Origin of the sequence: Synechococcus sp. A18-25c (assembly GCF_014280035.1) — a bacterium.
GTDB lineage: Bacteria > Cyanobacteriota > Cyanobacteriia > PCC-6307 > Cyanobiaceae > Synechococcus_C.
Window position 1 is genome coordinate 55,156 of sequence record NZ_CP047957.1, and the last position, 57,671, is coordinate 112,826.

Below are 57,671 nucleotides of genomic sequence, written 5' to 3' on the forward strand. Positions count from 1 at the left end.
GCGCCAGTTGCTCCGACCCATCGCAGCGTGCCCCAGCCGCCCTCGGCGCGAAATGCCGTGCTCTGGGTGTCCCTGGACGACCATCTCGGTCGGGGCACGATGCCTGACCGTTCGGCTTCGCCATTGATCCTCACCACGGCAGGCGCGCAACCCTTGCAATTGCAGGATTGGGCAGGGAAGCCTCTGGAGACGGCTAACACGCTGCGCTTCAGCTGGCGATTAGTGGCCTTGACAGAACCGTTGGAGATCGCTCGGCGTGTCGCAGGCCCATACGCCAGTTTCGAGTCGGCGGATCGTGTTGCATCTCGTTGGCGGGATCAAGGGGTGGAGGCTCGGGTCGCCCATCCCGAGGAGTGGGAAGTGTGGGTTCCCTCCGATGCCCCGGATCTCATCGGAGTGAGCCTGCGCGATGTACGGGAACGCATTGTTGATGTGGTGCAACCGGTGCTGGAGGGTTTCAGTGGGGGCCGCACTTTGGACGGGCCGTTGCAGGTGATCGCCCCCGATGGCCTCCGCTGGGACGGAGGTGTTCTGCGCGGTCCTTTCCGGTTGCAAGCGGACGCTTACGGCAGCTGGACATTCCTTGAACAGCTCCCGGTGGAGCGCTATCTCGAAGGTGTCGTTCCCCACGAGATTGGGGCTGGATCACCGCCGGCAGCTCTGCAGGCCCAGGCCGTGCTGGCGCGCACCTGGGCGCTGGCCAACAGCCATCGTTTCGGCTTGGACGGCTACCACCTGTGCAGCGACACTCAATGTCAGGTGTACAGCGATCCGCGCCAAGCCAGTGAATCGGTGCGGGAGGCCATCCGAGCCACCTCAGGCCAGGTTCTGCAATTGGATAGTCAACCCATCCAGGCGTGGTATCACGCCACCAACGGTGGTGTGAGCGCAGGGGCAGAGGAGGCCTGGTCGATGGATCCCCTGCCCTATGTGCAGGCGCGGGCCGATGGGTCATCGGATTGGGTGGGTTCGATCACCTTGCCCATCCAGAGCGCCGAGGATGTGAGGCTCCTGCTCAATCGTTGGGACGGTGCCTTCGGCGCAGGTCATCCACGCTTCCGCTGGAATCGCCTCTACACCGCTGGTCAGCTCAGTCGTGCGTTAGCGGCAGCGGGTCAGGGTGATGCCCTGCCCACGGCGCTGCGGGCGGTGTCCCGTGGCCCCAGCGGCAGGGTCTTGGCCCTTGAGATGGATCGAGAGGGTGGAGCGGCGCCGGTGACGCTGCGTTTAGATGCAATCCGTCGCACCCTGCGGCGGTTGCCCAGCACCTTGTTTGTGATCCAGCCGGAGGGTGCCGGTGCCTGGCGTTTCCAGGGGGGTGGCTTCGGTCACGGTGTGGGTCTGTCCCAGGCCGGTGCGATCGATCTCGCCGGTCGTGGCTGGACTGCTGAGCGGATCCTGGATCACTACTACCCAGGAACCAAGTTGGTACCGCTGGCACCAGCACCTGAAACCACCCCTGCTCAGGCCCCCTAAAGTCCCCGTACTTCGTGGAATGGGAGGGTCGTGGCCGCAGGGACTGGTAACCACCGACGCGGCAAGACGGCTTTCTTCCTGGCGGCCTGCGGCTGTGCCGGTGCTGCGCCCCACTGGTTGGATCCTTCCCGCAGCCTGATCCCTGCCTTCACCCTCGCTGTGCTGTTGGGCGGCTACGGCCTGCGCACGTTGTTGCGCCGAGTGGATCCAGCCCTTGTTGGTAGTAACGATGATGGGACGTTGGCTTCCACACCGTTGGATGGGCAGTCCTGTCCCACGGTGGATGTCGTCGTGGCGGCTCGCGATGAGGAAGCAGTGGTCACCCGGCTGGTGGAGCGGCTTTCAGCACTCCGGTATCCCGATCGGCGGCTCACGTTGTGTGTGGTGGATGACGGCAGTGAAGATCACACGCCGGAGCGCCTGAGCGAGCTGCAGAGCCGGTTTCCTTCTCTCAAAGTGATCCGACGGCCTCGTAATGCAGGCGGTGGTAAGTCGGGGGCCCTCAACGCAGCTTTGAAGCAGACTCAGGGGGAATGGCTATTGATCCTGGACGCGGATGCGCAGCTGGCGGAAGATCAACTAGAGCGACTGATCCCCTTCGCCACAGCAGGAGATTGGTCCGCTGTTCAGATGCGCAAAGCGGTCACGAACCCTGACACCAATTGGTTGACGCGGGTGCAGGCCATGGAGATGGCGTTTGATGCCCAGCTGCAGCAAGGTCGCCTTTGCGGGGGAGGCGTGGCCGAGTTGCGGGGCAATGGCGAGCTTCTGCGTCGCGACCTGCTCGAGGCATGCGGCGGCTTCAACGAAGACACCGTGACGGACGATCTCGATCTGAGTTTCCGGCTGCTCCTCGAGAATGCTCGTGTGGGCATCCTCTGGGATCCGCCAGTTCAAGAAGAAGCTGTTGAATCGGTTCCCGCGCTCTGGAAGCAGCGGCAGCGTTGGGCAGAGGGTGGCCTTCAACGGTTTCTGGATTATTGGCCGGGGTTGTTCTGCCGTCGCCTGACCCTCGCCCAACGCCGCGATCTGGCCTGTTTCTTTCTGCTGCAATACGCGCTGCCTGTGGTGTCTTGGGCGGATCTGCTCACCAGCGCCCTCAGTCGCACTGCTCCGCTCTACTGGCCTTTGTCGATTGTGGCGTTCAGTGTGTCTGGCGTGGCCTACTGGCGGGGTTGTCGCCGTCCAAGCGAGGGGCCTGAGTTACCGCCGCCGGATCTGTTCAATCTGCTGCTGGGGATTGCTTATCTCAGCCATTGGTTCGTGGTCATCCCTTGGGTCACCCTGCGCATGGCGGTGCTGCCCAAGCGTCTGGTCTGGGCGAAGACGAGCCATCGCGGCCAGGAAGAGACGCTTCAGGTCTAAGCACAGTCCCCTTCAGCACAGTTTTCAGTTGTCAGTCTGCTGAGAAGGTTTTGTGCTCAACCGTTCAGGTCCACGTCCAGCACTTGACCGTTAAAGAAGTCGGCGAAGCGCTTCACCTTTTCATCCATTGCGGAGGGTTCGCTGCGCTGTTGAGCTTGTGCTTCTGGCGTCGCTTCCGGAGCTGAAGAGGTTAGTCCTGGTTCTGAGGGGGCCTGTGGGACAGCCTGGGGTGCTGGCACTGAAGGCGTGGGTCGCGGGGGCAGCTGGGCTCCTCCACCGCCGGATACCGGTGGCGCGGTTGCGGTGGGTGCTGCTGTCGTTGTGGGTGTCGGGGCGGCGGGTCCAGTTTTCGCGGGCATCGCGGCCGTCGGTGCGGGGCCGCTGTGGTTTTCCAGCACCAGTTGACGCGTTCCGCCCATGGTGCGGGCGATGGCCTGTTCCAGCAGGGCCACTCGGCTCTGCACCATGCCCATCCAGTTGCCCGCCACCTGCACGACGGCGCGCTGGTTGTCGATGCGCACGAGCTGTGCCTGCTGCGACAACAGCATCCTTGTGGAGGGCAGCTCCAGGCCGGCCAGGATCTGCTGCCACAGTTCCCCGAGATCGTCGGTGGATGGCGCCGGCATTGCCGGTTCGGCAACCTCTGCTTCAGGCGGCGTTGGGCTGGAGGTGTTGGGAAGGCTGATCGCCGTTGGGGCCGATCGGGCCGATGGGGCAGGTGGTGGCGAAGCAGGAGGTGGCGGTGCGGAGGCTGCAGCTGTTGGTGCGATGGTTGTTGACGCAGCAGTTGTGGCGGAAACGTTCGCTGTTGCGACGGGCGTGGTGGTCGCTGGTGCGGTTGTAGGCCGGCTGACACTGGCCGTCATCGGTTCAGCCAGCAGTCCCAGCAGCAATACTTCAAGCCAGAGGCGGGGTTGCACGCTCTGGCGCAGTTGTTGCTCGCTTCCACGCAACTGGCCCTGCAACTGCAGCAACCGGGAGCGCCCGATGCTCTTGGCCAGAGGCGGTAGCTGATCACGGAACTGGGGAGAGACGCTGGTGAGCTCCGGCCGGTCAGGAGCAGCGGCCATCAGCACCAGATCCCTCAGGATTCCTGCCAGGCCCTGGAGCACGGATCCCGCATCCCGTCCGCGATCCAGCAATTGGCGCGTGGCCTCCAAGAGCGTCACCGGTTCGCTAGTGCTCATCGCTTTCACCAGTTCCAGCAGCTCCTGCTCAGGAACGGCACCCAGCAGATCCCAGACCGCATTGGCTTCGATGGGGCCGGGCAGCAGGCTCAGCTGATCCAAAAGGCTTTCGGCATCGCGCAGGCCGCCCTGAGCCCTCTGGGCCACCACATGCAGTGCGTCGGCTTCGATGGGAATCGCTTCCTGTTGGGCAATCCAGCTCAGGTGCTGTTCCAGCGCATCCAGGGGAATCCGTCGGAAGTCGAAACGTTGACAGCGGCTGAGAATGGTGGGCAGCACCCTTTGGGGATCGGTAGTTGCCAGCACGAACACCACCCGTGGCGGCGGTTCTTCCAGGGTCTTGAGCAGCGCATTGAATGCTGCGGTGGAGAGCATGTGGCACTCATCCACGACGTAGACCTTCCAGCGCGCCTGAACGGGCGCGAACCGAGAGCGTTCGATCAGGTCGCGGATGTTGTCGACGCCCGTGTTGGAGGCCGCGTCGATTTCGATCACATCCAGGGCAGTGCCTGCCGCGATCGTGGTGCAGAGCTCGCAGATACCGCAGGGTTCTGGTGTTGGCCCCTCACTGCTTAGGCAATTCAGCGAGCGGGCCAAGATGCGAGCGCTGGAGGTCTTGCCGGTGCCGCGAGGTCCACTGAACAGATAAGCGGGGGCGATCCTGCCAGAGCGCAGGGCGTGGCCGAGGGTGGCGGCGATGGCTTCTTGCCCCACCAGCTGATCCAGGCGTTGGGGCCGGTATTTGTGATGCAGTGGCTGGTACGGCTGGCTCATGCACTGCCGGCAAGACGCTGAGGTTACCGGGGTTTGGGCTCAGCTTTGGTGCTCGTTGCGGGCGATGTGTTCTCCAGCAGGGCATTGAGCTTGGCTTCCATGTCCTCCACGGCCGCCAGCTCATCAGCGATGGTGCGGCCGGTCAACAGAAGCTGGCGGCTGTGGCGATTGACTCGATCATCCGCTCCCTGACCGGGCATGCCCTCCATCCAGCTCTCAGCCTGTTCGAGGGTGCTTTCCAGCTTGTCGAGCAGACGCAGACGCAACTGCTGCAATTGGTCCAGGCCGCGTTGGGCCCGTTCCCGTGAGCGCTCATCGATCAGGCCCTTGCGCAGCAGCAGCCCCAGGCCTGTCAGGAGTGCCGCTGGCATCAGTTGCCCCAGTGCGAGAGCGCCGAGGCTGCCGGTGTGCAGCCAGTCTTCGACTTGACCGCTGCGGTGGCGACCGGTCTTGCACCAGTTCGCGAAATGCTCGCAGTTGTTGAACAACAGGTTGTAGTTCTGCTCGCCGATGCGGCTCATGGCCCGGCGCAGGGTCACGCTCGTGGGTGAGGCCCCCTCATGGCTGACCACGCTCAGCGCCTGGCCGCGGCGGAACTCATCCACGGGGCTGCGCAGGATTTCCCGGCCTTCCAGATAGTGGGCAACGGTGCCATCTCCCAGGTCAATGCCGTGATGCAGAAACAGCCCGTGCTGGCGTGGAACTTTCAGATGGTCTGCGGCGGCCATGGCCGTGATCAGCGGCTGGCTTCAGTCTGTCGCGGAGATGGCTGTGATCACGTCAGGCGGATTCCTGCTGACGGTCCGTGCCGGGCAGCGGCAGCACCTTGCCTCCCGTGTGCTCTTCCACCATGGCTCTGGTGATCGTGAAGGCATCGACATTTTTGCTGGAGGGAAGCTCGTACATCAGATCGAGCATCAGCTCTTCCACGATGCCGCGCAGGGCTCGTGCTCCGGTCTTACGCCGGTGAGCCTCCTGGGCAATGGCTTCGATGGCGCCTGCTTCAAAGTCCAGCTGGACGTTGTCCATGCTCAGGAGGGTGCGGAACTGTTTCACCAGGGCATCCCTCGGTTCGGTGAGGATCGACTCCAGGGCGTGCTCGTCGAGGGGATCAAGCACGGCGCTGACGGGCATGCGGCCGATGAATTCCGGGATCAGTCCGTACTTGACCAGATCATCGGGCTCCAGGTGCCGCAACACCTGTGAGGCCTGCAGGTCGCGGGTGGCCTTGCCGCGGCCGCGACTGTCGCTGGGCACAAAGCCGATGGCGTTGCGTCCCATGCGTTTTTGCACCACATCGTCGAGACCAACGAACGCCCCACCACAGATAAATAGGATCTGGCTGGTGTCGATCTGGATGCAGTCCTGGTAGGGATGCTTCCTGCCTCCCTGGGGCGGCACGTTGGCCACCGTGCCCTCGAGCATCTTCAACAGCGCTTGCTGCACACCCTCTCCGGACACATCCCGCGTGATCGACGGGTTTTCGCTTTTGCGGGCGATCTTGTCGATTTCATCGATATAGATGATCCCGCGCTGGGCTAGATCCACATCCATGTCGGCCTTCTGCAGCAACCGCAGGAGGATGTTCTCCACGTCTTCACCCACGTAGCCCGCTTCGGTGAGAGTGGTGGCATCAGCCACGGCGAAGGGCACATCAAGCATCTCCGCCAGGGTCTGGGCCAAGAGGGTCTTACCGCAGCCGGTGGGACCGATCAGCAGGATGTTGCTCTTGTGCAGGCGTGTGGCGGTTTCCTCGGTCTCGCCGTTGCCATCGCCCTGCCAGGCCAAGCGTTTGTAGTGGTTGTAGACCGCCACGGACATCACCTTCTTGGCGGCGTCCTGGCCCACCACCTGTTGATCCAGGAACCCCTTGATGTCGTGAGGTTTGGGGATGGAGGCCAGGGTCGGAGCGGGTTTGCTGCTCTTTTTAGTCTGGGTTGCTGTTCCTTTACGGGTTGGCTCAGCTCCCTGGCGTGCGCTGCCCTGCGCGTCGATCAACTCTTCGTCGAGGATCTCGTTGCAGAGATCGATGCACTCATCGCAGATGTACACGCCCGGCCCGGCGATCAGCTTGCGTACCTGCTCCTGGGACTTGCCGCAGAAGGAGCACTTCAGATGGGCGTCGAACTTGGCCATCAGGCGCGTCGCAGATCAGTCGGAGCAAGGAACCAGATCAAATGGATCCCAGCGTGAACACTGAGCATCGCGACGAAAAGGGTTGGTGTCAGCCCCCCGTAACGATTTCTCCGTCTCCGAAACTGTCCACCACCCGATCGATCAGCCCGTACTCCACGGCTTGGGCCGGCGACATGAAGTTGTCCCGGTCGGTATCTTCAGCAATTTTGTTCAAGGGTTGGCCTGTGTGCTCGGCCATCAGGCCGTTAAGGGTCTCCTTCAGGAAGAGGATTTCCTTGGCTTGGATCTCGATGTCCACCGCTTGACCCTGGGCTCCTCCAAGGGGTTGGTGGATCATGATCCGGGCGTTGGGCAAAGCCAGGCGCTTGCCTTTGGCGCCGCCAGTCAGCAGAAAGGCGCCCATGGACGCGGCCAGTCCGTAACAGATGGTCACCACGTCAGGGGCCACCTGCTGCATGGTGTCGTAGATCGCCAGGCCTGCGGTTACGGAGCCACCGGGAGAATTGATGTACACCTGAATGTCTTTCTCAGGGTCCTCGGCTTCGAGAAACAGCATCTGGGCGACCAGCGCATCGGCAACGGCGTCATCCACACCGGTGCCCAGAAAAATGATCCGTTCCCGCAGCAGGCGTGAATAGATGTCGAAGGCCCGGTCACCGCGGCCGGATTGCTCGACCACCGTCGGCACCCCTGGCGAGGATTGGGGATGCATGGAGATCGGCTGGATGCCCCGCCAGCGGTTCTGAATCGGATGGTGACTGCGGGCGTTGATCACGCTGCGACTGGGGGGCTGAATGAGAGCAATCTATGGGTGCCGATCAAGCATCGGCGTCCGCAGGGTCACTCTTCGCGGTTTTGGTCTTGGTGGTTGAGGCCTTCTTGGTGGTTGTTGCCTTAGCGGTGGTTTTCTTGGCTGCGCTTTTCTTGGCCGTTGGCTTGGCCTCGTCTTCAGCCGCTGCAGGCGCTTTTTCGGTGATGGTGCTGTTCTCTTCCAGCCAACCCAGCAGCTTGTCCTGGAGCAAGTCATCCAGCACCGCCTGACGCAGCCGCTCGGGATCGATGTCCCGTTCGCCGGACAGCTGCTGCTTCACTTCAGCGAGTTTGGCGTCCACATCGGCGTCCTCCACCACCAGCTTCTCGCTGTCGGCCAGGGCCGTGAGGGCCAGGCTGCGGCGCAGGCGTTCTTCGGCCTCGGGACGTGAAGACTCCATCAGGTTGCGCACCAGTTCAGGCGTGAACAGTGACTTCACATCCATGCCCTGCTGGGCGAATTGACCGGCGGTCTGTTCCACCAGATTGCGCACTTCCTGTTGGATCAGGCTTTCGGGCAGTTCCACCTCCAGTTGCTCCACCAGGGCACCCAGCAAGGCGTCGTGACGGTTGCTGCGGGAGCGGCGTTCCGCGTCGTCCTTCAGGCGCTTTTCAAGATCGCTGCGCAGGTCGGCCAGAGATTCCTGCTCACTGGCCTGCTTGGCGAATGCGTCATCCAGGGCCGGAAGTTCACGGGTCTTCAGATCTTTGAGCTCGATCACGAAGTTGGCTTGGCGGCCCCGTGCGTCTTCTTTGGGGTAGTCGTCGGGAAACTGGCACTCCACGGTCTTGCAATCGCCGACAGCCATGCCCACCACGCCTTCGATGAAGCCGGGGATCATGCGGCCGTGCTCCAGATCCACATCCATCGAATCAGCAGTGCCTCCTTCGATCTCACTGCCGTCATCGCTGTAGGTGCCCTTGAATCCCACCACGGCGATGTCGCCTTTTTCAGCCTTGCGGCCTTCCACTGGAACCACAGTGGCCAGCTGACGTCTGGATTGCTCCAGCATCTCGTCGACGCGCGCCGGGTCATAGCTGACGCTTTCGGCCTCGGCCTTCAACCCTTTGGTGCTTTTCAGCTTCGGTGTGGGGGCCACATCCGTTTCCAGGGTCACGGTGAGGCCTTCACCCGGTTTGAAGCTCTCCAGCAGTTCTTCAAAGCCTCCGCTGAGTTCTGGCTGGCCGAGGGCTTCGATGGTTTCTTGCTCGAGGGCATCACGCCAGATGCTGTCCACCAAGGTTTCCAGTGCATTGGCGCGGATGCGAAGCGCACCCAGCTGCTGCACGAGCACGGTGCGGGGCACCTTGCCTTTGCGGAAGCCAGGGAGGTTCACGTTGCGGCTCAGCCGATTGATCGCTTCCTCGTAGCTGGCCTGACACCGCTCCGCGGGAACGGCAACCTCCACAGCCAAGCGGCTGCCGGGACGGGAGGAGGTGGAGACCTTCAGGCTGGCGGCACTCATTAGGGGACGCAGGGACAAGCAGCCCAATACCTTAATTAAGTGCCTGACCGTGGCCCTCCACGTAAGCTGAGGCCAAGTTTCAGCTGTGCCCCTGCCTCGAGATTTTCAGGGTTGTCACGGCCGGTGGTTGCTCCACCACGTATCTGTTGTTGAGTCCCGTCCGCTTGTCCACCGCGTCTTCTTCCTCTGCCTCACTGCCGAATCGACCGCTCACGGTGGCTGTGCTTGGGGCCAGTGGTGCTGTGGGTCAGGAGTTGCTTCAGCTGCTCGAGGAGCGTCGTTTTCCTGTTGGTGAACTGCGGCTGCTGGCTTCGGCACGCTCTGCAGGCCAGACCTGCGTGTGGAATGGTCAGTCCCTCACCTTCCAGGAAGTGACAGCTTCCGCCTTTGAGGGCGTGGATCTGGTGCTGGCCTCCGCCGGTGGATCGGTGTCCAAGATGTGGCGCCAAGCCATCGTGGCGGCCGGAGCTGTGATGGTGGATAACTCCAGTGCGTTCCGCATGGAGGACGGAGTGCCTTTGGTGGTGCCCGAGGTCAACCCGGATGCGGCGCTTGCGCACAGTGGTGTGATCGCTAATCCGAATTGCACCACGATCCTGCTTACCCTGGCGCTCGCTCCCCTGGCGGCCCAGCGTCCGATGCAACGGGTGGTGGTGAGCACCTATCAATCGGCCAGTGGTGCTGGAGCTCGGGCGATGGACGAGCTCAAGGACCTCTCCCGTGCGGTGCTGGACGGAGAGACACCGAAGAGTGAGGTGTTGCCCCATTCCTTGGCGTTCAACCTCTTCCTTCACAACTCGCCGCTTCAGCCCAACAGCTACTGCGAAGAGGAAATGAAGATGGTGAACGAAACCCGCAAGATCATGGGTTTGCCGGATCTGCGATTCACCGCCACCTGCGTGCGGGTGCCGGTGCTGCGTGCTCACTCGGAAGCGGTGAATGTGGAGTTCACAGAGCCCTTCCCTGTGCAGGAAGCCCGCGATCTGCTGGCGGTCGCTCCAGGGTTGGAACTTCTGGAGGATCCCATCAATAACCGGTTCCCTATGCCCACCGATGTCACGGGTCGTGATCCGGTGGTCGTAGGCCGTATCCGCCAAGACATCAGCGAAGACAAGGCACTTGAGTTCTGGCTCTGTGGCGATCAGATCCGCAAGGGTGCGGCCCTGAACGCCATCCAGATCGCTGAATTGCTGTTGCCCGCCGCCTGATCTTTATGAGCATCGCTGCAGAGCTATCTCCCACTCCCTTCGGTCGTCTTCTGACGGCGATGGTCACTCCCTTTGACGCCAACGGGGCCGTTGATCTCGAGCTCGCTGGTCGTCTGGCACTGCACCTTGTGGAAGAGGGGTCTGACGGGATCGTGGTCTGCGGTACCACTGGTGAATCGCCAACCCTCAGTTGGGAAGAACAGGGTCGCCTGCTGGTGGCCGTGCGTGAAGCCGTGGGATCACGCGCCAAGGTGCTCGCCGGCACCGGCAGCAACTGCACCTCGGAGGCGGTGGCGGCCACCGCCCATGCTGCAGACGCTGGTGCGGATGGTGCTCTCGTGGTGGTTCCTTACTACAACAAACCGCCCCAGGCCGGCCTTGAAGCCCATTTCCGAGCGGTCTCGGAGGCGGCTCCCTCACTGCCGTTGATGCTCTACAACGTGCCAGGTCGTACCGGTTCCAGCCTGGCGCCAGCCACCGTTGCTCGCTTGATGGACTGCCCCAATGTGATCAGCTTCAAGGCTGCCAGCGGCAATACGGATGAAGTCACCCAGTTGCGGCTGACCTGCGGGTCAAGGCTCGCTGTTTACAGCGGTGATGATGCACTCACGCTGCCAATGCTGTCGGTTGGCGCGGTCGGTGTGGTCAGTGTCGTCAGCCATGTGGCCGGTCGTCAAATGAAAACCTTGATCGATGCTTTCCTGAGTGGCCGTCACTGCGAGGCTCTGGCCCAGCACGAAGCGCTGCTGCCCGTCTGTAAGGCCCTGTTTGCCACCACCAATCCCATCCCCGTGAAAGCAGCCCTTGAACTGAGTGGCTGGCCCGTTGGTGCGCCTCGTCTTCCCCTTGTTCCCCTGGACCCCGCCATGCTCGCTGCCCTCACCGACACCCTCGCTGCCCTGCGTCCCACCTGACGCCACGGCTGCTGAGAGCGCTGCCATGCGCCGACCTGATCGATTTCTCTTTCTCTTCCAAGCAACCCCATGACTGTGAGCAACGCCAAAACCCAGCAACCCACTCTGCGGGTGATCCCCCTGGGTGGTCTGCACGAGATCGGCAAGAACACCTGCGTGTTCGAGTACGGCGACGACCTGATGCTGGTGGATGCCGGTCTGGCTTTCCCGAGCGACGGCATGCACGGCGTGAACGTGGTGCTGCCCGACACCAGCTTCCTGCGCGAGAACCAGAAGCGCATCCGCGGCATGATCGTGACCCATGGTCATGAAGACCACATCGGTGGCATTGCCCACCACCTCAAGCACTTCAACATTCCGGTGATCTACGGGCCGCGGCTAGCCCTCTCGATGCTCACCGGAAAGATGGATGAGGCCGGTGTCACCGATCGCACCACCCTGCAGACCGTTGGTCCCCGCGACGTGGTCAAGGTGGGTCAGCACTTCTCGGTGGAGTTCATCCGCAACACCCACTCGATGGCCGACAGCTTCTCGCTGGCCATCAGCACCCCAGTGGGCACGGTGATCTTCACGGGTGACTTCAAGTTCGATCACACCCCGGTGGATGGCGAGCACTTCGACCTGGCCCGCCTGGCCCATCACGGCGACAAAGGGGTGCTCTGCCTATTCAGTGACTCGACCAACGCGGAGGTCCCCGGCTTCTGCCCCCCTGAGCGGTCGGTGTTCCCCAACCTTGATCGTCACATTGCGGAAGCCGAAGGACGGGTGATCGTCACCACCTTCGCCAGCTCAATCCATCGGGTGTCGATGATTCTGGAGCTAGCGCTCAAGAACGGCCGCAAGGTGGGCCTGCTGGGCCGCTCCATGCTCAACGTGATCGCCAAAGCGCGGGAGCTCGGCTACATGCGTGCGCCCGATGAGCTGTTCGTGCCGATCAAGCAGATCAATCATGTGCCCGATCGCGAGACCCTGCTGCTGATGACCGGCAGTCAGGGTGAGCCGTTGGCGGCCCTGAGTCGCATCTCCCGCGGGGAACACCCGCAGGTGAAGGTGAAGAGCTCCGACACGATCATCTTTTCCGCTAGCCCGATCCCTGGAAACACCATCTCCGTGGTGAACACCATCGATCGGCTCATGATGCTGGGTGCCAAGGTGGTTTACGGCAAGGGCGAAGGCATTCACGTGTCCGGCCACGGCTTCCAGGAAGACCAGAAGCTGATGCTGGCGCTCACCCGTCCCAAGTTCTTCGTGCCGGTGCACGGTGAGCACCGCATGTTGGTGCGTCATGCCCGCACTGGTCATTCCATGGGTGTGCCGGAAGACAACACCCTGATCATCGACAACGGTGATGTGGTGGAGCTCACCGAGGATTCGATCCGCAAGTCCGACCCTGTGAAGGCTGGCATTGAGTTGCTGGACCAGTCCCGCAACGGCATCGTCGACGCCCGCGTGCTCAAGGAACGTCAGCAGCTGGCGGAAGACGGCATCGTCACGATCCTCGCGGCCATCAGCACCGACGGCGCCATGGTGGCTCCTCCGCGCGTAAATCTTCGCGGCGTGGTTACCACCGCCGATGCGCGCAAAATGTCGCTCTGGACCGAGCGGGAAATCAAGTGGGTGCTGGAGAACCGCTGGAAGCAGCTCACCCGCAGCACCGGTGGCAAGGCACCGGATGTGGACTGGATGGGTGTGCAGCGTGAGGTGGAAGTGGGCCTCGGCCGACGCATGCGCCGCGAGTTGCAGGTGGAGCCCCTGATCCTCTGTCTGGTGCAACCGGCCCCTGCTGGCACTCCGGTTTACAAGGGTCGTGCCGATTCCGAACCCGACGATCGTCCGGCTCCCCGCGGCCGTGGTGGCCGCCAGGGTGGTGGCCGGCATGGCAGCGGCAACCATGGTGGTGGTCGCAACCGGGATGCCGGTCGCAACCGCGAGGCCACCCCAGCTCGGGTGATCACCACTACCCCTGGAGCGGGAGCGGCCGCTGCCGCTGCTGCGGCTGCTGCCAAGTCGGCTCCTGCACCCACTGCTGCCGCGACCTCCGCACCGGCCAAGGACCCTGCGCCTGTTGGTGCCGCCAGTGCTGCTTCGACGGCCACTGTTGATCAAGACATGCCTGCCGGCCGTACTCGCCGCCGTCGTTCAGCCGCGGCCTAAGCGCCTCCGCAGCCACGACCATTGAGTGCTGCGTTTGCCGCCATCTGAGCTCAGCTCAGGTGGCGGTTTTTGTTGGGCTGGAAGGGTCACCTGAAGCCGGCCCCGCTCTAGCCGTTGCAGGATGGAGGAGTTAACCCGAAGTCCTGGCTCAGGTTCTGGTTCGGGTTCGGCGATCATGTCTGCCTCGATCACGTCCTCTGATTCAGAACTGGCCCGAATCTCGATCTCCGGGCTTGGCTCAAGATCAGCTTCGGCTAGCGCATCCCCCTCGTCTTGATCGGCTACCTCCTCGTCCAAGTCATCAAGGGCCGTGGTGGCCGGGGCGTCCAGCCAGGGTGTGGCGGCGATTTGGCTTTGGTTCTGTGGAGAGTCAAGACCACCCGTGAATCCAACGGTGGTGGGCTGAGTCAGGAAGGGGTCCTGGATCAGCGTGGATGTCGGTGGTGATACTGGTGTCGGTGGCGGAGCAACCGCCTTAGCGGGGTTTTCCTGTCGCCCATGGATCCGTTCCAACCCCTGCTCAGCCAGATCTTTCAGGGTGTCCTGGGGATGGCTGGCAAGCACTAGTTCAAAAAAACCACGGGCTTGGTCCGGCTCATTCAGGCCATAGAGGTGAATGTTGCCGGCTAGCAAGGCCACGAAGGCGCGCCAGGCCAGAAGCGCATCCCGGTCGGCGTTGGTCTCGGCCATGCCATTCAGTTGGCCGAGCAGATCAACCGTGATGGATTGGGCTGTGCGGAAGTCACCAGCGCCATAGGCCTGTTCAGCAGTGAGGTAGTGCGCCTGGAAATCGCTGTCCACGCTTGTTTAGACCTGTTCATCCAGTTGTACCCAGTTCCTGCACCAATGAATCCGCCGGCCGCCGGCCAGATGGCGTTCGCCTGGGGGTTGGCCCGTGGCAATGGCAGCACTGAGTTCTTCCAGCTGCCGCGCTGACAGGGACCCCACACCTTGGCTCTGCAGCCAGTGCAGCAACAGTGTCCGCCGCACGGCTGCGGGTTGCTGCTGCAACGCCAGACGTTGCAGTTGCCCTGCCGTGGATTGGAGCTGTTGGAGGCTCAGCTCCACCAAGGCCAGCTGAGTGTCCCGCACCTGGGACATCCGCTCACTCAAGGCCGCCATGCGTTGGCTGCAGCCGGGGTGCAGGGCTTCCAGCACCGGCAGCACCTCCTGGCGGATGCGGTTGCGGTCAAAGTGAGGGTCGCTATTGCTGGGATCCAGCCACACCGGCAGTTGCAGGTCGTGGCAGATGCTTGCGGTCTCATCGCGGCTGAAGTCGAGCAGCGGACGACTCAATTGGATGCCATTGCCGGCATCGGCGTTGAGGGGGCGCTGGCGCCTGAGGCTGCCCAGGCCGGCCAGATCCGTGCCGCGGCTGAGCTGCAGAAGCAGCGTTTCGGCCCGGTCGCTGGCGGTGTGACCGGTTACCACCGTGATGCGGGCCTCGCCATTGGTCTGCCGTTGCTGGCAAAGCCGCGTGAGTTCGGCGTAACGCCAGTCTCGGGCTTTGGATTCACTGCTGGTGATGCTGACATCGGCGCGGCTGAGGCTCAGCTCCAGCTGTTGGTCCTGGCACCACTTCTGCAGCTCGCGGGCGATCTGAGCCGAGCCCGGATGCCAGCCATGGTCGCCGTGCCAAAGCTGCAGCGTCCACTGGTGCCGGCGGCGGAGATCCCGGAGCAGTCCCAGCAGCGCCATCGAGTCCTGGCCGCCGGAGACCGCCAGAACGAGGGTGCTGCTCTTGGGCAGCCACTGCGGATCCTGCAGCAGCTGGCGGTGCAGCCGGTCGTGCCAGTTCAGCCACGGCGTGCCGGCTGTCATTGCGCTGCATCAACAACGCTTTGATCCTGCCCGCTCATGCGGTGGGAGAATGGATTGATCTGATCTCAGCTGGATGTCCCGCCTTTCTCTGCTGCCCGCCGCCCTTCGCCGCAGCCTGAAACAGCGTTCCGCGCTCAAGGTGATCGCCGGACTGATGAACTTTGACGCTGACTCGGTCGCTCGCGTGGCGCGTGCCGCGGGCATGGGTGGTGCCGACCTGATCGATGTGGCCTGCGATCCCGCACTGGTCAAGCTGGCCATCGAGGCCTCCGGGGGTGTGCCGGTGTGTGTGTCGTCGGTGGAGCCCGAGCAGTTCCCCGCTGCTGTTGCCGCCGGTGCCGTGATGGTGGAAATTGGCAACTTCGATGCCTTTTATCCCCAAGGTCGCATCTTCGGGGCTGAGGAAGTGTTGGAGCTCACGTGTCAGACCCGGGCTCTGCTTCCTGAGGTGGTGCTGAGCGTCACCGTGCCCCATGTGCTGCCCATGGATCAGCAGCAGCAGCTGGCGGTGGATCTGGTGGCGGCCGGTGCCGACCTGATCCAGACCGAGGGCGGCACCAGCGCCAAGCCCTTCAGCCCCGGCAGCCTCGGCCTGATTGAGAAAGCGGCTCCCACCCTGGCCGCAGCCCACAGCATCAGTGCTGCGCTGGAACAGGCCTGTGAAAGCACACCGGTGCTCTGCGCCTCTGGTTTGTCTGCGGTGACCCTGCCGATGGCGATTGCTGCCGGTGCGGCTGGTGTGGGCGTCGGTTCTGCTGTGAATCGCCTCAACGATGAGCTGGCGATGGTGGCTGTGGTGCGCGGACTGCGCGAGGCTCTGGGCAGCGCGGTGGTCAGCCAGGTCTGATTTCGTCATTGGCGCAGTCCTTGGCTCACAGACGAATTTTTGCTCGGCCCGCCCGCTGTTGATCAGGCGGGTGGGTTTTTTTGATGGCTGTCGGGTCAGTCCTATCACCACGCCGACAGATGTTCCTCGTAACCTGAACAACCCTCACTAGGGCTTCATTAGGCAAGGACCATGCCCGCCTACGACCTCTCCGCCCCCTACAGCCCCAAGGGGGATCAGCCGACGGCAATTGCCCAGTTGGTGAAGGGGGTGAACGGTGGTCGCCGATACCAGACGCTGCTGGGAGCCACGGGCACGGGCAAGACCTTCACGATGGCCAATGTGATCGCTCAGACCGGTCGTCCGGCTCTGGTGCTTGCCCATAACAAGACGCTGGCCGCTCAGCTTTGCAACGAGCTGAGGGAATTCTTCCCTCATAACGCCGTTGAATACTTCATCTCCTACTACGACTACTACCAGCCGGAGGCGTATGTTCCGGTTAGCGACACCTACATCGCCAAGACAGCGTCGATCAACGAAGAGATCGACATGTTGCGCCATTCGGCGACTCGCTCATTGTTCGAACGTCGCGATGTGATCGTCGTGGCCTCGATTAGCTGCATTTACGGTCTGGGCATCCCCAGTGAATACCTCAAGGCGGCGGTGGAGTTTCGCGTCGGAGAATCCCTCGACTTGCGCGGATCTCTGCGGGAGCTGGTGAATAACCAGTACAGCCGCAACGATCTCGATATCACCCGCGGACGTTTTCGCGTGAAAGGGGATGTGCTCGAGATCGGCCCTGCTTATGAAGACCGTCTGGTGCGGGTGGAATTGTTCGGCGATGAGGTGGAAGCAATCCGCTACGTCGACCCCACGACCGGAGAAATTCTCCAGAGCCTCGACAACATCAACATCTACCCAGCGAAGCACTTCGTCACCCCGAAGGATCGCCTGGATGCGGCGGTCAAAGACATTCGTTTGGAGCTCAGGGATCAATTGGAGTTTCTGAACACAGAAGGCAAGCTTTTGGAGGCCCAGCGTCTGGAGCAGCGCACCACCTACGACCTGGAGATGTTGCAGCAGGTGGGCTACTGCAATGGCGTCGAGAACTACGCCAGGCATCTGGCGGGCCGTGAGCCCGGCTCAGCGCCCGAATGCTTGATCGACTACTTCCCCGATGACTGGCTGTTGATTGTTGATGAGAGCCATGTCACCTGCTCGCAGTTGCAGGCCATGTACAACGGCGACCAAGCGCGTAAGAAGGTGCTGATTGACCACGGGTTTCGCCTCCCCAGTGCTGCGGACAACCGTCCGCTCAAGGGCGAGGAGTTCTGGACCAAGGCGCGTCAGACCGTGTTTGTCAGTGCCACACCCGGCAACTGGGAGATGGAGGTGAGCGATGGTCAGGTGGCGGAACAGGTGATCCGGCCCACAGGTGTGCTCGACCCGATTGTGGAAGTGAGGCCCACCACCGGACAGGTGGATGACCTGCTTGGGGAGATTCGTGATCGGGCCAAAAAGCAACAGCGGGTGCTGGTGACCACGCTGACCAAGCGGATGGCGGAAGACCTCACGGATTACCTGGCGGAGAACGAGGTGCGGGTGCGTTATCTGCACTCTGAGATTCATTCGATCGAGCGCATCGAGATCATCCAGGACTTGCGCCTTGGTGAGTACGACGTACTGGTGGGTGTGAATCTGTTGCGGGAAGGCCTGGATCTGCCGGAGGTAAGCCTGGTGGCGATCCTCGATGCGGACAAAGAGGGGTTTCTCCGGGCCGAGCGCTCACTGATCCAGACCATCGGCCGGGCTGCGCGTCATGTGGAGGGTGTGGCTCTGCTCTACGCCGACAACATGACTGATTCGATGGCGAAGGCGATCGAGGAGACCGAACGGCGCCGCAAGATCCAGCAGACTTACAACGAGAAGCACGGCATCGTGCCCACAGCGGCGGGCAAGAAAGCCAGCAATTCGATCCTGTCGTTTCTGGAGCTCTCCCGCAAACTCAAAACCGACGGCCCGGATGCCGACCTGGTGGAGGTGGCCGGCAAGGCGGTGAAGGCTTTGGAAGACGATGCCGATGGCATGGCTCTGGATGCGTTGCCTGAACTGATTGATCAGCTCGAAGCCAAAATGAAAGACGCGGCCAAAAAGCTCGACTTCGAGGAAGCGGCCAACCTGCGAGATCGCATCAAGAAGCTGCGCCAGAAGTTGGTGGGGAACGTCTGAGGCTCAGACCGCCAAGGGTGATTCGCTTCCTTGAGCCTCGTAGCGAGTATCCCCCCCGAGTTGGAAACCAGCGTGAACGGCCTGCAAGGCAGCGATTCCGTCCGCTTCGGCCACCACACAGCTGGTGCGGATTTCGCTGGTGGCGATCATTTCGATGTTGACGCCTGCATCCGCCAAAAAGCGGAACATCCGTCCCGCCGTCCCAGCGGTCGCGGGCATGCCCGCACCCACCGCACTCACCCGTGCGATGGCCGGGCCGTCCTCCAGAATAGCTCCGGGCCATTGCGCCAGCAGGGCACTGAGGGCGCGATCAGCCGCGGCACGGTCTTCACGCTTGAGAGTGAAGCTGATGTCTCGGCTGCCGTCCTCGTGCTGGCGTTCCGACTGCACGATGGCGTCGAGGCTGATGCCGGCATCAGCCAGGGCATTGCAAAGGGCTCCCGCCGTCCCTGGGATGTCGGGTACGCGACGCACACTCACCTGGGCCTGGTCGCGGTCCAGAGCCACGCCGCGCACCTCTGGCTCGCCGTCGCCGCTAGCGGGGGGGTTGAGGTTGATCTGACCCGCCTCCAGCTCGAAGGCTTCCTGGGTGGCTTGAAGGGCTTTGCTGCCCACATCAGCCCCCACCACACAGCTCACCTTCACTTCGCTGGTCGCGATGAGGCGCAGGTTGATGCCGGCGCGTGAGAGGGTCTGGAACAAACTGGCGGCGATGCCGGGGCGCCCCATGATGCCGGCTCCGCTGATGCTCAGCTTGCTCATGCCCGGTTGCGCGACCAGCTCGCCGCCGAGGCTCTGGATCAGGGTTTGGCAGATGCTGCGCGCTTTTTCCAGATCGGCTTCCGCCACAGTGAAGGTGATGTCGTTGCTGTTGCCCTCGTGGGTGGACTGGATGATCAGATCTACGTTCACGTCTCCAGCGGAGAGGCTTTCGAACAGCTGGGCCGCCACACCGGGTTGATCAGACACATGGGAGAGGGCCAGCACAGCCTGATGCTCTACCAGTTCGGCACCATCAATGGATCGGCCCAGCTCAAGGCCGTCGCGGCCGATCGGACGTGCGCTGCGACTGGTGAGCGTGGTGCCCGGTTCATCGCTCCAGCTGGAGCGAACCACCATGGTGACCCCGTAGTTGCGGGCGATCTCCACCGCTCGGGGGTGCAGCACGGCCGCACCTAGGCTGGCCAGCTCCAGCATTTCGTCGCAGCTCACCTGTGACATCAGCTGCGCGTCATCCACCTTGCGAGGGTCGGTGGTGAGCACGCCGGGCACATCGGTGTAGATCTCGCAGGCGTCAGCGCCAAGGGCGGCGGCCAAGGCCACGGCGGAAGTGTCGGAGCCACCGCGGCCGAGGGTGGTGATTTCCGCGGTGCCGCCACTGCTTTGACTGGTGCCTTGGAAACCAGCGACCACCACGACGCGGCCTTCCGCCAGCCGGCTGCGAAGCCGGTCGGTGCGCACATCGAGGATGCGCGCTTTGCCGTGGGCGGATTCGGTGACGATGCCCACCTGAGGGCCGGTCATGGAGATGGCCGGCACGCCCAGCTCATGCAGGGCCATCGACAGCAAGGCGATCGACACTTGCTCGCCAGTGGCCAGCAGCATGTCCATTTCCCGTTGGGGCGGATTGCTGCTGATGGCGTTGGCCTTGGCCGTGAGTTCATCGGTGGTGTGACCCATGGCCGACACCACGATCACCAGCTCATGCCCTTCGTCCTTGCGGGCGGCAATGCGCTGCGCCACGGCCTGGATGCGCTCCACGCTGCCGACGGAGGTACCGCCGAACTTCTGCACCAGCAGGGCCATCCACGCCGCCTCAGGTCGCTGGCGATTGTCTCACTGAGCGTTCTGATTCAGCCAGGAAGCTTGTTCATCCCAGCAGCCTTTTTATCCGAGCAGCCCATCGCGGAAGGCATCACCCGGCTGTGCCCCACGCTTCACGGCTGCTTCGACATCCAGAAGCCGGCCCAGCAGGTTGAGGCAGCGCTGGGGTGAGCGGCCCTGCAGTTGCTTGCGCATCACATAAATGCGCTTGGGGTTGCCGATGCCTGCTGCTTTGGCAATCACCGCCACATCCCGTTCTCCCTGCTGTTCGAGCAGCAGCACCCAGAGCCATCCCCGGATCTGACCGGTGAGGGTGGCCACCACCCGCAGGGCCGGTTCGCCTGCATCGATTAAGGCATCGAGCAGGGCGATGGCCTGGCCAGGATCGCCGGCCAGCAGGGCGTCACCCACCTGCAGCGCGTTGGTGCTCTGGCCACTGATCAGGGTCTCCACGGCCTTGGCGCTGATCCTGGCCTCGCCGCTGCTGTCGGCATGCAGGGCCAGCTTTTGCAGCTCCATCGTCAGCCTGGCGCTGTCGCTGCCGATGGCATCGATCAGTGCATCAACCGCGGCGGCTTCCAGCTTGAGGTTGAGCTCATCGGCCGTGCGTTCCACGAGTTGGCGCTGACCGGCGCCATCCCAGACCGCCGGCAACTTGAAGCTGCGTTCGCTGGCGGCGCCCGTCTTCACCCGCTTCATCAGTGCCTTGGTGGTGCGCAAACGTCCGTCGGGTTTGGCTGGATTGCAGAGCAGCAGATGGGTGCTGTCTGGGATGCCGTCGAGAGCGCCTTCGAAGCGATCCGCCAGTTCGTTGGGGCAGGCGTTGCAAAACGGCGAGCGCTGCAACAGCACCACCCGGGCGCCGCCACCGAAGGGCGGGGTGCTGGCCTCTTCCAGCGCCTGGCGGGCCTGACCAGACTCACTGCCGTCGAGGCGGCTCACATTGACGCTGGCCCAGCAGGGATCGACGTCTTTGTCGATCACGGCCTGGATGGCGCGCTCCATAGCAGCGGAATCGTCGCCCCACAGCAACTGGATCGGCATCGCGGCGGGTCATCGGAGAATGCCGAAGTCTGCCCTGATTGGCAGTCGCCGTGACAGGAGCACCTTTGGCTGATCACCCGATCTTCACCGAGAGCATTCGCCGCATCCGTGTTCTGCTCGGTGAGACGGGGCTGGATTCCCTCCAGCAGCAGGTGCTGGAGCGCTTGGTGCACAGCAGTGGGGACCCTGGCTTGGCACCCTTGCTGCGTTTTAGCCCCGGTGCCTGTGAGTGCGGACTGGAGGCCCTGCGCCAGGGGGCTTCGGTGCTCACGGACACGGCGATGGCCACGGCGGCGATATCGCCCATGGCCCGTCGCACGCTCGACACCCCGGTGCGCTGTCTGCTGGATTGGGCACCGCCGCAGTCACCCGAAGGGTCCACGCGCTCGGCGGCGGCGATGCAGCGCTGCTGGCCGGAGCTCACCACCGCGGCCCGCACGGCGGGTCAGCCGATGCCGCTGGTGTTGGTGGGTAGTGCTCCAACGGCCTTGGAACAGCTGTTGGATCAGGTTGATGCGGGGGCCCCCAAGCCTGCGCTGGTGATCGGCATGCCAGTGGGATTTGTTGGGGTGCCGGAAAGCAAGCGGCGGTTGGCGGCTACGTCTCTGGATCAGATCCGTCTAGAGGGTACTCGTGGCGGCGCTGGCTTGGTGGCTGCTGCTGTCAATGCCCTGCTTCGGGCTGGCGGTCAGATTTAGGGGCTTTTCAGAAAAAAACCACCTGCCTGTGAAACAGGCAGGTGGTCGCAGGTTGCTGTGAATCGATGGAATTAGGCCATGAATTCGTTGTTCATCCAGAAAGAGGCCAGCTCCTGATTTTGATCGAGCGCATGAGCACGGCGCATCGCGCTTTCAGCATTGACGAGCCCGGATCCGAAGGTGTTGTCGAAGCCGCTTGCTCCGAGATCCATCGCACTGCCGATCAGGATTTCCCGTAATTCTTCGCCATTGATTTGCGTGTTCTCACTCCAAACAAGTGCTGCGACGCCGGCGAGATTGGGGTTGGCGCTGGAAGTGCCACCAAAACCGACAACATTGCCACTGCTGTTGTTAATTGACCAGTTGTCGGTGGGGGCAACCAGAGTCAGGTTGGATCCGCGGTTGGAGTAGCTGGCCAGGTCAGTGCCGGTGACATTGATGAGGTCATCCTCCCGAGCCTGGCCTGTGAATTGCAGTGCGCCAACGCTGGCAATGTTTCCAAATTGACTTTCAGCCTGTGCAACACCAGAAACAGAATTGAGGTAATTGGGATCGCTGAATGGTTCTCCACCAGGCCCACCATTGCCTGCCGCGATGGAGAAGAATCCTGTCTCCGCAGTGGAGCCCAGAAGATTGATCAATTCATCGCGTGTCGACCCATTGGTCCACCAGCCCTCGCCTTGAATGCCACCCTGGAAGACGAGCCGCTGATTGGTTTGCCTTTGATCCATTGCGGATTCAATTGCTTCATAAAGATTGGTTCCGCCGGCGTAAAGGTTGTATGCCCACAGGGAGGCATCGGGTGCAACTCCTGCCACCTCGCTGCCGTCATGGGCGGCTGCCATCACTGACATCGCTTTGTGCCCATGGTCGGGGTCGTCGTCTGCAGGGTCGACAGTGTTCGTGGCTGTGCGATTGACGGCGTGGTTCAGGTCGCCATGCACATCGGCGTCGCCAGCCGCATTGGCATCAAATCCTGTATCCAGCGACACGAGGACGACATCGTCAGAGCCGGTGTTGAAGCGCCAGGCACCGTTCACATCCATCACTTGGGTGTTCCATTGGCGATTGCTGGTGGTGTCGATGTTGGGTGTCAGATCGATGGTGACGTCGGAAAAACGCAGGCGCTCGATGCCTTGTAGGTAAAGTTCATCACCATTCTTGAGGCTCAGAGTGTCGAACACTGTGCCGCCGTAAAAGGCCTGTTGGCCCAGATCAGAGGCCGTGGCGGGATTGATGCCGGCACCGCCGTTGAAACTCAAGACATCACTGCTGCGGATGCCTTCGAGGTTGAGGTAGTCGGTGCCGCCACGGCCTTTGAAAATCCGGGCGGAACCGATGGCTGAGCCAACATCGCTGTAGTTGAATTTGTTGCTTGTTTCATCGCCAAGATGATTGCTGCCGTATTCCATCGGCTTGATCAAGGTGATTGCTTCCGAGAAGGAATCAAGGGGGCGGTTGTCATAGCCGCCTGAGAAATCCACCTGAATCGAATAGTGGTCCCGGAGACTCCCTGTGGAGACAGCATTGAGCTTGTCCTTCAGGTTGACGAGAAAGGAGCCCTGACCGGGCTCGACTCTTTGGGTGCCAAGATCAATGGTCTCTCCTGTTTCCAGATCCTTCGCTGTGACGGATGCGTTGACACTGGCGTCATGTTCAACACGTTGGACGCGATCAGAAATCTGAATTTCGTTGAAGTATTCAGGCCAGCCTTCGCTGTTGAAGTTGATTCTTAGGGCTCCATCTTCAAAGACCTCGGCGAGGCTGCCGTCACCTGATGCATCGGTAATCCGCCGGGCTTTGAGAACTGGCAACTTGGGCTCATAGGCGTCGCCAGGTTTGTTCCAATCGATCTTGAGGCTATTGGGGTCGAGATCAATCGCTTCGATCAGTTGTTCGCTGAGTGGTTGATCGTTATAGAAGCTCTTGTCTGTGATCGTCGATTTTGAAGCGTTTTTGTCGAGGGCATGGACTGGTTCATTGAGTCCAAGTCCAATGGTCTTTAAATCAATTGTTTTGGGCGGATCAGCCTTGGGTTGAAGATCCGAGTCAGGCGTGTCCCTGTTGAAGCGTGATTGCCACTGAGGAATGAAGTTGATCATGGTGAGATGAGGTGAAAACAAGCGAATGCTTGGGCCTCATCAGCGTCAACGGATTGCTTGCCGTTGTTGATGATTTAGAGATCGATCTTCTGTGACTTTGCTCACAGCTGCTCAGGCGGCTAACTGATCCAGCACTTGGCGGGCCCGTTGCACCACCGGTTGAGGCACGCCTGCCAAACGGGCGGCTTCAATGCCATAGCTGCGGCTGGCACCGCCGGCCTGCACCTGATGCAAGAACACCAGGTCGTCGCCGGTTTCCTCCACCATCACCTGGAAGTTGGCCACATTGGAGCGCTCGCCCGCCAGGTTGTTGAGCTCGTGATAGTGAGTGGCGAACACGGTTCGGGCCTGAAGGTCACCGGCCAGGTGCTCGCTGACGGCCCAGGCGATTGAGAGGCCATCAAAAGTGGCGGTGCCCCGGCCAATCTCATCCAGCAGCACCAGTGATCGTTCGCTGGCGTGGTGAAGGATGTTGGCGGTTTCGGCCATCTCCACCATGAAGGTGGACTGGCCCGCCGCCAGATCATCCACGGCGCCCACCCGCGTGAAGATGCGATCGGCCAAGCCGATCTGGGCAGAGCTGGCGGGCACCCAGCTGCCGATCTGGGCCAGCAGCTGAATGACACCGATCTGGCGCAGGTAGCAGCTCTTGCCGCTGGCATTGGGGCCGGTGAGCACAATCAAGTCGGTGCCGCTGCCCAGCTTCAGGTCGTTGGGGGTGAAGCTGGTTTCCACCAGCAGTTGCTCTACCACGGGGTGCCGGCCGCCCGCGATCTGCAGGGTGCGCGCATCGTTCAACTCCGGTGCGCACCAACCGCGAGTGGCGGCGGTGTCGGCCAGGGCCGCCAGGGCATCGAGGCCGGCGATGGCACGGGCGGCATCCCGGATCGGGGCTGCCATCAGCCCAACCTGTTCTCGCAGCTGGCAGAACAGTTCGTATTCGCGCTGGCAGGCGCGCGCGCGCAGCTGGAAGATCCGTCCCTCGCGCTCCTTGAGTTCTGGAGTGATGAAGCGCTCTTCATTGGCGAGGGTCTGACGGCGGATCCAGTGATCCGGCACAGAGGAAGCCTTGGCTTTGCTGACGGCCAGGAAGTAGCCGAAGGTGCGGTGATATTGCAAGCGTAGGTTGCTGTTGCCGCTGCGCTCCCGTTCCAGGCGCTCCTGCTCGGCCAGCCAGGCGTTCTGGTCATCGAGCTGGTTGCGCAGGCCATCCAGCAGCGGGTCCACCCCGTCGTGGATCAGGCCGCCTTCACTGAGGGAGAGCGGCGGGGCGTTCACGAGGGTGTGGCGGATCTGGCAGGCCAGATCGCTGAGGGCAGGATTGGTGATCAGCAGCGCGTCCAGTCCCAGGGGCCAGTGCTCCAGGCTGTTGTCGAGTCGTGCTGAAAGCTGCGGCAATCGCTCCAGACCATCGGCGATGGCCACCAGGTCGCGGGCACCGCCATGACCCGCGCCAGCCCGGCCCGCCAGCCTTTCCAGATCGCCCATGGGCCGCAGCAGTCGGCGCAGCGCTTGGCGCAAAGGCCGTTGCTGCACCAGCAGGCTGACCACCGCCTGTCGCAACAGGATCTCCTGCAGATCCATCAGGGGGGCTTCCAGCCAGCGACGCAAGCAGCGGCCGCCCATGGCGGTCAGGGTCTGATCAATGGCCCAGAGCAGCGAGCCCTGCAGTTGACCGTCCCGTTGGGTGGCGGTGAGCTCCAGGTTGCGGCGGGTCTGGGCGTCGAGCACCAGGGCATCGCCGATGTGCACGATCTGAGGCACATCGAGGGGGACGCGCGTCTCCTCGTCGAGGGGCTGGGTGTCGTTGACGTAGTGGAGCAGTCCGCCGAAGGCACGTAGAGCCAGGGGCAGTTCCTGTAAGCCCAGACCATCGAGACCTGCGAGCCGGTAGTGGGTTTTGAGCGCCTGTTCGGCCTCGGGTGCGCTGAAGGGGGTGCGTGCCATCGGGCTGAGCCGCAGCCGTTCGGGGCACCAGGTGGGTTTGCCTGCCCCCTCGTCGTTGGTCTCATCCGAACCAGCCCAGAGCAGTTCCGAGGCCTCCAGCTGGGCCAGTTGCTGATGCAGCGCGTCGCTGCCGTTGCGCTCCATCACCAGCACGTCGCCGGTGCTTACATCGGCGCTGGCCAGTCCCCAACGCAGGGGGTGCCGCGCCGTGGCGGGCTCCACCACGACCGCTGCCAGCCAGTTGTTGCGCCGGGCCGCCAACATTCCTTCTTCCAGCACCGTGCCTGGGGTGAGCACCCGGGTAATGCCACGTTTGAGCAGGGCGCCCTTGGCGGGTGTGGTCTCCAGCTGATCGCAGAGAGCCACGGAATAGCCGCGTCGAATCAGTTCGGCGCAGTAGCGCTCGGCGGCGTGGTGAGGGATGCCGGCCATGGGGACGCGTCCGATCGCCTTGCCTCCTTCCTTGCCGGTGAGGGTGAGTTCCAGCACGCGTGAGAGCTCGACGGCGTCTTCGAAGAAGCACTCGAAGAAGTCGCCGAGGCGATAGAGCAGGACGCGATCGGGATGCTCCGCCTTGAGCTCCACGTAGTGCCGCAGCATCGGCGTCAGCAGGGTTTGATCTACTTCGCTGTGGTGGGCCCAGGCCGGAGCATCGCTGTCGTCGTCGTTCTCATGGCTGGTCAGCTCCGGCTGGTCGCTGGTCTTGCCCTGCCGTTGCCTCGGTCGAGCTGCCGCATCGGCGCTAAGGCTGGCATCGCTGAGGTCTTCAAGCTCGGCTGTGAGGCCGGTCGTTGCGGCAGTCGCCGTTGGCTTGTGTGTCGGTTCGGGGCCGCCAAACAGATTGCCCTGCAGGGCCAACTCCTCAGGTTGGGCAGCGGGGCGGGGCATCGAGCGTCGGAATGTGGCTGGATCGTACCGATGGCTTTCACCACAAGCTGTGAAGCTTGATGCAAGCCGTGGCGCGAGACACTTGCTCAGCGTGGGACAATCGTCAAGACCGATCTGGCGTCGACTGAATTTCCATGCAGATCCTTAACACCCTCACCGTTCTGGCCCTGGTGGTGATGTCTTTCGCCCTGATCGTTGCTGTGCCTGTGCTGTATGCCTCCAACGAGGACAGTGGCCGCTCCAATCGCCTGATTCTTTTGGGCGGCATTGCTTGGGTGGCGCTGGTGCTGGTGAACTGGGGCGTCAGCTTCTTCGTGGTCTGAATCTTCAACGGGTTGCGTCTGATTGCCCTCTCCGCCGATGGGGTGGGAGCATGGACTGAGCAAAAAGCTGCTCAATGACCTCATTTGAAGGACGTTTTACGGATGTGCAAGGTCTGCGCATCGCCGTGGTCATTGCTCGCTTCAACGATCTGGTTACCGGCAAGCTGCTGAGTGGCTGCCTCGACTGTCTGAGCCGGCATGGTGTCGACACCAGCGCTGAAAGCAATCAGCTGGATGTGGCCTGGGTGCCGGGCTCTTTTGAGCTTCCTCTGGTGGCGCAGAAGTTAGCCGCCAGCGGTCGCTACCAAGTGGTGGTCACTCTGGGAGCGGTCATCCGTGGTGACACCCCGCATTTCGACGTGGTGGTGGCAGAAGCCAGTAAGGGGATTGCTTCGGTGTCTCGGGACACTGGCGTCCCGGTGATCTTCGGTGTGTTGACCACTGACACGATGCAGCAGGCGCTGGAGCGGGCTGGCATCAAGAGCAATCTGGGTTGGAGTTATGCCTTGCAGGCCCTTGAGATGGGATCGCTGATGAAGGCGATTCCCAACGCCTGAGCCGCTTCCTGATGATTGACCAACGGCACCTTGGTGGTGCATGCTTTCTAGGTCGCTAGGGGCACACCCCGAAGGCTGACCTGCGGATGTAGCTCAGTGGTAGAGCATCTCCTTGCCAAGGAGAGGGTCGAGAGTTCGAATCTCTTCATCCGCTTGATGACATCACTGCTTCCGAATCAGGAGGTGCTGATTGCTTGCATGGCTGAACCCCAGCTGTTGATAGAAGCCGCTGCTGTTGGTGGTCATGAGATAGACCCGTTCCACTTCGCGAAGGTGGGGTGAGGCCAGCAACGCTTCCACCACGCGGCGTCCCAGGCCACGGCCTTGCAGGTCGCCGGCTACGACAATGTCCCAGAGCACGGCCCGGTGGATGCCATCGCTGTTGGCTCGGCCGAATCCCACCATGCGTTTGCCGCGCCAGAGGCTCACCACCACCTGGCTGCCGGCCAGCATGCGTCGCAGTTGAGCGGGGCTGCGACCGCGGGCCCAAAAGGCGTGCTTGTCGAGCAGGCGTCGCAGTTTGAGCAGGCCCCGGCTGGGTCTCAGCTTCGGTCCTAGCCCCAGCCAGCGCAGGCCGGGAGCGCCCGGAGCGTGCTCAACCAGACAGATACGGGCCATGGCAGGAGAACGCAGGCCTTCATCATCGGCCTCCCGTGGTTTTCGGGCATGCAATCTCTTCAATCCGCTGCATCGACTGGCGCTTTTGGGCCCTTACTGAGGCATGCATGCTGAAATGGCGCCGGTTGAGGTTGAGGCAGCAGCAGATCAATGGGGCGCAAGGGGATCATCCTGGCTGGCGGCAGCGGCACCCGATTGGCCCCGCTCACCACAGCTGTGAGCAAGCAGCTGATGCCGGTCTATGACAAGCCGATGATCCACTACCCGCTCAGCACGCTGATGTTGGCGGGCATTCGCGAGGTGTTGATCATCACCACCCCCCACGACCAGGCAGCGTTTCAGCGCCTGTTGGGGGATGGCAGCGCCTGGGGGATGACCATCGCCTACGCCGTGCAGCCGAGCCCCGATGGACTGGCCCAGGCTTTTCTGATCGGCGCAAACTTTCTCGATGGGGCCTCTGCGGCCCTGGTGCTGGGCGATAACCTCTTCCATGGCCATGAACTGATCCCTCAGCTGCAGGCGGCTACAACCCGCCACCAGGGGGGCACGGTGTTTGCCTATCCCGTCCGCGATCCCGAGCGTTATGGGGTGGTGGAGTTTGATGCCGCTGGTAAAGCGCTCAGCATCGAGGAGAAGCCGGTCCAACCGCGCAGCCGCTATGCCGTCACTGGGCTGTATTTCTACGATCACACCGTGGTGGATCGGGCCCGTGCGGTGCAGCCCTCGGCACGTGGTGAGCTGGAGATCACAAGCCTGAATCAGATGTATCTGGCGGAGCAGCAACTCACCGTGGAACTGATGGGCCGCGGCATGGCCTGGCTCGACACCGGCACTTTTGATTCCCTGCATGAGGCGGGGGCTTACATCCGTACCCTCGAACAACGGCAGGGGCTGAAGGTCGGCTGCCCGGAGGAGGTGGCCTGGCGGCGGGGGTGGATCGATGCCGCTCAGTTGGCGCAGCTGGCCCAGCCTCTCCTGAAGAGCGGTTACGGCCGTTACTTGCTGCAGCTGTTGGAGGAGCCCACTGGGGAACATGCGCTGTTGCAGAGGAACCTGGAGGGCCGCCCCTCGGAGATCAGGCATGCCCGCTGAAACGCTGCTGACAGCATCCGATCAGCCCATGGCCGGTCCGCTGTTGATCACTCCCCAGGTGTTCGGCGATGACCGCGGATTTTTTTATGAGAGTTGGAATGAGCGCCGTTTCCGCCAAGACCTGATCACAGCCGGTTTGCCAACCGCTGAAGCGGAGGGCCTGCAGTTCCGCCAGGACAACCATTCCCGCTCTAGCCGCGGCGTGTTGCGGGGTCTGCATTTTCAGCTCCCACCCGAACCCCAGGGCAAGCTGGTGCGTTGCAGTGTCGGCAGTATCTTCGATGTGGCGGTGGATTTGCGCCGCGGCTCCCCCAGTTACGGCCAGTGGGTGGGCGCGACGCTGTCGGCGGAGAACCACCAGCAGTTGTGGGTGCCGGTGGGGTTCGCCCATGGTTTTCTCACCCTCAGTGATGACGCCGAGGTGCAATACAAGGCGAGTGGCTTCTGGAACCGCGACTGCGAACGGTCCTTGTGTTGGGATGACCCCTCCATTGCGATTGATTGGCCGCTGCAGCAGGCCGGTGTGACGACGCCATTGCTGGCCGCCAAGGATGCAGAGGCGCCGGGGCTGCAGACGTTGCTGTCGGCGGGTGAGGTGTTCGCTTGAAGGTTTTACTCACTGGTGCCGGGGGACAGTTGGGTCAGGCGTTGTGCGACTCGGTGCCGCAGGGCCTGGAGCTGATCGCCACCGGCCGCCAGCAGCTGAACCTTGCCGATGCCCAGGCCTGCCGTGCAGCAGTGGAACAACACCGGCCGGACTGGGTGCTGAATGCCGGTGCCTACACCGCCGTTGACAAAGCCGAATCACAGCCAGAGTTGGCGCAAGCGGTGAATGCCGGGGCTCCTCGTGCTTTCGCGGAGGCCTTAGCAGAGCGCGGCGGCCGCTTGCTGCAGGTCAGCACCGATTTTGTGTTCAACGGCCAGCAGGGTCACCCTTACCAATCGACCCAGCCCCGCCAGCCCCTCGGCATCTACGGCTTGAGCAAGGCGGCAGGGGAAGAGGCGCTGGAGGCAACCCTGGGATGTGGTGTTGCAGGGGCGGCCACGATCCTGCGCACCAGCTGGGTGTACGGCCCAGTGGGCCGCAATTTTCTGCTCACCATGCTGCGTTTGCATCGCCTCAAGGCGGAAGCCGGGGAACCGTTGTTGGTGGTGGCGGATCAGGTGGGCTGTCCCACCTCAACGTTCGGCCTGGCCGAGGCCTGCTGGGCAGTGATCCAGCAGCAGGTGGCGGGCATCCATCACTGGAGCGATGCCGGTGTGGCCAGTTGGTACGACTTTTCGGTGGCCATTGGCGAGCTGGCGGTCGCTCGTGGCCTCATCCCCAAGGCCGCCAAGGTGCAGCCGATCACGGCAGCGGAGTACCCCACGCCGGCGCAGCGACCGGCCTATTCGCTGCTCGCTTGCGCTGACACGCGCCGTCAACTTCAACGGCAGCCGCAGCATTGGCGTGCTGCCCTGGAGGAGGTCATCCGCCATGTGGAGGCATGATCCCCGCACGCTGATCCTGCGGGCGTTGCTGCTGGATGCGGCCGGTCAGCTGCTCATCTTGGGCTTGATCCTCTGGATGCCGTCGTTGCTCGGTTGGACGATCGGCGGCAGCAACCTGGAGGGACAGTGGGGCTGGCTGTTGTTCTCGCTGCTGCTCTATCCCTTGCTGGGTTGGCTGTTTGGCAGTTACACGGTGTTGCGCTGGCGGCGTCTCACCCTGCCGGTGCTGTTGCAGCGGCTGGTGATCACCGCGGCGGTGAGCGTGCTGGTGGTGGCCGTGGCCCGTTGGTTGATCAATCCCGCCGATGCGGTGTGGCTGGTGTATCGGCGCGTGCAGTTGGTGTGGATGGTGGCGCTCACAGGTTGGGCCCTGCTTGTGCGATTGGCGCTGCGGCGTGGGCTGCTGCTGCATGACACGCCTCGGCTGTTGCTGTTGGCCCAGCCGAACGACATCCACACCGTGCTCACTGCCTGGCGGCGCGTGCCCCATCGCCAGCGCCTCTCACCTGTGGATGCGCTTCGGCTGCAACGGCGCCTGGATCAACCGGAGCAGCCGCTCCTGGTTGCTGTGAGTTCGGAGTTGCGCCGGGATCCCAGCCAGCGCTCGCTGCTGGAGAGCCTGGAGATGCGGGATCCGCGCGTCGTTCGCAGCGTGTCGGTTCTCAGCCTGTTTGAACAGTTGCAGGAACGTCTGCCCCCTGTGTTGATGGGGGATGTTCCCTTCACGTACGACGATCTGCCTTGGGCCGCTACCTTCAGCGTTCAGGCTCAGCTCAAGCGCATGGCCGATCTGCTGGTGGCGGCGGTGTTGTTGCTGCTCACAGCCCCGTTCATCGCTGTGGCGGCTCTGCTGATTTGGTTGCAAGATCGGGGGCCCATCTTTTATTCACAGCAGCGCAGCGGCTGGCTGGGGCGCCCGTTCACTGTGTTGAAGCTGCGCACTATGTCGGTGCAACCGGCGGATGCCCCGGCGGAGTGGACCCAGGTCGGCGATCAGCGCATCACGGCCATTGGTGCTGTGCTGCGTCGGGTGCGACTGGATGAGTTGCCGCAGCTGTTGAATGTGCTCAACGGCGAGATGAGCCTGATCGGTCCTCGGCCGGAGCGGCCGGAGCTGGAGCATCAACTGGAGCGCAGCATTCCCCACTACCGCAAGCGGCACTGGATGCGTCCGGGCTTAAGCGGCTGGGCCCAAGTGTGTGCTCCCTATGCCAGCAGTATCGAGGATTCAGACCTCAAGCTCTCCTACGACCTCTACTACTTGCGGCACTTCAGCACCTGGTTGGATTTGGTGATCCTGTTCCGCACGATCAAGACGGTGCTCAAGGCGGGCGGGCGCTGAGATGAGCTTTAAGTGGCATCTCAGCAACCCGTCATGGGGTGGACAGGTTTGAGTCATAGTTTCGTCATGGGTTGTGAGTAGCTTGAATTGAGATCCACGATCAGTTGTTTCCGCCATGTGCATGCTTTGCGATCAGGCACGCGGACAACGTTTTGTTGCTGGTGAGTTGAACGACAGAAAGGCTTTGTACGGGCTTTCGATTGCGCCTGCGGAGTTGCTTGATAACGACAGTGTTGCTTACACCCAATGGTCCACAGCGACCGATGGCGTTCTCGATTATTACCTCCACACTCTTGGTGGTGAAGTAGTTGTCTACGGAGGTGGGTTTGGAGAACAAACGATTCAATCAGTTGCGATTTCACAGGCAGACCAAAATTATTTCAATGCGATGGTTCAACGGCTCGACAGCATTCTTGATCTCGATTTTCGTCAGGTGGGTAATGCTGACTCTGCGGATGTTGATCTCTACTACGACACTGTGATCGATGTGGGTGGAGGCGGTAACACGCTTGGCTTAGCGACCACCAGTGGTCGTGGTGGCTGGGAGCTGTTTGTGAATTATCCCGAGGTTGAATTTGATGAGGCCTATCGCCGTTATGTCTTAGTCCATGAGTTTGGCCATTCCCTTGGCCTAGAGCATCCTTTTGAGGCGGGTGATGGCGATGCGGTCAAAGGCATCACGGATCCCTGGTTGTCTGCCTATCCAGAAGACACGGTGATGGCGTACCGCAATCCATCCAGCGGCACATGGCCCGACTTCTTCACAACCAACGATCTGAACGCCCTGATTGCGGTGTGGGGTGCTGAAACCCGGTTGTTTGGAGACGATCGCGACTTCGTCATGGGGGCCGCGTATCGAGACATTTTTCTTGGAGCAGGCGGCGACGATGAATTAAGGGGTAGGAAGGGTGCAGATCGCGTCGAAGGTGGTCTTGGCAACGATCAGGTGATGGGCGGCGACGGAGCTGACAATCTGTTGGGCGGGGCTGGCGATGACGCCATCTTTGGCGGTTTCGGGCACGACACGATTAACGGTGGAAGCGGAACCGATCGGATTCGTGGCGGTTATGGCGGAGATTTGTTCCTGATTTCGTCTGGCCAGGATGTGATCGAAGATTTCCGTTTGACCGAAAATGATCGGCTTGGGTTGCGATCGTGGATCGATTTTGAGCTGCAACAGCAAGGCAATGACCTGCAGGTGATCACGTCGCTGGGCACGACCACGCTTTGGGGCGTGGATTTGGGCAGCTTCTTGGCTCAGGACCGCGTGATCACGGTCTGATTACGATCAGCCAGCGCGCTTCGCCTGCTGATGCCGTCTTTGTTGCCTGATTCCATCCGGCGTGTGCTGGTGACCGGTGGCGCCGGCTTCATCGGTGGCGCTGTCGTCCGGCGGCTGTTGCGCGATACCCAGGTGCAGGTGTTCAACCTCGACAAGATGGGTTACGCCAGTGACTGCAGCGGGATTGAGGCGGAACTCACGGGATTGGGGGCTGCTGCGGTCAGACGTCATCACCTCCTGCAGGTGGATCTGGCGGATGAGCAGGCTACCCAGGCGGCGGTCAAGCAGGCCGACCCTGATCTGGTGCTGCACCTGGCGGCTGAAAGTCATGTCGATCGCTCCATCGATGGGCCGGGAGCGTTTTTGGAGAGCAATGTCAGCGGCACGTTTTCGCTGCTGCAGGCCTGCCGGGCCCACTGGGAAGTTCTTCCAGATGAGCGCAAAGCACAGTTCCGCTTTCAGCACATCAGCACCGATGAGGTGTTCGGTTCGCTGGGCGCTAAGGGCCGCTTTTCAGAAACGACCCCCTATGACCCCCGCAGTCCTTACTCCGCCAGCAAGGCGGCCAGTGATCATCTGGTAAGTGCCTGGCATCACACCTATGGAATGCCTGTGCTGCTCACCAACTGCAGCAACAATTACGGGCCTTGGCAGTTCCCGGAGAAGTTGATTCCGGTGGTGATCCTCAAAGCGGTGGCCGGTGAGCCGATTCCTCTGTATGGCGATGGTGCCAATGTGCGGGATTGGTTGTTTGTCGACGACCATGTGGATGCCTTGTTGCTGGTGGCTTCCAAAGGTGAGGTCGGCCGCAGCTACTGCGTCGGTGGTCACGGGGAGCGCAGCAACCGTGAGGTGGTGGAAACCATCTGTGTACTGCTGGATGAACTGCGGCCGCAGGACGCTCCCCATGCACGCTTGATCACCTTGGTCAACGACCGGCCTGGCCATGACCGTCGCTATGCCATCGATCCCGGGCGGATCATGGTGGAGCTGGGCTGGCAGCCACGCCATGCCTTCCGCACAGGTCTTGAAGCCACCGTCCGTTGGTATCTCGAGCATCTCGACTGGTGTGCGGCAGTGCGCAACCGTGCCGACTACAGCGGGGAGCGCATTGGAGTGACGGGATGACCTTGCGTCTCCAGCTTCATGTCGGCCATGGCAAGACCGGTAGTTCGTATCTGCAGAGCTGGCTGGCTGCCAATGCCGCCGTGCTGCTGAACCAGCATCAGCTGCTATATCCGCAGATCTGTCCGTTCACGCGCGTCCGCGACCGCCGCGCGGAGCAGAGTCAATTCAGCATGGGCAATGGGTTTGTGCTCAACCCTGTGTTGCAGGACGGGGTGAGCTGGCGTCGGCAGCAGCGTTGGTGGCGGCGGCTGTGCCAGCAACAGTTCCTGCAGCCGCAGCAGCTGACATCGCTGGTGTTCAGCCATGAGCCCTGGGCGCGACAATTGCCCTCGCAATGGCCGCAGCTGATGCAGCTGGTGGCGTTGATGGAGGTGCAGGCCCTGGATTGCTGGTTGCTGGTGCGCGATCCCCTCGACCATGCCCTCTCCGTCTACGGGCAGATGGTGAAACGCCATGGCTTTTCTGGCTCAGTGGAGGACTGGCTCGGCATCTACGACTTCCCTGAGGTGTTGATGCGCTTTCTGGATGCCGTTGAGGCCTCAAGCCATGCTGTGTGTCTGCGGGTGGATCACTACGGCTCCAGGCGTCAGGAGCTGCTGCGATGCTTGAAGCAATGGTTGGTGCTTCCCGCCGATGGCGACTGGACGGCGATCAGCGATGACCGGGTGAATCGCTCACTGACCGCCGCTGAACTCACCCTGATGCGTTGGTTGAATGCCCGTGACCCTGACCTGGCCTTGCGCACGGGTGAGCATCTGATTCAGCGCCTGCCGCAGTTGCGTGGTGCTGTGCAGCCACCGTCCGTGCCGGTGATCGAACGCTTTTTGCAGAGATGGCAGGGCACAGTGGATCGGCTTAATCAACGCCTGCCATCCCATGCGCAGCTCCGCTTGCCGAGGCCTGAGACAGGTGGCTTGCCTGGCGACGATGCCTTTGCAGACCCTGCCCTGACCTTGACGCGGGAGCAACTTGACTGTCTGTTGGATGCAGCCCAGGGGGTGCGGTGATGACGGAGCGCAGTGGTCCTAGCAATTGGTTGCTGATCAGCGTGGATCAATGGCGGGGTGACTGGTTGCACCAGTCCTGGTTGCAGCTGCCGCACCTCCAGCGCATGGCCCATGAGGGCTGGGACGTTAGGCGTTGCTACACCTCGAGCCCTCAGTGCATTCCGGCGCGGGCCAGTTGGCTGACGGGGCTGACGCCGGGGCAATTGGGCGTGACCGCCAACGCGCATTACACCGTTCCTGCGGATGCCCCGTCGTTTGTGCGTGATCTGCGCGATCAGCATGGTTTTCACACGGTGCTGGTGGGTAAAACCCACTGGACTCCCCACACCAAAGGCGTCGATCTGCGCGACAACCTCCCTTTGATGCGAGAGCTGGGCTTTGAGCATGTGCGCGAAATCGCCGGGCCGCGGGCCCTGGCGGAGGTGTCATGCGAGTTGACGGATCGATGGCAGGAGGCCGGCGTGATGGAGGCCTACCGCGCTGATCTGTTGGATCGCTACCAAGACGGTTGCGCTCATACGGTGCGTCCCTCGGTGCTGCCGGATGCGCTCTATCCCGACCTCTGGCTGACCGGCGTGGCCCTCGAGGAATTGGCCCGCATGCCGCAGGATCGGCCGTGGTTGTTGTGGGTCAATTTCCCCGGCCCGCATGAGCCTTTTGATGTGCCATCCAGCTGGCGCGGCCACCACGGTGCGATTCCTGCACCGGAGCCTCGCCCAGAGGATGCACAGGAGCTGCAGCGCAGCGCGCCCGAGGGATCCGAGCTGGCGCGAAAGTTGCAACGCTGGCCCGATGGTTTGCCAGAAGAAGCGCTGCAGGCGCTGCGGTCGGACTACGCCGATCACCTGTATCTGTTGGATGCTCAGATCGGAACGTTGTTGAGGGCGATGGCCGACCGCAGCGACGGAGCTCAGACGGCAGTCAGCGTTTGCAGTGACCACGGTGAATTGCTGGGGGATTGGGGCCTGTTGCTCAAGGGCTGCTTCCTCGAGGGCGCCATGCGCAGCCTGTTCCTGCACCGCCCCCCTGGTGAACGCTCCTGGCCGCGGCGTCTGTGGCAACCCAAGGGGCGGCCGCATGGGTTGACCCAATGCTTGTGGGATGCCGCAGCGGCCGTGACTTGGCCGGAGGAGGGAAGTTTCGGCTGGCGCTTGCGCCGTCAGGATCCGGAGGTGTTGGTGGAGTTCGCCGCTGAAACGCTCACGCTGCGTTGAGCGGTTGCCGGTTGCTGTCGATCAGTGTCTGGAGGTCGAGCTGGAAGGTGTGGCAGAGCTCGGCGGGTGTGCCATAGAGCTTCACGCCTTGAACCCGCGGCAAAGCGATCTGCTCACCAGCCTCCAGCGCCGCTTGCAGCATCGGAGCGATGTAATGCTCGCCATTCACGGTGGCACCCTCGTTCAGCTGTTGGTGGGCTCGGTCCAGAAACTGCGCGGCTGACCGGAAGCCGTAGAGACCGATGGAGGCAAGATTGGAGATGCGCCGCTTCTCGGCGATGGCGATCGCCCGAAGCGGATTCTGGGGATTCGGTTGCCCGAAGGACCAGTGCTCTCCTTCTGCTTTAAACACCGGCATGCTGGCGACGCCGTCCACCTGCTCCAGGGCCGGAGACCATTGAAATCCGGTGTCGCAGTTGTGGATCAACAGGCTGAGATCCCTGCACTGCCGTTGTTCCTGCAGCAGGGCGTCCACAGCCGCTGCGCTGGTGGCCAGCTGGCCGGGCAGCAGTTGATCCATCTCCAACCAGTGCAGGCGGAGCTGGGGATAGCTGTGCTCCAGACGCGCATTGATGGCCTCTCGGATGCCGTGGCGTCGTTGCACCGCCAGCATCAGATGATCACCGTCTGCAAAGGCAAAGCTGGTGAGCGTGTGCTCCAGCAGGGTCTTTCCCTGCACCTGAATCAGAGGCTTGGGCGCTTTGATGCCGGCTTTGGCAAACCGGCTTCCTTCGCCGGCGGCGGGGATAAGCACAAGACGGCTCATGGGCGGTGCGGGAAGGTTTGCAGGTAGCTCAGAAACGAGGGATGGCCGTGCTCCACGGTCAGAAAGCCCTGATGCGGCGCGGCTGGCTTGAGCACTGGAAAGTGTTGCAGCACGGTGAGGGTGGCCGCCGTTTCCAGGGGGCTGACGAAGCCGTCATTGGGCAGCGACTGCTGGCGCAGGTGTGCAACCTGCTTGGGGCCCAGCACGAAACAGCCGGCGTGGGGGTTGTCGGTGATGTCAAAGCTGATTTCCTCACCCTCTGGATCGAACCGTCCGCGCATAGCACTGGCCTGGGGGGTGCAGAAACGGCCAATGAATTCCGGGCGCAGCGGGCCATCCACCAGCAGCCGCGCCTGCGGGCCGGAGGCAATCGGCTCGAAGCGATGGGGCGTCAGCACCAGTTGCTCTCCGGTGCGATTCAAAAACCAGTGCTGTTTGTCGAGGAACAAGGGGTCAGCGATGACCAGATCATCTTCCAGGTAGAGCGTGAGATCGGCTTTGGGCTCCTGCTGGATCAACCAGTTGCGGGTGGCCAGCGGCAAATGCCGTGGGTTGTCCAGCTGGACGTCATGGAGCTGGATCCGGCCTGCATGAAGTGCCAGCGCATCTTCCAATCGGTGTTCCCCATCGGTGAACACATGCAGCTCGATCTCAATGCGATCCAGCCGTTGCTGGGCACTACGACGGTTGTTCCAGTGATCGATGCGTTGCCCGCCGATGTGCAGCAGGGCATCGGTGGGCGATCGGCGCAATCCCAGCAAGCTGCCGAGGCAACGGCCCAAGGCGAGGCAGCGGGCCAGTCTCTGCCCGGGCCGGCCGCTGCCGTAGCCACTGCCGCCGTTCGTTTCGCGGAAGAAATGCGGGATGCCGATTCTCACGTGCAGAGTGGTGTCCGCAGTCATCGCAGCACCGCATCGAACTTGGCTTCCAGGATCATCATGCCGATGGCAATAAACGCTAGGCATCGATCCCCATCCTCGCGGTGCAGCGGCAGCATCGAGACAAACAGGCTGCTGGTGAGCCAGCGTTCCTCTTCCGGGAGCAGACCCTGCAACAAACCTGAGCTGTCCATCGCCTGCTGCAGCGCGTCGTAGTGGGCGGGCACATCCAGGTGGAGGCGCAGATGGCCAGGGCTGAGTTTCTCCAGGCTGAAGAGATCGTTCACCACCACGTCATAGAGGTAGCGGCCCGAATGCAGCAGCTTGATCTGGTCGTAGCGCGGATCCCCGAAGCCAATGGGCCATGGGGCGCCATCAGGTCGTTCTCCTCGGGGGTCGATCAGGCGAATGGAGCCACTCTGGGGTTCGGCCAGGATGTTGTTGAAGCAGAGATCCCCGTGGATGCGCTGCAGTGGGCGTGATGCCTCCAGGCTGGGGAGGTGCTCCAGCAAAGAGGTGGCGGCAGCGGCTGGGGACGGCAGCGTCAGGGTGTGGGTGGCATCGCCATGTCGTGCGCAGAGTTTCAGCGTCCAGCCCCGGGTCCACCAGTCAGTCCAGTGGCTTCCATCCGCCAACAAGGGTGGTTGGCGTTGTAGTTGCTCCAGCCGCTGCTGCAGCTTGCGGCTGTAGAGCCAATCCACGGTTACGGGCGGCGGCGGCGTGATGGCGGGGGCTTCCCCCAGGCCGGTGCGCACACGGCTGAGGCGTTGCATCAACTGACGCCAGCTGTTGGGTCCGATCTGCCAGTGCAGAAACAGTTCCGCGAGGCTGGGAAAGGGGATGTATTCCAGTTCCAGCTGCCCAGGTTCATGGCTGAGGCAAGCCGGGAAATAGCGTTGCAGGGGTTGCGGTAGTGCCTCGAAATAGGCCGCTTCCTGGGCCAGCCGTGTGGCGTCCTTGGAGCGCTTGCGGATCAGGTCGTCGCTGGCGCAGTAGCTCACACTGTTGAAGCCGCGACTGGTGAGCCGGCTCAGCCGGCGGCGACTGGCAGTGGCCCGGTGACCCAGATCCAGCCACGGCACTCGTTCCAGGCGCGTATCGCCTTGCATCCAGAGGCCTTCAGCAACGGAGAGCAGATCCAGATCGCTGCTGGGTGTCCAACCTGGTTGTTGCTGGCGCTCTGCCAGCAGCTGGCGCAAGCGTGCAGTGGGAGCGCTGATCAGGCCGGTGAAGGGATGGCTGTCGGGTTCGTGATCCGTTCTCGGCTGCTGCTTCGGGTGGAACTGCGGCGCGTCGGCATCAAGGGCACTAACGGCCGACCAATTCTCCCGTGGCAGCGCTTGATCCCCCAGTCCGATCCAGCAGCCCTCCGGTAGTGACGTTGGTGGCAGGGTGGTGATCGGTTGCACCAGCACCTGTTCGGTGCTGATGACGGCCAAAGCGGCCTCCAGGCTGGCCAGTACACTGGGCTGGGCAGGGATGGTCAGACACTGCCATTGCTGGCGCCCCCGCATGGGCCTCGCATGGGGTTGGTCGGCGTCTACAACCACCATCAAAGAGGTGATACTTGGTGCGTTATTCAGCCGTTCCCTGATGTGATCCAACGCGAAGCCACTTCCGTCGGGAAGCTCCGCCGGACTGCGGCTCAGCAGTGGGCTGGGTCCAAGGGTTTTGCCTGCCAGGCTGCCACCGGCGAGCACCAACGCAGTGGTGGAGGTCACGGGCAGGTGTTTCGGTCGCTGTAGAGAAAGCCTCGCAGGCTGCGGCAATCTCGGAAGGGAATGCCGTTGAAGTTGAGAAAGCGGGCGAAGCTCACTTCGGACGCGAAACGTGGATGACCTTTAAAAAGGCGGTGGTACTTCGTGTCATGATTAGGTTTGAACTTCGCTAAAGAATCAGCCAGCGATCTCCCACCTTTATGAAGCTGTTGACGCCAGATTTCCGTATTAGAGGGTGTCCCTACGAGATCGATTGGCCAATTTAATCCATACCACTTAATAGAATCATCAGACAAAAGCACTTGCCGAGCATTGATAGGCCAATAGCCACCTTCTTTTTGATCAAACCAGCCATTTAGATTTGCGTAAAATGCTTGCAAAAGCATCATCAAGTCTCGGCTGCCTGCAAAAACTTTATCGGAAGCCCCAATAAGCCCAAAATCATTGCCCTGACAAGCTTCAACGACGTTTTTGATAAATCGTTGAGGATGCACAAAGTGATAGTCTGTTCTGAGTTTGATTACATATTTATATTGCCAACCCTGAAATTTTTCAGAATTTTTTATCATTTCTAGCCCAATACTCAATTTATGCCATTGCTTCATTGATGAAACTGGCAAACCAAGATCTTCGTTGAACTCTTTGATGTGATCATCTATAATAAAACAACGTTCTTTTTTCGAAATCTTTTGAGCCGCTTCGCCGAATCGCGAAGTTGTAACTGTAAAAATATCTATTTGCTCTCCGAGGCCAGTTAAAAATTCTTTGTTTCTTTCATAACATCTTAATTCCCCAGCAATCACCAGAGCTATTTTGCGACGAAAATTGCCAAACGATTTTCGGGAGGGGGGTTGTTCAAGCCGTGACGGGCAGCGTGTATTGAGCTCGCGTGCTGCAAGCAGCTCGGGATCGTCCAGCGATTCCTCAAGGGAGCAACTTTGATGATCTCCAGAGGCGCTGAGCAAAACCCACTTTGGTTGATAAGGATTTTTCACCTTTCCTTCAGCTCGTTCCCACATCCACGTGATATAATGAATACATATTTTTTGTGATCGAGTCAGGACATCCTGACCATACTCAACGACCACTTGCTGAATTGCACAATAACCGTTGACCTGCCTGGGGTTTCGGGCTATTTTGCCACGGCAAGCTAAATTTTTGCTTTAAGTGGCCTCTTCTCTTCCGTCCTCAACTATCACGGGCACTTCAGCTAGTGATGTGAGAGCCTCGACGCCAGGTGTCGCGGCCCTAATCGAAACTTTTGGCTCAGCCGACACTATTACTCTCCAAAACACAGGCGATTGGGGTATCGGTGGTGATGGGGCTGACTCAATCCGTATCGGTGCCACTGACGCTGTTGCACTCAATCAATCGGTTCAAGGTGGGTTTGGTAGCGACACCATTTCTATCGGAAGCACCGCAATAGCAGCAGCAACATTTGCAGTTGGTGCAAACCAAGGCAATGACTCCATTTCAATTCAAGCAAACGCCTCCATTGCCATGTCTTTGGCAAGCATCGGTGGTGGTCTTGGAAATGACACTATTGCTACCTCAGGTATTGCAACGATGTCGTCGGCCACTATCAAAGGTGGTGATAACAACGACAGTATTGTGATTGCTTCTGGCGCAATCACTAATAGTTCCGTTAACGGCAACAAGGGTGCTGACTTCCTGGATATTGGTTTTACTGCATCGACTGGAGGCACCGTTGGTGGTGGTCTCGGTCAAGACACCATCTTGCTCTCTGGCGTTGCTGCCGGCAACGCAGCCAGTTTTGTTAACGGTGGCGGCGGAACTGACTCCATCAACTTGCTTCTAGCTGGTGGTGGAGGGACAACCATTAATGGTGGTGGCCTTTCCGACACGATCACTCTTAACGATGCAGTAAATGGTGTCGTTATTTATGGTGACGCTAACGGAATAACAACTTCTGGCTCAGGCACAGGTGGCACTGCTGATGGAGCTGACTTAATTGGTGCATCCACTGCCAACCTCGATGCTGCGTCATCCATCTACGGTGCTGGCGGAAACGACACCATCACATTTTTGTCTGCAGCAGGAACTGTAGTCGCTGATGGTGGTGACAACGCTGACTCGATTACTCTCACAGAACTAGATGCACTTTCCACTGTCTCTGGCGGTTTAGGTGGAGACACCATCGCCATCGGAACTGCAGCACTTGCAGTTACCGTTGATGGCGGCGCTGGTGCAGACAACATTCAACTTGAGGCTGGTGCTGGTTCATCAATTCTTGGTGGATCAGGTATCGATACCATCGCGATCAAGCAAGCCGCCGCTGGTAATTCTGTTATTGACGGTGGTACTCAGGCAGATGGAATTTATTTCGCTACCGCAACCACCGGTACTCTGGCCCTCCTCAATGGGGTAGCAACTGTCAAAGGTGGTGACGGTGGAGACACAATTGCCTTCGACCAGTTTGAAACAGCCGCGAGTGTGCTTGGTGGTGCTGGCAATGACTCCATTGCCATTGGCATGACAACCGTTCAGGACCTCACCTTCTCTGATATTGGAACCATTGATGGTGGTGCTGGCGTCGACACCATTTCATTCCTTTCCAGTAAGGGTGATGTTTTCGATACTGGCGGTGTCGTGGTAACAGGCCAGGCGAACATTGCTTATGGTTCTGGTGATGTGATTGTTATTAACACCACAGCTGCTGTCGACTCCACCACTGTTTTCAATGGTTCCACCGCTGGTTTCGCCAACGGTTACCTGAAGACTGCTGCCGCAGGAACAATTAGTGTTTACAGTGACGGAACTGACACTATCTTCGCCATTACCGATTTGGTGTCTTCCGGTGTCACGTTCAGAATCACTGGAGCTGATCTGGTGACTACTACTGCTGCGGACAATACCGCTGTTGGTGGGGGCTCTGGAAATGCTAACTTTGGCTTCAGTGTTGCAGCTGACACTGCTACCAGCTATACCATTACTTTGACCTAATTTTTAACGGTCTAATTTCCCAATTTATAGAGAGCGCTCAAGCTCCTTTATAATGAGGCCCTACGGGGCCTTTTTTTATGCGGGAGAATCTGGAGAATCATCAAAACAATGCCTATCTTGAAAAAAATCAGCGAATTGCCCAAGCTTCCATGGGTGCTCGTTACGAAGCCCTTGATTGGAAAGTAATCAAATCAAGGAGAGATGCATGTAAGCGTGTTTATGATGAGGAACCCTTTAACCTAAAATCAGATGATTTTTTATTATTACCTCCAATAATGCCAGCTAATAATGATATTGCACAACATTATGCTAGCCTTAATAAAGATTTAAAAATTGGGCAAAAACATTGATCAGTATATTGATGTACATGCACGAGACCCTCATCTCTTCTATCCTTTATTAAAGTTCCGCCAGGCAGTGATTGATGTAGGCTTTGATCCAGATAATCAAATTACGAATTTAAAAGGTTTGCGACCTTATTTTCTTGTCGTTTTTGCTACAGGAGACGGAGATATTTTGCGAAAAATAATCAATACATTTCAGCCTCATCATATTGTTCTTGCACTTTCCGATTGGCATGATTTTGCTACTAGCTTTTGGGATTTAGATTGGGGTGAAATTCATAAACAGCAAATTTCTAGAGGTAAATTTTCAATCTGCCGCTATGATGACGGTAAGCAAATTCTAGCCTTTCTTGCTGGTGAGTGTTTAGCTGGTCTTGATCACGCGTTGTGTTACCTTCCTCCCGAATCTAGTTGTAATCCAAAGGCATATGAATTTCATAAGCAAATCACCCAAGCTTCTCTGAATAACGCTATTTCATATCTCGGCTATACGATTGACGAAATTAACATGGTTTGGAATACTTGGAAAACTTTAAGTCATCAGCCAAAAATCTATTCAAAACCGCAACGAGCTTTGGGTGGTCGAATGGTGGTGTGTGGAAGTGGGCCTAGTCTTGACGAAAATATTGAACACTTACGAGATTTGAGTCGTACGCATTTGATTACAGCTTGTGGTTCAAATTTCCGAACATTGAAAGCCAATGGTATTCGAGTAGATTTTTTGGCTTTGGTAGAGAGAGCGGATGAGGTTCTCAGTGATGTTAAGCAAGTCGTCCAAGAAAGTGGTGCTGGAGAAACACGTCTTGTGATGTCAACTACTTGTCATCACGAGCTTCAAACCATGTTTGGTGAAGCCATGGTTTATTTCCGACCAGCCTTAACTCCATTAGCTTTATTTTCAAATAGACCTGATGAAATTTTGAATTTTGAAGGGCCTGAAAGTATCAACGCCGGTGTGGCTATCGCATCAGCTTTTGGTATGGATGAGTTAGTTTTGGTTGGAGTAGATTTAGGTGCTCGATCTCTAGACAAGGTTCGGAGTGCTGATGCAGTCGGTTGTGTTGTTCGTGATCTTGAGTTCGAAGAGGTAGGAAACTTTGGTGCGAAGGTGTTTACATCTAGGCTTTTACGAGATGCACGTACGACAGTCGAAACCTGTTTAATTCACTTCTCCGAACTGAAAGCCTTCAATGCCAGTGATGGTGTACAAATCAAAGGAGCTGAGACTTGTGTGCTGAGTGATCGTGTAGCTGCATTTAAAAATCAACCATCGCTTCAAGATTTCGATTCAACAGCTTTGGGGAATTGGTGGATTTCCTCACCACGTTACACGCCGGAGCGTTTTAAAGCCTCTTGGCAGAGCAGGCGTCCACGTGCTGAGATTCATTCAATGATTTCTGCTTTGGGCAAGGTTTTCTCTTCAAGTGATTACTCTTGGGAGACGAATCTTATATTTCAAGTGACCCAATTATTAGATTTATCCGGCCCACCTCATATTCAGTTTCCGCGTAGAATGTTGAGGAGTACAATACATAAGTTGGTTGTTGCTGTGCACCGACAACTTTTGATTATGGGCCCAGGAAGTCAGGAAGCTCATGATTTTGATTTGGCAGCACGCGAAATATTGCTTGACCTACTCCCAGTCCTGGAACTAGAGCTTTATGCTCTTTGTGACGCTGTCGAAGCATTGCCTGTCCTCGCAACATGCGATAATTAACTTATGTCATCAGAAGGTGAGAATGATGGATCAAAATGTTGACTGCTTGCAGGCAAACTTGAAATGGCTGGCTAATGTTCAGCCAGAATTGGCGAATCAAGTTGCAGAACTAACTGAAAAGGATGTTGTTTTCCGATTTGACTCTGTTTCTTCAGATTATGATCTCTATTTTAAAAATGAGAGAGTGTTAGAGGGCAGTATTGAATCCCTTGAACAGATTTTCAATCTTCAACTTGAATCTACAGATGGAATTGCGATGCCAAGGCTGCATCGTAATTTTCCTGAGTGCTCTAACGCTCCTGGGAATATACTTTCGGCAATGGTTGATAAGCACCATGAGCTGCTTTCTGATTTTATGCCTGCACTACCTTATAAAGATGATCCACTTCAGCATAAAAAACCACCATATAGAAATTTACTTGTAATGGGCAGCTTAATGTTGTCTCCTCTTTTGTCCTATCTAAAACAAGTAGATGAATCACCATGGGTGAGCATTACAGTGGTAGAGGACGACGTTCGTCAATTGCAAGCGATGTTGTCATTGGTTGATATGCCTACTCTGGTTAATATATGCAAAAAAAGATCAATTTCTTTCGTATGGCATGTTGATGCCAATAGTTCTAATCTTCGAGACCGAATCTATTCACAACTGAGTACGACTAGTCCTACCTTTTTATTTGGCTGGCAGATCCTTCGAAGTCCTGTCCAATCACCCGCTCTTATGGAGTTGCGTAGTTGGCTTCATGCTCCCGAGGGTGCTGCTCAGAACATGCTGGCGATGCTTGGCTTTGCCACTGATGAAATTAATCAATCCCAACAAGCCTTGTGGAACGCTGTTTCGCAACAGACAATGCATATCTTGTCTTCCGACATATTGACTGAAGACACCCCAATAGTTGTTGTAGCGAGTGGTCCTTCTTTAGATAGCAACATTGAATGGTTAAAACAGCATTGTCAACATTTTAATATCGTTGCTGCAGGAAGTGCACTCGGAACTCTTTTAAAGGCTGGAATTCGCCCTTCTGTTGCCTTATTTTTGGAGCGTGGCTCTGAAGTCTATTCGGATCTTTGCACTCTTTTGGTTGAGGGATACACATTAAAAGATATCTTTGTTTTTGTGTCTAGCACGATTGATCCTAGAGTTCCGGCTTTGTTTGATCGCGCTGCATTCTATCACCGACCTGTCGCAGCAGCTACAGAACTTTTCCCAAATGATCAAAATGCCACGATGCCAATATCTGGTCCTCACGTAATTAATTCTGCCGTCGAAACTATGCTTTGTCTAGGTAGTAGAGAGATACTTTTGGTTGGTGCTGATTTTGGTGCTGTTAACAAAAAATCTCCTAGATCACTGAATGCTCTTGGAGTTTCACCACGAGACTTTACGATCCCTGTCAAGGGTAGTCGTGGACGCACTATTTTTTCTGAGCCTGAGCTTTTGCATACCGGCTATTTGCTTAACCGTGTGATCTTATCTTTTCCAGGTTGCAAAGTGTTCAGGTTAGGGGAAGGTATAGTCATGTCTTCAACGAAAAATGTTGAAGAATCAAACGAGCTAGCCGCACAATTTGCAAGATCACCTAATGCTTTAAGACGTAAACTCAGTAATTTGCCTGTTAGTAGCTTTTCTAAATCAGAGTGTTCCATTTTCTTTGACTCTGTTGAGAAGGATCTTTCAAAATGGGTAGAAGAAGTGTATTCATCTGTCCATATGACAGACGGTTGGTGTAAATCCATCGCTGACGCCATTTCTCCATTGTTGCTTCGGCTTAATATGGGTGATTCTAGGGAAAGGAAATTCATTACTCGAATTTTGAGTCAGCCTCTCTTTTTTATTTGCATGCAACTCTATGATGTATCTGTAGAAGACACAGATCAGTTTAAGCAGCGACAATATGACTTCTTAAAAAGTGTTGATTTATTGGCGAGCACATTATTATTTTGGCTCTCTGTCATGCGTCCTTGGCTATCGGCTCAGCAGCTACCATCTTGGAATCCAGAGTGGCTTCGTCAGCACTATCAAGTGTTTAGTTCCCAGAACATTTAAACTTCTGAAAATTTATTTAATTTTTGTTAGGACTATGTCTTCTTATATTCACTTTTAGTTTTAGAAAGCGTTACGCTGAAATCATACTTATAATCTTCACATTACTTAGGATCTATTTTAGCAAATTCTTTTTGTGAATGCGCTTGCTTTGTAGTGCGCTTAAGCAGCATTAATACTTTCAGGCTATATTTATCTTTAGCAAATTGTTAATCAGTGCTTCCCACTTTTTCAGGCTATTTGTAACCGAAAACTCTTGGCGTATTTCGCAACGCTGTTGCGATCTTTTTCTTAGTCTGCTAACCATTGTTTTTTCGATGGCTTGAGGGTTGTCGAGATCTATCCATGTCACGTCTGATTGATTTTTGACGATTCCTTCAGTGGCTTCAGTCTCATTGACGCAGAGGCGTGCACCACAAGCTGCCGCTTCAAACAAACTCCAACTTGTCACATATGGCCTAGTGAAATAACAATGTAAGTTGCTTCTTTGTAACACCATACGATATTGTGGGTAAGGCAACAATCCGGTGAAATGTAGCCGTTCAAGGCCTTTGAAATTACCCATTTCGGCTAATATATATTTTTTCCAACTTCCTTCGTGGGTTGGTGCATCGTAGCTGTAGGCACGTCGGTCACGGCCTGCAATTACTACATGAAGGTTTTCAATTTTTTGAAGGGCTTTTGATGCTGAGCGTAAAAATTCTGGAAATCCACGCAGTGTCTCCATCCCTCGCGTTGCATAACTTAAGATGACCATGTCTGGGGTTATGACTAATGGTTTGTCAAGTTCTTCTCCAGTAATTTGAATGGTTTGTATATCTACTTCATTGTATGGGTGAAAAAAATCTGTATCGATTCCGTCAAAAATAACGCTTAATTTGTTTTGAAATTCTTTAGGGAACTGTTGATGCTGCCATGCTGTGGGTACGACTCCAGCATCACAACTCGATAGCTCCTCCAAGATGTTTAGATTACGCATGCGGGTCTTTAGTTGTTCGTCCAACCCATAATTGTTGAGTAACCACTTCGCGGTTGCTTTTTTGAAATACCATTCAAACAGCCCTATGTGTATGGTCTTGGGCAACAAGTCCTTGATGAATAAACCTAATCCAACACCGCCGTGGGTTATAACCAGTTTGGGGTCAAAACCTTCTTCTAATAAGCTGTTTATTTCGCGTATTACCGCTTGTCCTTTTAGGATCGACTCTTCTGTAGCCGTTAGGTAGTGGTGTGTGCTTGGATGAGCTGAACGATGGAGTTTGAAGCAGCGGATCGTTACGCCTTGAATTGGTTGTGTGGCTGCATCCTGTCTCCCAGTTAAAAACACCACACTGTTTTCTCTGCTTGCGCCTAGAGCTGCAGCAAGATGCTTGAACTGAGCCGGGTAGTTGCCGTGAATGAAAAGGATGTCCATGTTTATATTGTCTCCTAACCCACCCTCTTGTGACCAATCCTTGTATGCGAATTTTATTCGTTCATCAGTCTTTCCCTGGTCAGTATCGTCATGTATTAAGGGCTCTTGCTAAGGAGGGTGGTCACCAGATCGTTGGTCTCGGTATTCACCCATTAACTGAGCCTATTCCAGATGGTGTCACGTACGTTCGCTATACACTTAGCCGTGGTACAGGCAAGGATACTCATTCTTGGGCATCTGAAACGGAGACCAAAGTTATCCGCGGGGAGGCTTGTGCTAAAGCTGCTCATCACTTGGTTCAGCAGGGATTTTATCCAGATTTAATCTGTGCACACCCCGGTTGGGGCGAAGCATTGTTTCTTAAGGATGTGTGGCCTGCTGCCAAGGTTCTTAGTTATCAAGAATTTTATTACCGAGCTCGAGGTTTTGATTATGATTTTGACTCGGAATTGCAGGGGCCACTGGATTGGCAGGCTTGTGCCAAGTTGAGAATGAAAAATGCTAATAATTTACTGATGCTCGAATTAAGTGACTGGAGCGTTACTCCTACTCTATTTCAGAGAAGTAGCTTTCCATTGTGCTTTCAGGATCGTATTAGTGTGATCCACGATGGAATTGACACTCAGCTAGCTGCTCCTGATCCTGCTCCCCAGCCTTGCAGGCTCCCTGGTGGCGTCATCGTTTCTCCAGGAGAATTGATCGTCACATTTGTGAACCGTCGTATAGAGCCCTATCGAGGCTGTTTGACATTCATCCGATCTATACCTGCAATTCAAAGGTTATGTCCAACTGTCAAAATTGTTGTTGTGGGCGGACATGAAGGCGTTAGCTATGGGCAGGAGCCACCAGTGGCTAATTGGAGAGATATTTGTTTGGCGCAAATTAGGGGACACTATGATGAGTCGAGCATTCATTTTGTAGGGAATTTGGACTATCAAAGTTTCCTTTCACTCCTAAAGTTAAGTACATGTCATGTGTATTTGACATACCCTTTCGTTTTGAGTTGGAGTTTGCTCGAAGCTATGAGTGTTGGCTTGCCAATTGTCGGGTCGTCTACAGCTCCTGTTCAAGAAGTTATTCGCGATGGGGAAAACGGTATGTTGGTGGATTTCTTTTCACCAGATCAGCTTGCGCATGCTGTTGCGGAGATTCTCAGCGATCGTGAGAAAGCTATTGCACTTGGAAGAGCTGCGCGGGAAACAATTTTAGCTAATTACAGTTTGGAGAGATGTGTTCCACAACAGTTACAGCTGATGCAGCTTGTTGCTGGTGGGGTGTTTTAAGTATCTCCTTGATGGGAGTATAAGGTGGCATATCTTCCCCCAAGGTTCATTAATTGATCGTGAGTTCCTTGTTCAACAATTCGACCTTCATGCATCATCACAATTCGATCCGCATGCTTAACTGTACTTAGACGGTGGGTAATGAAAAATACAGTTCTTCCTCTCAGTTGATCCTGGAGATTGCGACATACATTGGATTCAGTCTCATAATCTAATGCACTTGTGGCTTCATCAAGTACAAGCAATTTTGGATTCTGTAGTAATGTCCTAGCAATGGCAATGCGTTGACGTTGACCACCGCTTAAACCAGCACCACGTTCACCTAATTGGGTGCCGTAGCCGTCCGGGAGTTCCATGATGAAGTCATGAGCTTCTGCTGCACGTGCAACACTGATCACTGCGTTAGTGTCAGCCTCAGGTGCGTTCATCGTGATGTTGTCCCTGATTGTGCCCTCGAACAACAAGCAATCCTGAGGGACTATGCCAATTTGTTGGCGAATGCTGCTTAGATTTACCTTATTGATGTCATAACCATCAATGAGGATCCTCCCTTCGTTGGGTTCGTACAGCCTGGGAAGAAGCTTCATAAGTGTGCTTTTGCCGCTTCCACTTTGGCCAACGATTCCAATAAAGCTTCCTGCTTCAACAGAGAGGTCCACTCCATCTATCTGCATACTTCCTTGAGTACCAAATCGAAATTTGAGAGAATCGAATTTCACATTACCTTTAATTGGAGGAAGCGAAATTTGATCTGTATCACGGTCTCCCGTTTCTGATACCTGATCGACGATGTCAGCGAGTCTCTCCATTGAGATTCCCACTTGTTGGAAGCCTTGCCACAAACTTGATAGGCGAAGGATCGGACCTGTGACATAACCAGCAATGATGCGAAAAGCTATTAGCTGTCCCAGGCTAAGTTGCCCATCTATGACTTGATATACACCAACCCAAATGATTAGAAGTGAGCTAAGTTGATTTAAAAAATTACCAACTTCGCTAGCGCTGCTTCCGAGGACAACACTTTTGAAACCTTCAGCGATCTGACCTGAATATCGTTCTTGCCACCGCCAGCGTGAATTCAGTTCAAAGTGTTGCGCTTTAACGGTCTGAATACCACCTAATGTTTCAATGAGATGACTCTGTGTGCGAGCAGCGAACTGGGCTTGATTACGTATAAGCCTTCGATAGACAGGAGCAATAAAAAGAATCAGCAAAATATATAATGGTATGGTGCCCAGAGCGACAGCTGTTAATAGTGGGCTATACATTAACATAATTAGAATATAGATTGTTGCAAATAAAAGATCTAGCGCGCTCGTAATAGCTGTGCCTGTGAGAAATCCGCGAAGATTGCCCAGCTCGCTGAGGCGTTGCGAAAGCTCCCCAACAGGACGCTTTTCGAAGAAGCGCAGCGGTAATCGCAGAAGCTTATCGATCACCTGGCTCCCCAGTAGAAGGTCCATGCGATCAGTGGTGTCGATCAGCAACCATGTGCGCACTGCCGTTAGCAGACCCTGGAATAATGCAGCCACGACAAGAGCAGCACCCAGCACTTGCAGTGCTGAAAGGTTGCTCTGATTAATTACTTTGTCGATGATTTGTTGCAAAAGCAATGGGTTGGCGAGTTGGAAAAGCTGTATGAAAAGGGATGCAAGTAACACCTGAATTAGTGGCCACTGAAAGCGCTTTAGTACTGGAGCAAACCAACCCCAGCCGAATTGTTTTGTTGGTGTGTTGGACAGGCGTTTGACCAACACTACTTGAACTTCATTGCCCCATTCTTCAAGAATTTTGTTGAATGGAAGGTTACGCCAGCCTCGTTCAGGATCGGCAAGTAAAACTTTGCCACCTTTAACTTCTGTCAGGAGGGCGAAATATCCCTGGGTTGCCACAATTACTGGCAACTCAAGGCGATGTATTTGTTCAAATTTCACAGAACCCACCTGTGTTTGGAGGCCCATTGTTTCAGTTAATTGGCCGATGGTGTGAATTGGAATCTGTCCATTGCGTTCGCTTGCACCCTCTAACACTTTTTCGATCACATCTATTGGACATGGTGTGTCGTAGGCACGGGCGAGCATGCGCAGGGTGGCCAGATTGGCACCTACTGGCCCATGTCCACGGATCGGCCGAAATCCCTGGAGGTCAGCCTCGTTCCTGGCGTCTCGTAGGCCAAGTTCGGTTAGATCAAGATTGGTGCTCGGATTCCACTTATTAGTGTTGTTTGTGTTGTTTTTGGACTCCTTCAAGGTGGAGAAATTGTTTTTGTTAGCTTGTGTAGCTAGGTGCTTAGCCGACAAATTTTGGGTGGGTGTCCAATACCAAAACCGAAGTGGAAGGCGGCTGACTTTGCTGAGCTCCTCCTGCTCAAAGAGTGTAACTACAGTACCCGTGAGTGATGCATGCTCAGGGAGCACTGTGCTCAGCAGTTTTTTGGTGTGATCTGAGTGAGTCGCTTCTGGAAGGCTTGCTTGCAATTGCTCAATGATCCACTCACTTGCATTGGTTGGAGGATTGGCTTGCGTCTGTAGGTGTCTGCTGAGGACGGCAGCACCCTCGCAGGGCGACCAATGGTTTTGTAGGCCCACTGTTAGGCCTTCATCCTTCTTAATAAGGTTGTTCAGAAGCTCCAGAGGCACGCTGACCAATTGCGTTGTTCGTCGTGCAATTGCTCCTTCGCAGGCGGATTGACGTAATAAACCGACCACTCCGACTAGCTGCCCAGCTTCAGCTCGACCCACGCTGAACAGATCGCTGTGAAAAGGCTCTTTGGCCAGTAGTCGAAGGGCACCTTCGATAACGACGAAGGCATGAGTTTCTAAAGCTCCTGCTCGCAAAAGAGTCTGGCCTTGCCGTAACGTAATTAGCTCGGATGCTCCAGCGAGTTGCTGAATGGATGGCAGCAAGGCTTGCTGAAACTCTTTGACGCCTCGAAGAAATTCAAGTCGGTTGGCGGGGTTGACGCTTGCAGTCATTCCGGAAACCTGATCTTGTTGAGCATCTTGCTGCATTCCTGGGACGCCCATTCATTAAATGCTTGTCTAAGTATTGTCTTACGCACCTCTTCCCCAAACGGAGTGGGCTGAAACTGCTCAAGAGCCACCACGATTACTTGGCTGCCAACCTGTATTGGTCGTGAGATGCGACCAGGTTCGTTCTGGCGTAGAGCGTTCAGCACGGGTTCTTCTACCTCAGACACAGGGATTGGCCCCCGTCGGGCAGTTGCATCAGCAGCCGCACCAGGGAACTGGCGTGCAAGACCGTCCCAGCTTTCCTCGCCGTCCTTCAGGCGGAAATAAATTTCTTGCATCACGTCAGAATCGCTTGATTCAAGGCGCTGATAACTCACAAAGTCGAATTGTTCTTTATTTTTGAGGTAAAGGCTTTGGGCGAAAGGTCCCCAGCGATCTTCTCTATATTTAATAATCTGGTAAGGCCGAGCAAGCATCCGCAGCAGCAATTTTTCATCAATATGTCGTTTTTGAAGGTGGTCAGAATATGCTTCGTCGCTGACAAGTTGATTATTGGTTCTGAATTCATTCAGTAATTCATCTAGTTTTTCCTGATTGATATCGATATGGGATACTGTCTTCTCTAAGACCCATTCTTGTACTAGACGTGTCAAGGCTCCCTGTTGGCGAACTAATCTAACCGTCTCGCTAATTGAGAGTGGATTATCGTCAATCCACATAGCAGTGCTATCGACTTTTGTGTCAAGGGTCATGGTTGACGCAAGCGCTTTAGGCTTTCGCCTCGGTTGGTGAATAAATCGCTGAGCAGTTCAATTAATCTTCTGTCACGTAACTTTAGATTGGTAGTAATGGTCATGCCTGATTGTAGTGGGATTACTGTGCCGTCTTTAGTTTCAAGTGTGGAGCGGCTCAGGTTCAACTCAACTGGAAAATGGTATGAGCGTATGAGCTCGCTCGGAGGTAGGGCATCGGCACCAATGCTACGTATGGTGCCGTCAATCTCGCCATATTCGGTATAGGGGAAGGAGTCAACACGGATCTTTGCAGATTGGCCAGGGCGAATGAAGCCAATGTCTTGATTGCCTACATTAACTTCTCCACCAAGTTGGCCGTTGGGAACGATTTTCAGCAATGGTTCAGCATTGGTCGCCACATAGCGATTGTTGTCGGGTTGGAGATCAAACACCGTGCCGCTGATCGGTGCTTTCACCACTTCATTGCGTAATTGGCTTTGGATCTGTTGCAACTTCCCTTCTAGGTTAGCGGTGCGGCTTTGACTGTCATTCTGCAGTTCTTCCCGTTCTGTTTGCATCTGCAGCAATTCATCGCGCAAGGTTTCGAGCTGGTTGGCTTGCTGGAGGATTTGAATTTCGCTGATGGCGCCGCCGCGTTCCAGCGGGGTGAACCTCTCCAGAATCCTTTCCGTAAGGTTGATGTTGCGTGTGAGGGTTTGCTGGCGTTGTTCGTTTCGGCGTAGTTGGTCAGTCAAGCGCTCGCGTTCAAGCTCCAGTTGCCTCGCAATGGTGCTCTCCTCAGCTTCGGCCGATTTCACGTCGAATCGCAGTAGTGGTTCACCCTCTTTTACTTCCTCCCCATTACTCACCAGTACTTGGCTGAGCTGGCCGTTGACAGGGCTCTTGACTTCAACACCCCCCTTTTGTGGTACGAGGCGGCCTTGCACAGTAATTACCTCGTCCAGGCGATAGAACCAGGCCGTGGCAAAGGCTGTTGCACCCAGGCCCACCAGCGACAGCAGGAAAATCTGCCCCCACTTGGAGGTTTGCCGCACCATCACAGTGTGTTCCTGCGGCAGCAGCATGAAGCGCCGCTTCTGCCGTGTCGTCAAGAACGTTCGTCCAAAATCATCGAGGTACTTTACCGGTCCTGATTGGACCGCTGGTTATGGCAGCCACGGATGTGTTGTTCATCAGCCTCGATTCCTGCCGGTACGACACGTTTGTGGCTGCGCATCGTCAGGGCGGCCTCCCCCACCTTTCCGCAGTCGGGCCTCTGCATCGCGCTCAGGCACCCAGCTACTTCACTTATGGCAGTCATGCCGCCTTCTGGATGGGCTTCACCCCGGGGGTTGAGGGTTGTGCTGAGTCCTGGTTGAACCCCAAGGCCGGCAAGTTGTTCCGGATGGCTTTCGCTGGCCATGCCAGCCAGGATGGCGAGCAAGGCTTCCGCCTCGAAGGTGCCAACATGATAGAGGGCTTCCGCCGGCAGGGCTACTGCACGATTGGCAGTGGTGCCGTCGACTGGTTCAACACCGCCAGCGACACCGGTGCCGTTTTGGCCCAGCCCTTTGAGCACTTTCACTTCGCAGGCAACACCTGGAGTCTGGGCGCGCAGCTGGAATGGATTGAGGAGCGTTTGGCTCAAGCGCCCGAGAGCCAGCCTCGATTTGTGTTCCTTAATGTTGGTGAGACCCATGTGCCGTATTGGCATGAGGGTGCCGATTGGGACCGTTGGCCCAGCCCCTGTGTGCCGTTTGGATCCGAGAATTGCAGCGCTGCGGAGAGCGCTCGTCGTCAGCGGGCCTGCCTGGAATGGATCGATCACAAGTTGGCGCCCCTGCTCGAGCGTTTTGCGCAGGGGACGGTGTTTATCTGCGCCGATCATGGCGACTGCTGGGGGGAGGACGGCTTGTGGGAACACGGCATCAGCCACCCCGCCACGCTCACGGTGCCCCTGCTGATGCGGGTGCGTGGTGTGCCCGTTCAGGCTCCAGCGGCCCCGAGGCTCTCCAAGCGCCAGCGTCTGCGCCGCATGCTCACCAACCTCCTGCCCTGAGTGGTGTGCGGTCTTTGGCCGTGCAGCGTTGTGTCTGGATCGGCAGCGTTTGCTGCAGGTGAGCCAGTTGTTGGTTGGCGGCCTCTTCGAACCCTTGGATGTCGTTCGCAGTGGCCTCCCAGCCGAAACGTTCACTCAGCTCCGCTGCCAGCTGTTTCCAGTCCAGTTGGGCGACGCCCTTAACCCTAGGATTGGCGGGGGACAGCCAATGCAGGGCTTGCACGGCATCGATCCAGCGCAACAGAGGGAAGCGGCTTTGCAAAGGGCTTTCCATTCCTGGCCAGAGCGGCCGTCTGGCGATCACTGTCACTGTTTTGTCTGGTTGGCGGCCGATCAGTTCCAGTGCATGCAATGCACTGCCCTCCGCCACGATCAGGTGTTGCGTGGTGTGCAGCAGTTCCAGTTGCTCTTTAAGTGGCAGCGTTTCCGGATACACAATCCGAGCGCCCTGGCGTTGCATCCATGCATCCAGGGCCGCTTCCCCGGCCACCGATCCCCGCAGGCTGGGTTGGTCGCGGCCGGCTGCGTAGCGGGAGCGCGAAAGCACCACCACCTCATTGACGGACGAGGCTGAGCGCTTGAGACGGCCGAGGGCCCGTAGATGCTGTGCTGTGGGCGGGCAGCCCAGGCGTTGCTGTTGAGGGACCACCACCAGCTCCTGTGCCCGGAAGCCCCCACCGCGGATCAGCACTGGTTTGTTGGTTGGGTTGAGATGGCGGATCCAGGCCTGTTGCCAGGCGGTGAGCTTGTCGAAGGCTTGATCACCGTCTGGATGCAGAAACAGCAGCTGACCGGGTCGTGGATCCAGGCTGGCCAGCAGGATGCGGCCGCCGAATTCCCCCAGTTGGTGGCCGAAGTGATGCACGATTGGGCCGCACCAGAACAGGCGGCCGCTCTCCACCGGCCACTGATCGGCTGAGTTCATCTGTTGAGCAGGATCATCGGCCGGTTCGTCCCCGCGGTAGTGGCGCAAAGCCGGGCAGAGCGGATGCCACGGCATGGGTTGGGGACCTCCTCGCCAAACGCTGCCGCCTGCCCAGCGCATCAGCAGTTCTTCAATCGGCGCAACCGGGACGTCCCGCAGGGTCATCCGTTGCCAGCGTCCCGGTTGGCGTGCGCGAAACCGCCAGTCCTCCCAGATCAGCTGACTCCAGTCTTTGACCTCTCGGATCCATCCCACGCGATCAGCTCCAGCCCCAGTCGATGCCGTAGCGCTGTTTAACGCCAATAGCGGTGATGGACAGCGCCTCTCTGAGCTGGGCCCGCACGGCCGCAGGCACCTGTGTGGCCTCGCCGCTGCCCGCATTGGCCTTGGGCAGGGCCATTGGCAGCGGGATCGCCTCCAGATTCAGAAACTGTTGGATGGCGTCCCAAGCCGCAGGGGTGTTGTTGAACAGGTCTTCGCTTTTCAGCACCAGCAGCTGCCGTTGAGGGAACAGCGCCTCATAGCGATCCAGCTGCTCCAGGTAGCGGCTGCGCGCCACATAGCTGTGCTTCTGGAAGCTGTAGGTCCCGCCAGTGGCCAGCCGTTCCGGTTCCGCTGCCAGAGCATCCGCCACTTCCAGCGCTTCAAAGCCATGGCGGCGGGCATGGAACACCTGTGAGAGGGTCCGTTCCACCGGATCCCGTAACAGCACAATCATCCTGGCCCGCGGCAGCAGCGCGTGGATTCGGGCGGGCACGTCGGGATGGAACAAATAAAAGGGTGTGATGTCGCCCCGCCGCTGGCCGCGGCGGGCGTCGCGGTAGTGCTCGGCGTACCAGCGCGCGGGTTCTTCGGCGTGCTGGCTGAAGTAGTGCACCTCCTTGCAGGGCGGCAGATACACCCCAGGGTGCTGTTCCAACAGTTTCTGCA

General features: G+C 58.2%; 46 protein-coding genes and 1 tRNA gene (2 of these 47 only partly in view). 25 read left to right on the forward strand and 22 right to left on the reverse strand.

The window, feature by feature from the left end; all coding sequences use genetic code 11:
* Positions 1–1,476: the 3' portion of a SpoIID/LytB domain-containing protein gene (locus SynA1825c_RS00290; protein ID WP_186469791.1), read on the forward strand. 114 nt of this gene lie to the left of the window's left edge; 1,476 of the gene's 1,590 nt are visible here — the last part of the coding sequence; its start codon lies off the left edge, out of view; its stop codon occupies positions 1,474–1,476.
* A 30-nt stretch (positions 1,477–1,506) separates the two neighbouring features.
* Entirely contained in the window at positions 1,507–2,841 is a 1,335-nt protein-coding gene (locus SynA1825c_RS00295; protein WP_186469792.1) for a glycosyltransferase family 2 protein, read from the forward strand.
* A gap of 56 nt (positions 2,842–2,897) precedes the next feature.
* Here the strand turns inward: SynA1825c_RS00295 and SynA1825c_RS00300 are convergent, their stop codons facing one another.
* The 5 genes from SynA1825c_RS00300 to tig all read right to left on the reverse strand — a co-directional run bounded on the left by SynA1825c_RS00300 (position 2,898) and on the right by tig (position 9,214).
* The gene (locus tag SynA1825c_RS00300) at positions 2,898–4,802 is read right to left on the reverse strand and encodes a DNA polymerase III subunit gamma/tau (protein WP_186469793.1); all 1,905 of its coding nucleotides are present in this window, start codon (positions 4,800–4,802) and stop codon (positions 2,898–2,900) included.
* Between the two features lie 23 nt (positions 4,803–4,825).
* Positions 4,826–5,530 (reverse strand): lecithin retinol acyltransferase family protein, encoded by a 705-nt coding sequence (locus SynA1825c_RS00305; protein WP_186469794.1) that lies wholly within the window; start codon positions 5,528–5,530, stop codon positions 4,826–4,828.
* Positions 5,531–5,582: 52 nt separating this feature from the next.
* Positions 5,583–6,938 carry an ATP-dependent protease ATP-binding subunit ClpX gene (gene clpX, locus SynA1825c_RS00310; RefSeq protein WP_186469795.1) on the reverse strand — a complete coding sequence of 452 codons (1,356 nt, stop codon included), beginning with the start codon at positions 6,936–6,938 and terminating at the stop codon, positions 5,583–5,585.
* A gap of 88 nt (positions 6,939–7,026) precedes the next feature.
* Entirely contained in the window at positions 7,027–7,713 is a 687-nt protein-coding gene (gene clpP, locus SynA1825c_RS00315) for an ATP-dependent Clp endopeptidase proteolytic subunit ClpP (RefSeq protein WP_186469796.1), read from the reverse strand.
* Between the two features lie 43 nt (positions 7,714–7,756).
* Positions 7,757–9,214 (reverse strand): trigger factor, encoded by a 1,458-nt coding sequence (tig, locus tag SynA1825c_RS00320; RefSeq protein WP_186469797.1) that lies wholly within the window; start codon positions 9,212–9,214, stop codon positions 7,757–7,759.
* 164 nt (positions 9,215–9,378) lie between these two features.
* Between tig and SynA1825c_RS00325 the strand changes: the two genes are divergently transcribed.
* From SynA1825c_RS00325 to SynA1825c_RS00335, 3 genes are all read left to right on the forward strand, one after another.
* Complete coding sequence (locus SynA1825c_RS00325) at positions 9,379–10,422, forward strand: aspartate-semialdehyde dehydrogenase (RefSeq protein WP_255478409.1); 1,044 nt, start codon at positions 9,379–9,381, stop codon at positions 10,420–10,422.
* A 5-nt stretch (positions 10,423–10,427) separates the two neighbouring features.
* Positions 10,428–11,336, forward strand: a complete 909-nt coding sequence (gene dapA, locus SynA1825c_RS00330) for a 4-hydroxy-tetrahydrodipicolinate synthase (protein WP_186469798.1) — start codon at positions 10,428–10,430, stop codon at positions 11,334–11,336.
* Positions 11,337–11,405: 69 nt separating this feature from the next.
* Positions 11,406–13,490 carry a ribonuclease J gene (locus SynA1825c_RS00335; protein WP_186469799.1) on the forward strand — a complete coding sequence of 695 codons (2,085 nt, stop codon included), beginning with the start codon at positions 11,406–11,408 and terminating at the stop codon, positions 13,488–13,490.
* Here the strand turns inward: SynA1825c_RS00335 and SynA1825c_RS00340 are convergent.
* Both SynA1825c_RS00340 and tilS read right to left on the reverse strand, forming a co-directional pair.
* Positions 13,476–14,291: a hypothetical protein gene (locus tag SynA1825c_RS00340; protein WP_186469800.1), complete on the reverse strand. Its 816-nt coding sequence runs from the start codon at positions 14,289–14,291 to the stop codon at positions 13,476–13,478. The genes SynA1825c_RS00335 and SynA1825c_RS00340 overlap by 15 nt on opposite strands.
* A gap of 6 nt (positions 14,292–14,297) precedes the next feature.
* The gene (tilS, locus tag SynA1825c_RS00345; protein ID WP_186469801.1) at positions 14,298–15,311 is read right to left on the reverse strand and encodes a tRNA lysidine(34) synthetase TilS; all 1,014 of its coding nucleotides are present in this window, start codon (positions 15,309–15,311) and stop codon (positions 14,298–14,300) included.
* 73 nt (positions 15,312–15,384) lie between these two features.
* Here tilS and SynA1825c_RS00350 point away from each other — a divergent pair, with 73 nt between their 5' ends.
* Positions 15,385–16,158 (forward strand): DUF561 domain-containing protein, encoded by a 774-nt coding sequence (locus SynA1825c_RS00350; RefSeq protein WP_186469802.1) that lies wholly within the window; start codon positions 15,385–15,387, stop codon positions 16,156–16,158.
* A 171-nt stretch (positions 16,159–16,329) separates the two neighbouring features.
* Complete coding sequence (gene uvrB / locus SynA1825c_RS00355) at positions 16,330–18,366, forward strand: excinuclease ABC subunit UvrB (RefSeq protein WP_186469803.1); 2,037 nt, start codon at positions 16,330–16,332, stop codon at positions 18,364–18,366.
* 3 nt (positions 18,367–18,369) lie between these two features.
* Here the strand turns inward: uvrB and SynA1825c_RS00360 are convergent, their stop codons facing one another.
* Positions 18,370–20,172, reverse strand: coding sequence for an aspartate kinase (locus tag SynA1825c_RS00360; RefSeq protein WP_186469804.1), 1,803 nt, complete (start codon positions 20,170–20,172; stop codon positions 18,370–18,372).
* Between the two features lie 81 nt (positions 20,173–20,253).
* Entirely contained in the window at positions 20,254–21,234 is a 981-nt protein-coding gene (holA, locus tag SynA1825c_RS00365) for a DNA polymerase III subunit delta (protein ID WP_186469805.1), read from the reverse strand.
* A gap of 50 nt (positions 21,235–21,284) precedes the next feature.
* On the opposite strand from holA, the gene SynA1825c_RS00370 reads away from it, so the two are divergent.
* Entirely contained in the window at positions 21,285–21,932 is a 648-nt protein-coding gene (locus SynA1825c_RS00370) for a precorrin-8X methylmutase (protein WP_255478410.1), read from the forward strand.
* 71 nt (positions 21,933–22,003) lie between these two features.
* Here SynA1825c_RS00370 and SynA1825c_RS00375 read toward each other — a convergent pair whose 3' ends face one another.
* Both SynA1825c_RS00375 and mutS read right to left on the reverse strand, forming a co-directional pair.
* Positions 22,004–24,034: a S8 family serine peptidase gene (locus SynA1825c_RS00375; protein WP_186469806.1), complete on the reverse strand. Its 2,031-nt coding sequence runs from the start codon at positions 24,032–24,034 to the stop codon at positions 22,004–22,006.
* A 111-nt stretch (positions 24,035–24,145) separates the two neighbouring features.
* Positions 24,146–26,869 carry a DNA mismatch repair protein MutS gene (gene mutS / locus SynA1825c_RS00380; RefSeq protein ID WP_186469807.1) on the reverse strand — a complete coding sequence of 908 codons (2,724 nt, stop codon included), beginning with the start codon at positions 26,867–26,869 and terminating at the stop codon, positions 24,146–24,148.
* 134 nt (positions 26,870–27,003) lie between these two features.
* Here mutS and psbZ point away from each other — a divergent pair, with 134 nt between their 5' ends.
* The 3 genes from psbZ (at position 27,004) to SynA1825c_RS00395 (ending at position 27,903) form a co-directional block, all read left to right on the forward strand.
* A complete protein-coding gene (gene psbZ, locus SynA1825c_RS00385) occupies positions 27,004–27,192 on the forward strand; it encodes a photosystem II reaction center protein PsbZ (protein ID WP_115071274.1) in 189 nt (62 codons plus the stop codon).
* A 74-nt stretch (positions 27,193–27,266) separates the two neighbouring features.
* A complete protein-coding gene (gene ribH / locus SynA1825c_RS00390) occupies positions 27,267–27,749 on the forward strand; it encodes a 6,7-dimethyl-8-ribityllumazine synthase (RefSeq protein ID WP_186469808.1) in 483 nt (160 codons plus the stop codon).
* 82 nt (positions 27,750–27,831) lie between these two features.
* Positions 27,832–27,903, forward strand: a tRNA-Gly gene (locus tag SynA1825c_RS00395).
* Between the two features lie 8 nt (positions 27,904–27,911).
* Here SynA1825c_RS00395 and SynA1825c_RS00400 read toward each other — a convergent pair.
* The gene (locus tag SynA1825c_RS00400) at positions 27,912–28,367 is read right to left on the reverse strand and encodes a GNAT family N-acetyltransferase (RefSeq protein WP_186469809.1); all 456 of its coding nucleotides are present in this window, start codon (positions 28,365–28,367) and stop codon (positions 27,912–27,914) included.
* Positions 28,368–28,517: 150 nt separating this feature from the next.
* Between SynA1825c_RS00400 and rfbA the strand changes: the two genes are divergently transcribed.
* The 8 genes from rfbA to SynA1825c_RS00440 all read left to right on the forward strand — a co-directional run bounded on the left by rfbA (position 28,518) and on the right by SynA1825c_RS00440 (position 36,923).
* A complete protein-coding gene (gene rfbA, locus SynA1825c_RS00405; protein WP_186469810.1) occupies positions 28,518–29,459 on the forward strand; it encodes a glucose-1-phosphate thymidylyltransferase RfbA in 942 nt (313 codons plus the stop codon).
* Positions 29,449–30,066, forward strand: coding sequence for a dTDP-4-dehydrorhamnose 3,5-epimerase (rfbC, locus tag SynA1825c_RS00410; RefSeq protein WP_186469811.1), 618 nt, complete (start codon positions 29,449–29,451; stop codon positions 30,064–30,066). The genes rfbA and rfbC overlap by 11 nt, the downstream gene beginning before the upstream one ends.
* On the forward strand, positions 30,063–30,950 hold the full coding sequence (gene rfbD, locus SynA1825c_RS00415; protein WP_186469812.1) for a dTDP-4-dehydrorhamnose reductase: 888 nt from the start codon (positions 30,063–30,065) through the stop codon (positions 30,948–30,950). The genes rfbC and rfbD overlap by 4 nt, the downstream gene beginning before the upstream one ends.
* Entirely contained in the window at positions 30,937–32,292 is a 1,356-nt protein-coding gene (locus SynA1825c_RS00420) for a sugar transferase (protein WP_186470914.1), read from the forward strand. Before rfbD ends, SynA1825c_RS00420 begins: the two co-directional genes overlap by 14 nt.
* A gap of 121 nt (positions 32,293–32,413) precedes the next feature.
* Complete coding sequence (locus SynA1825c_RS00425; protein ID WP_186469813.1) at positions 32,414–33,574, forward strand: M10 family metallopeptidase; 1,161 nt, start codon at positions 32,414–32,416, stop codon at positions 33,572–33,574.
* Between the two features lie 30 nt (positions 33,575–33,604).
* Positions 33,605–34,702, forward strand: a complete 1,098-nt coding sequence (gene rfbB / locus SynA1825c_RS00430; RefSeq protein ID WP_186469814.1) for a dTDP-glucose 4,6-dehydratase — start codon at positions 33,605–33,607, stop codon at positions 34,700–34,702.
* The gene (locus tag SynA1825c_RS00435; RefSeq protein WP_186469815.1) at positions 34,699–35,709 is read left to right on the forward strand and encodes a hypothetical protein; all 1,011 of its coding nucleotides are present in this window, start codon (positions 34,699–34,701) and stop codon (positions 35,707–35,709) included. The genes rfbB and SynA1825c_RS00435 overlap by 4 nt, the downstream gene beginning before the upstream one ends.
* The gene (locus tag SynA1825c_RS00440; RefSeq protein WP_186469816.1) at positions 35,709–36,923 is read left to right on the forward strand and encodes a sulfatase-like hydrolase/transferase; all 1,215 of its coding nucleotides are present in this window, start codon (positions 35,709–35,711) and stop codon (positions 36,921–36,923) included. The genes SynA1825c_RS00435 and SynA1825c_RS00440 overlap by 1 nt, the downstream gene beginning before the upstream one ends.
* Here the strand turns inward: SynA1825c_RS00440 and SynA1825c_RS00445 are convergent.
* From SynA1825c_RS00445 to SynA1825c_RS00460, 4 genes are read right to left on the reverse strand one after another with little or no spacing between them, the layout of a single operon-like run.
* Entirely contained in the window at positions 36,910–37,689 is a 780-nt protein-coding gene (locus tag SynA1825c_RS00445; RefSeq protein ID WP_186469817.1) for an NTP transferase domain-containing protein, read from the reverse strand. The two genes, SynA1825c_RS00440 and SynA1825c_RS00445, sit on opposite strands and share 14 nt — an antisense overlap.
* Complete coding sequence (locus SynA1825c_RS00450) at positions 37,686–38,591, reverse strand: hypothetical protein (RefSeq protein WP_186469818.1); 906 nt, start codon at positions 38,589–38,591, stop codon at positions 37,686–37,688. Before SynA1825c_RS00450 ends, SynA1825c_RS00445 begins: the two co-directional genes overlap by 4 nt.
* Positions 38,588–40,288: a hypothetical protein gene (locus SynA1825c_RS00455; RefSeq protein WP_186469819.1), complete on the reverse strand. Its 1,701-nt coding sequence runs from the start codon at positions 40,286–40,288 to the stop codon at positions 38,588–38,590. Before SynA1825c_RS00455 ends, SynA1825c_RS00450 begins: the two co-directional genes overlap by 4 nt.
* Positions 40,285–41,280: a hypothetical protein gene (locus SynA1825c_RS00460; RefSeq protein WP_186469820.1), complete on the reverse strand. Its 996-nt coding sequence runs from the start codon at positions 41,278–41,280 to the stop codon at positions 40,285–40,287. The genes SynA1825c_RS00455 and SynA1825c_RS00460 overlap by 4 nt, the downstream gene beginning before the upstream one ends.
* Positions 41,281–41,452: 172 nt before the next feature.
* On the opposite strand from SynA1825c_RS00460, the gene SynA1825c_RS00465 reads away from it, so the two are divergent.
* The 4 genes from SynA1825c_RS00465 to SynA1825c_RS00480 all read left to right on the forward strand — a co-directional run bounded on the left by SynA1825c_RS00465 (position 41,453) and on the right by SynA1825c_RS00480 (position 47,357).
* Positions 41,453–43,249 carry a calcium-binding protein gene (locus SynA1825c_RS00465; RefSeq protein WP_186469821.1) on the forward strand — a complete coding sequence of 599 codons (1,797 nt, stop codon included), beginning with the start codon at positions 41,453–41,455 and terminating at the stop codon, positions 43,247–43,249.
* 77 nt (positions 43,250–43,326) lie between these two features.
* A complete protein-coding gene (locus SynA1825c_RS00470) occupies positions 43,327–43,599 on the forward strand; it encodes a hypothetical protein (protein WP_186469822.1) in 273 nt (90 codons plus the stop codon).
* The gene (locus SynA1825c_RS00475; RefSeq protein ID WP_186469823.1) at positions 43,583–45,310 is read left to right on the forward strand and encodes a 6-hydroxymethylpterin diphosphokinase MptE-like protein; all 1,728 of its coding nucleotides are present in this window, start codon (positions 43,583–43,585) and stop codon (positions 45,308–45,310) included. The genes SynA1825c_RS00470 and SynA1825c_RS00475 overlap by 17 nt, the downstream gene beginning before the upstream one ends.
* Positions 45,311–45,335: 25 nt before the next feature.
* Entirely contained in the window at positions 45,336–47,357 is a 2,022-nt protein-coding gene (locus SynA1825c_RS00480) for a 6-hydroxymethylpterin diphosphokinase MptE-like protein (protein ID WP_186469824.1), read from the forward strand.
* A 178-nt stretch (positions 47,358–47,535) separates the two neighbouring features.
* On the opposite strand, the gene SynA1825c_RS00485 is transcribed toward SynA1825c_RS00480, so the two are convergent.
* A complete protein-coding gene (locus SynA1825c_RS00485) occupies positions 47,536–48,768 on the reverse strand; it encodes a glycosyl transferase family 1 (RefSeq protein ID WP_186469825.1) in 1,233 nt (410 codons plus the stop codon).
* Between the two features lie 29 nt (positions 48,769–48,797).
* Between SynA1825c_RS00485 and SynA1825c_RS00490 the strand changes: the two genes are divergently transcribed.
* On the forward strand, positions 48,798–50,051 hold the full coding sequence (locus tag SynA1825c_RS00490; RefSeq protein WP_370593762.1) for a glycosyltransferase family 4 protein: 1,254 nt from the start codon (positions 48,798–48,800) through the stop codon (positions 50,049–50,051).
* Here the strand turns inward: SynA1825c_RS00490 and SynA1825c_RS00495 are convergent.
* From SynA1825c_RS00495 to SynA1825c_RS00505, 3 genes are read right to left on the reverse strand one after another with little or no spacing between them, the layout of a single operon-like run.
* Positions 50,048–53,062, reverse strand: a complete 3,015-nt coding sequence (locus tag SynA1825c_RS00495; protein WP_255478411.1) for an ABC transporter transmembrane domain-containing protein — start codon at positions 53,060–53,062, stop codon at positions 50,048–50,050. The two genes, SynA1825c_RS00490 and SynA1825c_RS00495, sit on opposite strands and share 4 nt — an antisense overlap.
* Positions 53,023–53,775 carry a peptidylprolyl isomerase gene (locus tag SynA1825c_RS00500; RefSeq protein ID WP_186469826.1) on the reverse strand — a complete coding sequence of 251 codons (753 nt, stop codon included), beginning with the start codon at positions 53,773–53,775 and terminating at the stop codon, positions 53,023–53,025. The genes SynA1825c_RS00495 and SynA1825c_RS00500 overlap by 40 nt, the downstream gene beginning before the upstream one ends.
* Positions 53,772–54,842 (reverse strand): HlyD family secretion protein, encoded by a 1,071-nt coding sequence (locus SynA1825c_RS00505; RefSeq protein WP_186469827.1) that lies wholly within the window; start codon positions 54,840–54,842, stop codon positions 53,772–53,774. Before SynA1825c_RS00505 ends, SynA1825c_RS00500 begins: the two co-directional genes overlap by 4 nt.
* Positions 54,843–54,925: 83 nt before the next feature.
* Here SynA1825c_RS00505 and SynA1825c_RS00510 point away from each other — a divergent pair, with 83 nt between their 5' ends.
* Positions 54,926–55,816 carry a hypothetical protein gene (locus SynA1825c_RS00510; RefSeq protein ID WP_186469828.1) on the forward strand — a complete coding sequence of 297 codons (891 nt, stop codon included), beginning with the start codon at positions 54,926–54,928 and terminating at the stop codon, positions 55,814–55,816.
* Here the strand turns inward: SynA1825c_RS00510 and SynA1825c_RS00515 are convergent.
* Complete coding sequence (locus SynA1825c_RS00515) at positions 55,797–56,996, reverse strand: glycosyltransferase 61 family protein (RefSeq protein ID WP_186469829.1); 1,200 nt, start codon at positions 56,994–56,996, stop codon at positions 55,797–55,799. The genes SynA1825c_RS00510 and SynA1825c_RS00515 overlap by 20 nt on opposite strands.
* Positions 56,997–57,000: 4 nt before the next feature.
* On the reverse strand, positions 57,001–57,671 hold the 3' portion of the coding sequence (locus SynA1825c_RS00520) for a sulfotransferase (RefSeq protein WP_186469830.1). It continues 100 nt past the right edge of the window; only the last 671 of its 771 coding nucleotides appear in the window; its start codon lies beyond the right edge, outside the window; the stop codon is at positions 57,001–57,003.

Excerpts from the sequence above, each read along its gene's own strand:
- SynA1825c_RS00300 (WP_186469793.1), bottom strand. The coding sequence starts at position 4,802 with ATGAGCCAGCCGTACCAGCCACTGCATCACAAATACCGGCCCCAACGC.
- SynA1825c_RS00305 (WP_186469794.1), bottom strand. The coding sequence starts at position 5,530 with ATGGCCGCCGCAGACCATCTGAAAGTTCCACGCCAGCACGGGCTGTTT.
- clpX (WP_186469795.1), bottom strand. The coding sequence starts at position 6,938 with ATGGCCAAGTTCGACGCCCATCTGAAGTGCTCCTTCTGCGGCAAGTCC.
- tig (WP_186469797.1), bottom strand. The coding sequence starts at position 9,214 with ATGAGTGCCGCCAGCCTGAAGGTCTCCACCTCCTCCCGTCCCGGCAGC.
- dapA (WP_186469798.1), top strand. The coding sequence starts at position 10,428 with ATGAGCATCGCTGCAGAGCTATCTCCCACTCCCTTCGGTCGTCTTCTG.
- SynA1825c_RS00335 (WP_186469799.1), top strand. The coding sequence starts at position 11,406 with ATGACTGTGAGCAACGCCAAAACCCAGCAACCCACTCTGCGGGTGATC.
- tilS (WP_186469801.1), bottom strand. The coding sequence starts at position 15,311 with ATGACAGCCGGCACGCCGTGGCTGAACTGGCACGACCGGCTGCACCGC.
- SynA1825c_RS00350 (WP_186469802.1), top strand. The coding sequence starts at position 15,385 with ATGTCCCGCCTTTCTCTGCTGCCCGCCGCCCTTCGCCGCAGCCTGAAA.
- uvrB (WP_186469803.1), top strand. The coding sequence starts at position 16,330 with ATGCCCGCCTACGACCTCTCCGCCCCCTACAGCCCCAAGGGGGATCAG.
- SynA1825c_RS00360 (WP_186469804.1), bottom strand. The coding sequence starts at position 20,172 with ATGGCCCTGCTGGTGCAGAAGTTCGGCGGTACCTCCGTCGGCAGCGTG.
- holA (WP_186469805.1), bottom strand. The coding sequence starts at position 21,234 with ATGCCGATCCAGTTGCTGTGGGGCGACGATTCCGCTGCTATGGAGCGC.
- SynA1825c_RS00375 (WP_186469806.1), bottom strand. The coding sequence starts at position 24,034 with ATGATCAACTTCATTCCTCAGTGGCAATCACGCTTCAACAGGGACACG.
- mutS (WP_186469807.1), bottom strand. The coding sequence starts at position 26,869 with ATGCCCCGCCCCGCTGCCCAACCTGAGGAGTTGGCCCTGCAGGGCAAT.
- psbZ (WP_115071274.1), top strand. The coding sequence starts at position 27,004 with ATGCAGATCCTTAACACCCTCACCGTTCTGGCCCTGGTGGTGATGTCT.
- ribH (WP_186469808.1), top strand. The coding sequence starts at position 27,267 with ATGACCTCATTTGAAGGACGTTTTACGGATGTGCAAGGTCTGCGCATC.
- SynA1825c_RS00400 (WP_186469809.1), bottom strand. The coding sequence starts at position 28,367 with ATGGCCCGTATCTGTCTGGTTGAGCACGCTCCGGGCGCTCCCGGCCTG.
- rfbA (WP_186469810.1), top strand. The coding sequence starts at position 28,518 with ATGGGGCGCAAGGGGATCATCCTGGCTGGCGGCAGCGGCACCCGATTG.
- rfbC (WP_186469811.1), top strand. The coding sequence starts at position 29,449 with ATGCCCGCTGAAACGCTGCTGACAGCATCCGATCAGCCCATGGCCGGT.
- SynA1825c_RS00420 (WP_186470914.1), top strand. The coding sequence starts at position 30,937 with ATGTGGAGGCATGATCCCCGCACGCTGATCCTGCGGGCGTTGCTGCTG.
- SynA1825c_RS00425 (WP_186469813.1), top strand. The coding sequence starts at position 32,414 with ATGCTTTGCGATCAGGCACGCGGACAACGTTTTGTTGCTGGTGAGTTG.
- rfbB (WP_186469814.1), top strand. The coding sequence starts at position 33,605 with ATGCCGTCTTTGTTGCCTGATTCCATCCGGCGTGTGCTGGTGACCGGT.
- SynA1825c_RS00435 (WP_186469815.1), top strand. The coding sequence starts at position 34,699 with ATGACCTTGCGTCTCCAGCTTCATGTCGGCCATGGCAAGACCGGTAGT.
- SynA1825c_RS00440 (WP_186469816.1), top strand. The coding sequence starts at position 35,709 with ATGACGGAGCGCAGTGGTCCTAGCAATTGGTTGCTGATCAGCGTGGAT.
- SynA1825c_RS00445 (WP_186469817.1), bottom strand. The coding sequence starts at position 37,689 with ATGAGCCGTCTTGTGCTTATCCCCGCCGCCGGCGAAGGAAGCCGGTTT.
- SynA1825c_RS00450 (WP_186469818.1), bottom strand. The coding sequence starts at position 38,591 with ATGACTGCGGACACCACTCTGCACGTGAGAATCGGCATCCCGCATTTC.
- SynA1825c_RS00470 (WP_186469822.1), top strand. The coding sequence starts at position 43,327 with ATGCGGGAGAATCTGGAGAATCATCAAAACAATGCCTATCTTGAAAAA.
- SynA1825c_RS00480 (WP_186469824.1), top strand. The coding sequence starts at position 45,336 with ATGGATCAAAATGTTGACTGCTTGCAGGCAAACTTGAAATGGCTGGCT.
- SynA1825c_RS00485 (WP_186469825.1), bottom strand. The coding sequence starts at position 48,768 with ATGGACATCCTTTTCATTCACGGCAACTACCCGGCTCAGTTCAAGCAT.
- SynA1825c_RS00495 (WP_255478411.1), bottom strand. The coding sequence starts at position 53,062 with ATGCAGCAAGATGCTCAACAAGATCAGGTTTCCGGAATGACTGCAAGC.
- SynA1825c_RS00500 (WP_186469826.1), bottom strand. The coding sequence starts at position 53,775 with ATGACCCTTGACACAAAAGTCGATAGCACTGCTATGTGGATTGACGAT.
- SynA1825c_RS00505 (WP_186469827.1), bottom strand. The coding sequence starts at position 54,842 with ATGCTGCTGCCGCAGGAACACACTGTGATGGTGCGGCAAACCTCCAAG.
- SynA1825c_RS00510 (WP_186469828.1), top strand. The coding sequence starts at position 54,926 with ATGGCAGCCACGGATGTGTTGTTCATCAGCCTCGATTCCTGCCGGTAC.